39 protein-coding genes are annotated in these 51,103 nt (G+C 63.3%); 13 read left to right on the forward strand and 26 right to left on the reverse strand.

Going from position 1 to position 51,103, the window contains the following annotated elements:
• Positions 1 to 158 precede the first annotated feature (158 nt).
• The 6 genes from ACVOLZ_RS14685 to ACVOLZ_RS14710 all read left to right on the forward strand — a co-directional run bounded on the left by ACVOLZ_RS14685 (position 159) and on the right by ACVOLZ_RS14710 (position 11,947).
• Positions 159 to 491: a hypothetical protein gene (locus ACVOLZ_RS14685; RefSeq protein ID WP_481516768.1), complete on the forward strand. Its 333-nt coding sequence runs from the start codon at positions 159 to 161 to the stop codon at positions 489 to 491.
• A complete protein-coding gene (locus ACVOLZ_RS14690) occupies positions 458 to 1,582 on the forward strand; it encodes a glucokinase family protein (protein WP_481516769.1) in 1,125 nt (374 codons plus the stop codon). The genes ACVOLZ_RS14685 and ACVOLZ_RS14690 overlap by 34 nt, the downstream gene beginning before the upstream one ends.
• A 14-nt stretch (positions 1,583 to 1,596) precedes the next feature.
• Entirely contained in the window at positions 1,597 to 4,389 is a 2,793-nt protein-coding gene (locus ACVOLZ_RS14695) for a TonB-dependent receptor (RefSeq protein WP_481516770.1), read from the forward strand.
• A 722-nt stretch (positions 4,390 to 5,111) separates the two neighbouring features.
• A complete protein-coding gene (locus ACVOLZ_RS14700; RefSeq protein ID WP_481516771.1) occupies positions 5,112 to 7,865 on the forward strand; it encodes a TonB-dependent receptor in 2,754 nt (917 codons plus the stop codon).
• An 84-nt stretch (positions 7,866 to 7,949) separates the two neighbouring features.
• A complete protein-coding gene (locus ACVOLZ_RS14705) occupies positions 7,950 to 9,593 on the forward strand; it encodes an outer membrane protein assembly factor BamB family protein (RefSeq protein ID WP_481516772.1) in 1,644 nt (547 codons plus the stop codon).
• Positions 9,593 to 11,947, forward strand: a complete 2,355-nt coding sequence (locus ACVOLZ_RS14710) for a beta-N-acetylhexosaminidase (RefSeq protein ID WP_481516773.1) — start codon at positions 9,593 to 9,595, stop codon at positions 11,945 to 11,947. The genes ACVOLZ_RS14705 and ACVOLZ_RS14710 overlap by 1 nt, the downstream gene beginning before the upstream one ends.
• A gap of 244 nt (positions 11,948 to 12,191) precedes the next feature.
• Here the strand turns inward: ACVOLZ_RS14710 and ACVOLZ_RS14715 are convergent, their stop codons facing one another.
• Positions 12,192 to 12,587, reverse strand: a complete 396-nt coding sequence (locus ACVOLZ_RS14715) for a VanZ family protein (protein WP_481516774.1) — start codon at positions 12,585 to 12,587, stop codon at positions 12,192 to 12,194.
• Entirely contained in the window at positions 12,575 to 13,759 is a 1,185-nt protein-coding gene (locus ACVOLZ_RS14720; RefSeq protein ID WP_481516775.1) for a class I SAM-dependent methyltransferase, read from the reverse strand. The genes ACVOLZ_RS14715 and ACVOLZ_RS14720 overlap by 13 nt, the downstream gene beginning before the upstream one ends.
• 54 nt (positions 13,760 to 13,813) lie before the next feature.
• Here ACVOLZ_RS14720 and ACVOLZ_RS14725 point away from each other — a divergent pair, with 54 nt between their 5' ends.
• Positions 13,814 to 14,551, forward strand: a complete 738-nt coding sequence (locus ACVOLZ_RS14725) for a pteridine reductase (protein WP_481513788.1) — start codon at positions 13,814 to 13,816, stop codon at positions 14,549 to 14,551.
• A 402-nt stretch (positions 14,552 to 14,953) separates the two neighbouring features.
• Here ACVOLZ_RS14725 and folK read toward each other — a convergent pair whose 3' ends face one another.
• The 11 genes from folK to ACVOLZ_RS14780 form a co-directional block, all read right to left on the reverse strand.
• The gene (folK, locus tag ACVOLZ_RS14730; RefSeq protein ID WP_481516776.1) at positions 14,954 to 15,436 is read right to left on the reverse strand and encodes a 2-amino-4-hydroxy-6-hydroxymethyldihydropteridine diphosphokinase; all 483 of its coding nucleotides are present in this window, start codon (positions 15,434 to 15,436) and stop codon (positions 14,954 to 14,956) included.
• Between the two features lie 121 nt (positions 15,437 to 15,557).
• The gene (locus ACVOLZ_RS14735; protein ID WP_481516777.1) at positions 15,558 to 17,075 is read right to left on the reverse strand and encodes an ATP-binding response regulator; all 1,518 of its coding nucleotides are present in this window, start codon (positions 17,073 to 17,075) and stop codon (positions 15,558 to 15,560) included.
• A 6-nt stretch (positions 17,076 to 17,081) separates the two neighbouring features.
• Complete coding sequence (locus ACVOLZ_RS14740; protein ID WP_481508709.1) at positions 17,082 to 17,522, reverse strand: response regulator; 441 nt, start codon at positions 17,520 to 17,522, stop codon at positions 17,082 to 17,084.
• Positions 17,519 to 19,342, reverse strand: coding sequence for a sensor histidine kinase (locus ACVOLZ_RS14745; RefSeq protein WP_481516778.1), 1,824 nt, complete (start codon positions 19,340 to 19,342; stop codon positions 17,519 to 17,521). Before ACVOLZ_RS14745 ends, ACVOLZ_RS14740 begins: the two co-directional genes overlap by 4 nt.
• Before the next feature lie 203 nt (positions 19,343 to 19,545).
• Positions 19,546 to 20,460, reverse strand: a complete 915-nt coding sequence (gene gnd, locus ACVOLZ_RS14750; protein ID WP_481516779.1) for a phosphogluconate dehydrogenase (NAD(+)-dependent, decarboxylating) — start codon at positions 20,458 to 20,460, stop codon at positions 19,546 to 19,548.
• Between the two features lie 190 nt (positions 20,461 to 20,650).
• A complete protein-coding gene (locus tag ACVOLZ_RS14755) occupies positions 20,651 to 21,199 on the reverse strand; it encodes a DUF2242 domain-containing protein (RefSeq protein WP_481516780.1) in 549 nt (182 codons plus the stop codon).
• Between the two features lie 124 nt (positions 21,200 to 21,323).
• On the reverse strand, positions 21,324 to 23,495 hold the full coding sequence (locus tag ACVOLZ_RS14760) for a carboxy terminal-processing peptidase (RefSeq protein WP_481516781.1): 2,172 nt from the start codon (positions 23,493 to 23,495) through the stop codon (positions 21,324 to 21,326).
• Positions 23,496 to 23,702: 207 nt separating this feature from the next.
• Entirely contained in the window at positions 23,703 to 24,713 is a 1,011-nt protein-coding gene (gene lipA, locus ACVOLZ_RS14765) for a lipoyl synthase (protein WP_481516782.1), read from the reverse strand.
• A 16-nt stretch (positions 24,714 to 24,729) separates the two neighbouring features.
• Positions 24,730 to 25,431, reverse strand: coding sequence for a lipoyl(octanoyl) transferase LipB (lipB, locus tag ACVOLZ_RS14770; protein ID WP_481516783.1), 702 nt, complete (start codon positions 25,429 to 25,431; stop codon positions 24,730 to 24,732).
• A complete protein-coding gene (locus tag ACVOLZ_RS14775) occupies positions 25,419 to 25,697 on the reverse strand; it encodes a DUF493 family protein (RefSeq protein ID WP_481516784.1) in 279 nt (92 codons plus the stop codon). The genes lipB and ACVOLZ_RS14775 overlap by 13 nt, the downstream gene beginning before the upstream one ends.
• A 322-nt stretch (positions 25,698 to 26,019) precedes the next feature.
• Entirely contained in the window at positions 26,020 to 26,997 is a 978-nt protein-coding gene (locus tag ACVOLZ_RS14780; RefSeq protein ID WP_481508702.1) for a CsgG/HfaB family protein, read from the reverse strand.
• Between the two features lie 804 nt (positions 26,998 to 27,801).
• On the opposite strand from ACVOLZ_RS14780, the gene ACVOLZ_RS14785 reads away from it, so the two are divergent.
• Positions 27,802 to 28,851 (forward strand): lipid A deacylase LpxR family protein, encoded by a 1,050-nt coding sequence (locus tag ACVOLZ_RS14785; protein WP_481516785.1) that lies wholly within the window; start codon positions 27,802 to 27,804, stop codon positions 28,849 to 28,851.
• A gap of 1,024 nt (positions 28,852 to 29,875) precedes the next feature.
• On the opposite strand, the gene ACVOLZ_RS14790 is transcribed toward ACVOLZ_RS14785, so the two are convergent.
• The 8 genes from ACVOLZ_RS14790 to ACVOLZ_RS14825 form a co-directional block, all read right to left on the reverse strand.
• A complete protein-coding gene (locus ACVOLZ_RS14790; RefSeq protein ID WP_481516786.1) occupies positions 29,876 to 31,090 on the reverse strand; it encodes a D-alanyl-D-alanine carboxypeptidase family protein in 1,215 nt (404 codons plus the stop codon).
• A 92-nt stretch (positions 31,091 to 31,182) separates the two neighbouring features.
• The gene (locus ACVOLZ_RS14795; RefSeq protein ID WP_481516787.1) at positions 31,183 to 32,511 is read right to left on the reverse strand and encodes a septal ring lytic transglycosylase RlpA family protein; all 1,329 of its coding nucleotides are present in this window, start codon (positions 32,509 to 32,511) and stop codon (positions 31,183 to 31,185) included.
• On the reverse strand, positions 32,508 to 33,644 hold the full coding sequence (mltB, locus tag ACVOLZ_RS14800; protein WP_481516788.1) for a lytic murein transglycosylase B: 1,137 nt from the start codon (positions 33,642 to 33,644) through the stop codon (positions 32,508 to 32,510). Before mltB ends, ACVOLZ_RS14795 begins: the two co-directional genes overlap by 4 nt.
• A 467-nt stretch (positions 33,645 to 34,111) precedes the next feature.
• Positions 34,112 to 35,218, reverse strand: a complete 1,107-nt coding sequence (rodA, locus tag ACVOLZ_RS14805) for a rod shape-determining protein RodA (RefSeq protein WP_481516789.1) — start codon at positions 35,216 to 35,218, stop codon at positions 34,112 to 34,114.
• On the reverse strand, positions 35,215 to 37,311 hold the full coding sequence (mrdA, locus tag ACVOLZ_RS14810) for a penicillin-binding protein 2 (RefSeq protein WP_481516790.1): 2,097 nt from the start codon (positions 37,309 to 37,311) through the stop codon (positions 35,215 to 35,217). The genes rodA and mrdA overlap by 4 nt, the downstream gene beginning before the upstream one ends.
• A gap of 2 nt (positions 37,312 to 37,313) precedes the next feature.
• On the reverse strand, positions 37,314 to 37,799 hold the full coding sequence (gene mreD, locus ACVOLZ_RS14815; protein WP_481513805.1) for a rod shape-determining protein MreD: 486 nt from the start codon (positions 37,797 to 37,799) through the stop codon (positions 37,314 to 37,316).
• Complete coding sequence (mreC, locus tag ACVOLZ_RS14820; RefSeq protein ID WP_481516791.1) at positions 37,796 to 38,932, reverse strand: rod shape-determining protein MreC; 1,137 nt, start codon at positions 38,930 to 38,932, stop codon at positions 37,796 to 37,798. Before mreC ends, mreD begins: the two co-directional genes overlap by 4 nt.
• Before the next feature lie 156 nt (positions 38,933 to 39,088).
• Positions 39,089 to 40,135: a rod shape-determining protein gene (locus ACVOLZ_RS14825; RefSeq protein WP_005419402.1), complete on the reverse strand. Its 1,047-nt coding sequence runs from the start codon at positions 40,133 to 40,135 to the stop codon at positions 39,089 to 39,091.
• A gap of 274 nt (positions 40,136 to 40,409) precedes the next feature.
• On the opposite strand from ACVOLZ_RS14825, the gene ACVOLZ_RS14830 reads away from it, so the two are divergent.
• Positions 40,410 to 41,342: a carbohydrate kinase family protein gene (locus ACVOLZ_RS14830; RefSeq protein WP_481510531.1), complete on the forward strand. Its 933-nt coding sequence runs from the start codon at positions 40,410 to 40,412 to the stop codon at positions 41,340 to 41,342.
• A 196-nt stretch (positions 41,343 to 41,538) separates the two neighbouring features.
• Here the strand turns inward: ACVOLZ_RS14830 and ACVOLZ_RS14835 are convergent, their stop codons facing one another.
• The 3 genes from ACVOLZ_RS14835 to ACVOLZ_RS14845 all read right to left on the reverse strand — a co-directional run bounded on the left by ACVOLZ_RS14835 (position 41,539) and on the right by ACVOLZ_RS14845 (position 44,399).
• The gene (locus ACVOLZ_RS14835) at positions 41,539 to 42,174 is read right to left on the reverse strand and encodes an HAD family hydrolase (RefSeq protein ID WP_481516792.1); all 636 of its coding nucleotides are present in this window, start codon (positions 42,172 to 42,174) and stop codon (positions 41,539 to 41,541) included.
• Positions 42,174 to 42,908 (reverse strand): hypothetical protein, encoded by a 735-nt coding sequence (locus tag ACVOLZ_RS14840; protein WP_481516793.1) that lies wholly within the window; start codon positions 42,906 to 42,908, stop codon positions 42,174 to 42,176. The genes ACVOLZ_RS14835 and ACVOLZ_RS14840 overlap by 1 nt, the downstream gene beginning before the upstream one ends.
• A 402-nt stretch (positions 42,909 to 43,310) precedes the next feature.
• Positions 43,311 to 44,399, reverse strand: coding sequence for an MBL fold metallo-hydrolase (locus tag ACVOLZ_RS14845; protein ID WP_481516794.1), 1,089 nt, complete (start codon positions 44,397 to 44,399; stop codon positions 43,311 to 43,313).
• Positions 44,400 to 44,480: 81 nt separating this feature from the next.
• On the opposite strand from ACVOLZ_RS14845, the gene ACVOLZ_RS14850 reads away from it, so the two are divergent.
• Together ACVOLZ_RS14850 and ACVOLZ_RS14855 are read left to right on the forward strand one after the other, a co-directional pair.
• Positions 44,481 to 45,107, forward strand: coding sequence for a TetR/AcrR family transcriptional regulator (locus tag ACVOLZ_RS14850; RefSeq protein ID WP_481516795.1), 627 nt, complete (start codon positions 44,481 to 44,483; stop codon positions 45,105 to 45,107).
• Between the two features lie 195 nt (positions 45,108 to 45,302).
• Positions 45,303 to 46,586 (forward strand): acetamidase/formamidase family protein, encoded by a 1,284-nt coding sequence (locus ACVOLZ_RS14855; protein ID WP_481516796.1) that lies wholly within the window; start codon positions 45,303 to 45,305, stop codon positions 46,584 to 46,586.
• Between the two features lie 331 nt (positions 46,587 to 46,917).
• On the opposite strand, the gene ACVOLZ_RS14860 is transcribed toward ACVOLZ_RS14855, so the two are convergent.
• Complete coding sequence (locus tag ACVOLZ_RS14860; RefSeq protein WP_481516797.1) at positions 46,918 to 48,852, reverse strand: M1 family metallopeptidase; 1,935 nt, start codon at positions 48,850 to 48,852, stop codon at positions 46,918 to 46,920.
• 348 nt (positions 48,853 to 49,200) lie between these two features.
• Positions 49,201 to 49,965, reverse strand: coding sequence for a bifunctional demethylmenaquinone methyltransferase/2-methoxy-6-polyprenyl-1,4-benzoquinol methylase UbiE (gene ubiE, locus ACVOLZ_RS14865; protein ID WP_346496869.1), 765 nt, complete (start codon positions 49,963 to 49,965; stop codon positions 49,201 to 49,203).
• Between the two features lie 92 nt (positions 49,966 to 50,057).
• Here ubiE and ACVOLZ_RS14870 point away from each other — a divergent pair, with 92 nt between their 5' ends.
• Positions 50,058 to 50,510, forward strand: a complete 453-nt coding sequence (locus ACVOLZ_RS14870) for a nucleoside deaminase (RefSeq protein WP_303747502.1) — start codon at positions 50,058 to 50,060, stop codon at positions 50,508 to 50,510.
• Positions 50,511 to 50,629: 119 nt separating this feature from the next.
• Positions 50,630 to 50,881, forward strand: coding sequence for a hypothetical protein (locus ACVOLZ_RS14875; RefSeq protein ID WP_481516798.1), 252 nt, complete (start codon positions 50,630 to 50,632; stop codon positions 50,879 to 50,881).
• Positions 50,882 to 51,103 lie beyond the last annotated feature (222 nt).

Genomic DNA, 51,103 nt, shown 5'->3' on the forward strand with positions numbered 1-51,103 from the left:
AACCGCCCCCCGCTTGGGGGGGGGTTTTGGGTGTGTCCTTTTTTATCACAAACTTTCCGGGTTTTGGGGGGCGGGGGGCCCGCGGCGAAGCCACTGATCCAGCAGCCGGCAGATGCCCTGTTCGCCGGCTCGCCAATGCCCGCTACCAGTCAGGGGAGATGAAAGTCCTCGATTTTGTTGCCGCCAGCTTCGCGGCTTACGCCGCTCCCACAGAGCAGCCAGGCGTGCCAAAAAATTTCACAATGATTCAGCCACCTCAACAAAACCAAGGCAGAAACCGCTATGGATTTCATTTGAAACAAAAAAAACTACTGAAATCATTGATATATGAGCAGCACCGGCGCCGCTTTAGTAGTGAAAATTTTTTGCACTGCGCCTTGACATCGTTGTCACGAAGCACGGACACTCCGCATGCCGCAACGCCAACAGGTGTCGCGCCAACTTCCAGGGGACGTGCGTGGTTGCCAGCCGGAATCCAACAGCCAAGCTGACCACTCCTACATCTGCCGCGCCGCTATTGGCCGCCGATGTGGGCGGCACCCACGTCCGCGTGGGCCTGGTGCAGCCAGGCGGCAGCGCCAGCGCGCCCATGCAGCTACTGGCTTACCGCCAGTACCGTTGCGCCGACTATCCGGATCTGAGCAGCATCCTTGCCCAGTTCCCGGTGGATCGCGCCACCGTGAGCGAATGCGCCATCGCCAGTGCCGGTTACGCCCTGCCCGATGGCACGGTGATCTCAGCCAACCTGCCGTGGCCGCTGTCGTGCAACCGCATCCGCGATGACCTCGGCTTCGCCGCGGTGCATCTGGTCAATGATTTCGAAGCTGTTGCCCATGCCGCCGCGCATATCGATGCCAGCGACGCACTGCTGCTGAGCGGCCCTGCCCTCGCCGCCAAGGGACCGGTACTGATCGTGGGCCCCGGCACTGGCCTGGGCGCGGCACTGTGGATTCCCAACGGCAGCCGCTCGATGGTGCTGGCCACCGAAGCTGGGCAAGCCTCATTGAGCGCCAGCACCGCACTGGAAGTCGCCGTGCTGCAGCAGATGCTGCGCGGGCGCAGCCATGTCGCCATCGAGCACGCCTTGTCTGGCCCGGGCCTGCTCAATCTGTACAACGCACTGTGCGCCGTGTGCGATACGGCGCCGGTGCACGCTACACCCGATGCGATCAGCGCCGCCGCCTGCAATGGCAGTGATCCAGTTGCCGAACAAACGCTGCAGCTGTTCTGCGCGATTCTGGGCTCGACCATCGGCGACATGGCGCTGCTGTACGGCGCACAAGGCGGCATCTATCTGGCTGGCGGCATCCTGCCCAAGATCAGCCAGTTCCTCATCAACAGCAGCTTCGCCGAGCGGTTCCTCAACAAGGGACCGATGCGCGAAGCGCTGCAACGCATCCCCGTGAAGTTGGTAGAGCACGGGCAACTGGGCGTCATCGGCGCCGCCAGTTGGTATCTGGGACGCAGGGAAATCGATCCCAGCGCACCGCACTCGGCAGCAACGCAGGCGCATGCGGCAGCCCGCCCATGCACCGCTTCCAGCGACACAACCTCCGGCCAGTTCGCCGGCATCCATCAATGATGAGGAGAGACATCATGAGGTATCGCAAGTCCGTACTATCCGCCGCCATCGTCACCTGTCTGAGCTTTTCCGCGCACGCGCAGGAAGCCAGCAAGGAAGCCACCGAGCTTGACCGCGTTGTCGTCACCGGCATCCGCGCCAGTCTGCAGCAGTCGCTGGAAACCAAGCGCAACGCCGATGCCATCGTCGACGTGATCAGCGCCGAGGACGTGGGCAAGTTCCCGGCCACCAACGTCGCCGAAGCGATGACCATCATCCCGGGCGTCACCATCGATCGTGCATACGGCCAGGGTGAAAAGGTGTCCATCCTGGGTACCGATCCGGCATTGAACCGCACCCTGCTCAACGGCCAGTCCATCGCTTCGGGCGACTGGAACATGTCCGACTTCCCGACCCGTACCTTCAACTACTCGTTGCTGGCGCCGGAGCTGGTCGGCAAAGTCGAAGTATTCAAGTCGCCGGAAGCACGCCTGGATGAAGGCTCGATCGGCGGCACCGTCAACATCTCCACGCGCAAGCCGCTGGACATGCCGGAGAACGTCAGCGTCAGCGGTCGCGTCAGCTACGGCCGCAACGATCGCGTCGACAAGACCGACCCCAGCGCCTCTGCTGCCTTCGGCTGGAAGAACCAGGCCGAAAACTTCGGCTTCATCCTCTCGGCACAGGCCAGCAACGAAAGCATCCGCCGTGACGGCATCGAGTCCTACGGCACCGTCACCGCCAAGAACTACCGCGATGGCGTCGATGGCGCTGCCGGCTCGGTCAACAACACCGGCGATGACTGGTCGGTACCGGCGCTGCCGAATGGCAAGCAGCCACAGAAACCCGGCACCTGCCAGGGCGCCTGTGCCGACGCCTTGAACGCCAACCCGAACGCAGTGGGCCCGGGCTCGATGAGCGCGCACTTCTTTGAACAGAAGCGCAAGCGCAACACCTATTCCGCCTCGCTGCAGTTCAAGCCGGTCGAGCAGCTGAACATCGAGTTCAACGCATTGAAGGTCGACGCGAACTTCGACCACATGGCGCAGTCCATGTTCGTCTGGCCGGGCAATACCTATGGCGGCCTGATGACGATGACCGATGTCACCATCAAGGACGGCTTGATTACCAGTGGCACACACAAGAACGGCCGCGTGGCGTTCGATCTGCAGAACCGCCGCGCCAAGGTCGAGTCGGAAACCTACGACATCAAGGCCGACTGGAACGATGAGCGTTGGTTCGCCTCCACCCATATCGGCCGCACCAAGGCCGAAGGTGGCCCGAAGCAGGTTTATGGCAGCTTCCTGGCCAATGCCGACTACACCTGGTCGATCGAAAATGGCCCGAACAAGCCGGGCAGCGTCACCTTCCACGGCAAGAACCCGTTCACCGATCCGGAAGCCTTCCGCATGGATGGCGGTTATGCCAACCCGTGGCACACCAACCCGCCGGCAGAAGGAAACTGGGCATCGGGCTGGGGCGGCAATCTGGTGGAAAAGCCGACCCTCGACAAGGAAACCTACGGACAGCTGGACTTCGGCCTGAAGCTGGATTCGCCGGTCTACCTGATCCGCGCAGGCTACAAGCAGCGCTCGCATGAAACCGGCCAGATCCAGCGCGGCGTGACGCTGGCATCGATCCAAGGCTACGGCGACGCCACCGCCTCGATGTTCAACCCGCGCCCGTTGCCGGGCAACTACCTGAGTGGCTTCGGCGGCTATGGCGACCTCGCCGACCGCTTCACCATCGATGGCTGGGCACTTGCCGACTATATCGCCAGCAACAAGTGGCTGGCGCCGTGGCAGACCGCACCGGTGCCGACCACACTGGGCAATGCGGAGTTCGCACGCAACACCTGGACCATCGAAGAAGACATCAAGGCCGCCTACGTGCAGGCCGACTTCAGCTTCGATCGCCTGCGCGGCAACATCGGCGTGCGCTACGTACAGACCGAAGTTGGCAGCGGCGCCTGGATCTGCACCGTCAACAACCCCAAGGACTGCACGGCGGACAAGTACGAGTGGCGGGTCAAGCCGAGCAAGTACAACAACGCACTGCCCAACCTGAATCTGGTGTACGACGCCACCGACGAGCTGGTGCTGCGCTTCTCCGCTGCCAAGACCATGGCCCGTCCAGGCTACGCTGACGTGTCCAGCTACCTGTGGTTGTCCGATCAGCAGCAGACCGGCGGCGGCGGTAATCCGGACCTGAAGCCCTACCTGTCCACCAACCTGGACTTCTCGGCCGAGTGGTACTTCTCGCAGAACGCGATCCTGGCCGGTTCGCTGTTCTACCGTGACGTTTCCGATTACATCCTGATGGCAACCCGCCAGGAAACCCACTGGAACATCAACCAGGGCAAGGAGACCATCTATCGCGTTGATCGCCCGCAGAATGCCGGCGACGCCAAGATCAAGGGTGCCTCCCTGGCGTGGCAGCAGAACTTCGGCATGGGCTTCGGCATCGTCGCCAACTACACCTACTCCGATGGCGAGGCCACCAATGGCCGTCCGCTCCCGTACAACTCGAAGAACCAGTTCAACATCGCCCCGTTCTTCGAGAACGACAAGTTGGCAGCCCGCATCACCTACAACTGGCGCGACAAGTACTTCACCAACGTCAGCGGCGGTCGTGACCTGTGGACCATGGACTACACCTCGGTTGATGCTTCCATCTCCTACAAGATCACCGACAACCTGACCGTTGCCCTGGAAGGCATGAACCTGCTCGATGAGGAGTACCACTCCTACTCCGGCACGGAGCAGCTGCTGCGCGGCGCCTACCTGAGTGGCCGTCGCTACAACGCTTCGCTGCGCTTCGCCTTCTAAGCCAGCACCAACGCAGTACCGTTTCCGCTGTTCTTTCTCCTCCAGCGGGCCTGGGTTTTCCAGGCCCGCTTTTTTTTGCCCGCGATACGCAACTCCAACACCACCGCCACCCCAACCAACCAGCACTGCAGCGACCACGCCCTTCAACCTGCGTGGATGGCACCACGCACGGCCAGCAAGCATCCCGCTTGATGCACGCATCACGCCGCAAACAGCTGACGAGAACCACGAAACAGAATCTGCATTACCAATGAATTGAATATAAACATAATTTTCAAACCTTAACGAATGCTGCACCAAAAGGTTTCACAAGGAATGAATGGATATTATTTTTCATTGAATTTATCCTTAAAAAACAGGATAAATTGCGTGAAATAAATATTTTCAACCGCTCGATTTTCGTGAAAATTATTTTTGCAAATTCGAAACAAATACACGCAAACTCCACCCCGAGCTGAACGACGGTAGTCACCCGCCCCACCCACCCATCGAGACATGACGTGGACAAGCAAGGCCGGCAGTACACCCGATCCACTTCCAACAGCGCCCGTTGTCGAGCGCTCTCTACTTTTGCTGCAACCGGCCCGTTTCTGCACTGACACCGCGTTCGACGTGGCCAGCCGTTGCGGCAGCCGCGATGTTTCTCCGCACGCCCGAAGGGTTGCGGGATTCACTGGCCAGCAACATTTGCCGGCCATCCATCAGCAAAGGGAGAGAGACCTTTGAAACACCGCAAGTCACCGTTAACCGCCGCCATCGTCAGCTGTCTGGCGATCAGCTTTGCGGCCAGCGCACAGGAAGCGCAGCCGGATGCAACCGAACTGGATCGCGTCGTCGTCACCGGCATCCGTGCCAGCCTGCAGCAATCCCTTGAATCCAAGCGCAACGCCGACGGCATCGTCGACGTAATCACCGCCGAGGATGTGGGCAAGTTCCCGGCGACCAACGTCGCCGAAGCAATGACCATCATCCCTGGCGTCACCATCGACCGTGCATATGGCCAAGGCGAGCGCGTCAGCATCCTTGGCGTCGACCCGGCCTTGAACCGCACCCTGCTCAACGGCCAGTCCATCGCCTCGGGCGACTGGAACATGTCCGATTTCCCGTCCCGTACGTTCAACTACTCGCTGTTGGCACCGGAGCTGGTAGGCAAGGTGGAGGTATTCAAGTCGCCGGAAGCGCGCATGGACGAAGGCTCCATTGGTGGCACGGTCAACATCGCCACGCGCAAACCGCTGGACATGCCCGAGCAGATCAGCATCACCGGCCGTGTCAGCTATGCGCGCAATGATCGCGTCGAAAAAACCGACCCCAGCGCGTCAGCCGCGTTTGGCTGGAAAAACGCTGCAGACAACTTCGGCTTCATTCTCTCGGCCCAGTCGAGCAACGAGAGCATCCGCCGCGATGGCATCGAATCCTATGGCACCGTTCTGGCCAAGCACTACCGCGACGGTCTGGATGGCGCTGCAGGCTCCATCGCCACTGGCAACTGCAAGGGTGCATGCGCCGATGCGTTGAATGCCAATCCCAATGCGGTGGGGCCAAGCTCGATGAGCGCGCACTTCTTCGAACAGAAGCGCAAGCGTAATACCTATTCCGCATCGCTGCAGTTCAAGCCGATGGAACAACTCAACATCGAGGCCACGGCACTGAAGATCGATGCCAACTTCGATCATATGGCGCAGTCTATGTTTGCCTGGCAAGGCAATACCTATGGCAGCCTTGGCTCACTGACCGATATCACCATCAAGGACGGCCTGATCACCGGTGCCACCCACAAGGGCGGCCGCATGGTGTTCGACCTGCAGAACCGCCGCGCCAAAGTCGAATCGGAGACCTACGATATCAAGGTGGATTGGACCGACGAGCGTTGGTTCGCCTCTGGCCAGCTCGGCCACACCAAGGCGCAGGGCGGGCCCAAGCAGGTCTATGGCAGCTTCCTTGCACCCGCCGACTACAGCTGGTCGATCGCCAACGGCCCCGGCACGCCAGGCACGTTGAACATCAGTGGACGCAACCCGTTCACCGATCCGGAACTGTTCCGGATGGATGGCGGCTACGGCGCGAACCCGAACAGCCAGGCTACCTGGAACACCGGCTGGGGCGGCAATCTGGTCGACAAGCCAACTCTGGACAAGGAAACCTACGGCCAGGTGGATTTCGGCCTGAAGCTCGACTCTCCGGTTTACCAGCTACGTTTCGGCTACAAGCAACGCGCGCATGAAACCGGGCAGATCCAACGCGGCGTTGTGCTCGCCTCCGTGCAAGGCTGGGGTGATGCCACCACCGACATGTTCAACCCACGCGACCTTCCCAGCAATTATCTGGACGGCTTCAGCGGCTTTGGCGACCTGGGCAACCGCTTCACCATCGACGGCTGGGCGCTTGCCGACTACATCGCCAGCAACGACTGGCTGGCCCCCTGGCAGAACCCGCCAGTACCCACCACGCAGGGCAACTCCGAATTCGTTCGTAATACCTGGACCATCGAAGAGGACATCAAAGCAGCATACCTGCAGGCGGATTTCAGCTTCGAGCGCCTACGCGGCAACATCGGCCTGCGCTATGTCCGCACCGACTTGGACTCCAGTGCCTACGCCTGCAATACCGGCCGCCCCAGTTGCACCACGGCGACAATGACGCAGGCACAGGCCGAGGCCTCGTATGACTATGTTACGCGCAGCAGCAAGTACAGCAATGTCCTGCCAAACCTGAATCTGGTCTATGACGCCAGCGACGAGCTGGTGCTGCGTTTCTCCGCGGCCAAGACCATGGCGCGTCCAAACTATGCAGACGTTTCCAGCTACCTGTTCCTCTCCGACCAGGCACTGACCGGTGGTGGCGGAAACCCGAACCTGAGGCCCTACCGTTCCACCAATCTCGACTTCTCAGGCGAATGGTATTTCTCGCAGGATGCAATCCTGGCCGCCTCCATCTTCTACCGCGACGTGAGCGACTACGTGTTGCGGATCGCCAAGGAAGAGACCCACTACAACGTCAACCAGCTGCGCGATGCACAGTTCCTCGTCGACCGCCCACAAAATGCCGGTGACGCGAAGATCAAGGGGTACTCGCTGGCCTGGCAGCAGAACCTCGGTGCCGGCTTCGGGATCATCGCCAACTACACTTACTCCGACGGCGAAGCTACCAACGGCCGGCCACTGCCGTTCAACTCGAAGAACCAGTACAACCTGAGCCCGTTCTTCGAAAACGACACTTGGAACGCCCGTATCACGTACAACTGGCGCGACAAGTACTTCACCCGCGTCAGCGGCGGCCGTGACGTGTGGACGATGGAGTACCGCTCGCTGGATGCATCTGTCGCCTACAAGGTCACAGAAAATCTCAGCATCGGCCTTGAAGGCATGAACCTTCTGGACGAGAAGTACCACAGCTACTTTGGCACCGAGAAGCTGCTCAACGGCGCCTACAAGAGTGGCCGTCGTTACATGGCGTCACTGCGCTTTGCCTTCTAAGTCGTAATGCAACACCACCTGGCGGGAGCCGAGTGCTCCCGCCGGGTTCCTGACAGCCAACCTGCACGCACCGGGCATCAACGCATGGAACAGCCAAGCAAAAACATCCTTCATCCCCAGTTCCCGCTGCTGCCCGCACTACTGGCCGGGCTGTTGTTGCTGCCAGCCCACATTGCACATGCCACTGACAACCTCTCTGGCTACTGGCTCGGCGAGATCGGCAGCCCACGCGAGAAGGTCAGCATAGGACTGAACCTGCAGGCCGACGCCAACGGTCGCTATGACATGCACCTCGACCTGCCCATCGCCCACCTGCGCTCGCTGCCCCTGCACGGCAAGGCGGATCTGGACGACAACAACAACCTGGTCCATCGCACCCTGCACATGGCGCTGCAGCTGCAGGACAAGGAATTGACTGGCACTCTGTTGGGCAGCGGCGAACGTCTGCGCCTGCGACGTGGCGAGCCCGCCTCACTGCCCGCTGACAACGCAGCCAATACATCACCCCAGGCCTTGTCCGGCCCGCGCTGGAAAGCCCAACTTGGCGGCCAGATCTTTGCCTCGCCGGTTGTCGCCGATGGCATCGCCTATATCGGCACCACCGCAGGCACCCTGTTCGCCGTCGATCTTGCCGATGGCAGCCTGCGCTGGGGCAGCGCATTGGGTTACCCGGTCTATGCAACCGCGTTGGTGACCGACGACGCGGTGTTCGTCAACAGCGATGGTGGCTACCTGCATCGGCTCGACCGCAAGACCGGCCGCGAGCAATGGCGCTCATCCATCCAGGACGCGCGCAGCAGCCGCGAGCCGCCGCAACCACAATCGGCGGCCTGGGAATGGCAGGGCCCGCGCCCGCTGCTCGGCAATGGCCAGATCTATATCGGCGGCAACGATGGCAGCGTGCAAGCGCTGGACATGCGCACCGGCGCCAGCCGTTGGAAGCGACAGCTTGCTGGTCGCATCCAGCATGGCCTGGCCAGCGACGGCACCCAGCTGTTCGCAATCACCGAAGCAGGCGTGGTGCAGGCGCTCAATGCACGCACTGGCACGCCGCTATGGCAGTACCGCCTGGCTGCGCGCCCAGGCGCAGCACCGGTGGTGCACCGCGGCCGCGTGTTCTGCAATGACCGCAGCGGCGTGCTGCATGCAATCAACGCCACTACCGGCAACGCGCTGTGGCTTACCCAGTTCTGGACCTCGTGGATCGAGTCCGAACCCTCCTTCGACGGCAACACGCTCTATATCGGCTCCTCGGACCTGCGCAAGGTGAGCGCCATCGACATCGTCAGCGGGCGCGTGCTGTGGCGCACCGACGTTGGTGGCTGGAGCTGGGGCACGCCGCTGGCACTGGGCGATCACCTGCTGGTCGGGATGGCCGCTGGCCACCCCTATTTTCTTGAGCACGGCGCTGGCGTAGGCGTACTGGATAGACGCGACGGACGCCTGCTCGCTACCCATGCACTGCCATCCGGGCGCGGCTTCCAGTGGGGCATCGCCGGTAGCCTCGTCAATCATGCGGATGTGCTTGTGGCTGCCGATATCGAAGGCGTGCTGATGGGTTTTGCACTTGATGCGATGATCCAATCCAGTAGCGCCACCACTGCGCAGGCCACTGCCGCGCAGCCTGTCTTGCCCGCCCTCCCCCCGCGGATCGCAGCAACCGCAACATCAACTGCAAACGCAACAGCGGCTGTCAGTACGCCAGCCGTCAACAACAAGGATCCATGATGCACCGACACCGACTCTCCAGCCATGCCCTGCACGCTGCGCTGCTGCTCGCCCTGGGCGCTGCCAGTGGCCACGCAGGTGCTGCCACCAACAGTGCAAGCGCCCAACTGCTGCCGGTCGAAGTAACCGGCGCCAGCATCATTCCGCGCCCGGTATCGGTGCTGCCAGGCAATGGCCGCTTCAGCGTCGATGCCTCCACCCGCGTGATCGCCGCTGACGGCGCCAGCGAAGTCGCCGCACAGTTCACCCAACTGCTGGCGCGCACCACGCCGCTGCAGCTCACCCCCCGCAGCAGTGGCCAGGCCAAAGGCGCAATCCAGTTCCGCATCAGCAAGCCTGCTGCCAACGCGGCATCTGCCGAGAGCTATTCGCTGCGCATCAACGCCGATGGCGTGCTGGTCGAAGCCGGTGATGCACGCGGCCTGTTCCATGGCGCGATGTCCTTGTGGCAACTGCTTGCTGCTGCACCATCAAACAGCATCGCGCTGCCGGCGATGCAGGTTGAAGATGCACCGCGCTTCAACTGGCGCGGCTTCATGCTCGACTCGGCGCGCCACTTCCAGAGCATCGATGACATCAAGCTGATCCTCGATGCGATGGCCACGCACAAGCTCAATACCTTCCACTGGCATCTCACCGATGACCAGGGCTGGCGCATGGAAATCAAGCGCTACCCGAAGCTGACCGAAGTGGGCAGCTGCCGTTCCGCCGCGGGCGAAGCTGGCGTTGGTGCTGACGGCAAGCCGCATCTGTATTGCGGTTACTACACCCAGGATCAGATCCGTGATGTGGTGGCCTATGCCGCCGCACGCCACATTACGGTTGTGCCCGAGATCGACGTACCCGGCCACGCCCAGGCCGCGGTTGCCGCCTATCCGGAGCACGGTGTCGTCGATGGCCCGACCAAGCCATCGGCCAACTGGGGCGTGAACCCCTATCTGTTCAACCCGCGCGAGGAAACCCTGCAGTTCCTGGAGAACATCCTGGCCGAAGTGCTGGAAATGTTCCCCGGCCAGTACATCCACATCGGCGGCGACGAGGCTGTGAAGTACCAGTGGCAGGATTCGCCGCAGGTGCAGGCCTATATCCGCGAGCTGGGGCTGAAGGACGAAGAAGCACTGCAGTCGCACATGCTCAAGCGGCTGGAGAAGTACCTGGAAGACCACGACCGCAAACTGATCGGCTGGGACGAGATCATCGAAGGCGGCTTGCCGCCGCAGGCCACGGTGATGTCCTGGCGCGGTATCGAAGGCGGCATCGAGGCAGCCACGCACGGCCACGACGTGGTGATGACGCCGGGCAATACCTTGTACCTGGATTTCCTGCAGACCAATCTGCCGGAAGAACCGACCGGACGCCCCAAGTTCACCTCGATGCAGCGCGTCTACGCGTTTGATCCAGTCCCGGCGGTACTGACCCCGGCGCAGCGCAAACACGTGATCGGCGTACAGGCCAATATGTGGACCGAACACACCCGCAACGGCAAGGACCTCAAGCACAACGTGTTCCCGCGCCTGGCGGCACTGTCCGAGATCGCCTGGACGCCGTTGCAGAACAAGAGCTACGACGACTTCCTCGCACGTCTGCCGGCGCAGTTGCAGCGCTACAAGGCGTTGGGCATTGACTACGGCCAGACCGCGCTGTCGGTGGCGATGAAGCGTCAGGATGATCGTGCAGCTGAAAAGGTGACGGTCGAGCTGTCCAACCCGCTCAGCTACCGGGACATCCGCTACACCACCGATGGCAGCACGCCGACCGCGCAGTCGCCTGCCTATCCCGGCGCACTGACCTTGTCGGTGCCGACCGTGCTGACCGCGCTGACCTTCTTCAACGGCAAGCCGGTGGCCGACAAACCCAGCCAATGGAACTTCGATGCGCAGTCGCTGCTGGCCCGCACCGACAAGACCCTGGCGCAATGCCCGCAGGGCGGCCGCCTGCTGCTGCGTCTGATCGACGACAACCCGCTGCACGGTGAGCGCGACAACTTCGACGTCAGCATCTTCAACCCGTGCTGGCTGTGGGAAGACGCGCAGTTGCAGGACATCGCCTCGGTCAAGGTGCGCGCTGGACGCATTCCCTACAACTTCGGCCTGCTGCGCCCGGAGGAAGCCAAACGCGGCTTCCGCAAGCCGGTGAGCCAGTACGGCGAGTTTGAAGTGCGTGCCGGCTGCGAGGGCCGCGTGCTGGCCACCGTGCCGCTGCCGCAGCAGCCGGGCAAGGATGGCTTCATTGAACTGGAGGCACCGCTGCAAGCGGGTGCCGGGCAGATCACCGACCTGTGCATGACCTTCAGCGGCGATACCCGTCCGCAGATGTGGGTGCTGGACCAGGTGCGTCTGCAGCCGAAGCAGTAAGGCCCGGGGAGAAATCGCCGGGAAGGCGCGGTGCGGTACGTGAGTCCTCTCCACCCACGTCCCGCACCGCACCGACTTTGCAAAATCACCGGCACCTCGACGGTGCCTGTGATGGCGCAACGTAGCAGCCAAAGGGCCGCCTGCGTAAGTGCCAAAACAGCGGAAATGGCTGATTTATCTAAAGAATTAAGTTGCAGCCGCAACCAGAACAGCTTGCAGCGCTGCCTGTCGGCACACTATCGGCTCAACGCCCTTGCAGCCTCAGCAGTAAATCCCGCAACGGCGTAAGCACAGTCAGCATGCCGATCAGCACACCACTGGCATTGGCCAGGGCGTCCATCGGATCGGCCATGCGTGTAGCAGTCAGCGCGCCTTGTCCCCATTCGATGCCCACGCCCATCGCAACCAAACCTGCTGCCACCCAACACAGCGCGCGGCGGCTGCCGAACAGCTGCACCGCACTGGCGGACAGGATGAAGTAGGCCAGTAGGTGCTCAACCTTGTCGCTGTTCTGCGGCAGGTTCAGTTCTGGTGGCGGGATCAGGCATACAACGATCACCGCCAGCACTGCTACACACCACAGGCCCAACCAGAATCCAGCGCGACGCAGCGGTTTCAGTGTGGTGCTTACAGCCGCCACGTCAGGTCACCGAGCAGGAAGGCGGCCGACATGTCGACGTCGCGACTAAAGCCCATCACCTGGAAGCGCTCGCCCATTTCGGTCGGCAGGGTCAGCCGCTTGAGCTGATCGCGCAGGCGCAGCTGGCCGACTTCATCGGTGCGTTGTTCGGCCTGCAGCAGCAGATCGGTGATGCCGTTGCCGAGCAGGAAGTTGGCCTGGTTGCTGTAACCGGCCAGGTCGAAGCCGGCATTGGTACCGGCTTCCGCCAGCGCGGTGAAATCCACCGATGCGGTGATGTCCTGCAGGCCGGGCCACAGGAACACATCGTTGTGCACACGGTGACGGTAGAACGCGCGCATCGTGCCGTCTGTGCGATCGTGCTGGTAGAACTCGCTGCGCGAATAACCGTAGTCGACGAACAGCATCGCACCACGCTGCATGCCACCGGCCACGGCCTGAATCCAGTACGGCAGCTGCGGCAACACTTCGGAACGGTAACCGTGCGCGAACGGACGTTCCAGATAGCGCTCCACATGCCGCACTGCGCCCAGCATCAGCTGGTCGGCTGGTTGTGCACCGCGCACGAAGCGGCCTTCGCCGTCGAGTTCCACGGTCTCTTCATAGATCTCGCCCTCGTCGGCGAGGAAACGCGGCGTCGGCAGCGCGTCGATCACCTCGTTGGCGAACAGCACGCCGTCCCAATCGTCATCGAACGGCCGGTCCAACCACTCCACCAGCGCGAACACCGGCGGAATCAATGCGCGCTCGAGGCGTTCGCGCTGGCGCTCACGAAGGTCGGCACTGGGTTCGAGGATGGCGTAGCGCTCCGGCAGCGCATCCAGTTCCAGCAAACGCTTGAGCATGATTTCGGCAAACGCGCCGCTGCCGCCGCCCAGCTCCAACATGCGTGCCTGCGGGCCGAGCTGCTTCAGCACCGGCGCAACTGCATTGGCGGTGGTGGCGGCAAACAGTGAGCCGATCTCCGGCGAGGTAACGAAGTCACCGGCAGCACCAAACTTGCTGGCACCGGCGCTGTAGTAGCCCCAGCCCGGCGCATACAGTGCCAACTCCATGAAGCGTGAGAACGGCACCGCACCGCCCTGGGCAAGGATGTCCGCACGCAGGTGCGCGGCCAGCTGCTCGCTGTGGGCAAGCGCGTCTGAATCGGGGATTGGCAGGTCGGAATGCATGATGCGGCGGTTTGCGAGGACAATGCACAGGATAGCTGAGTAAGGAAATCCCAGATGACAGAATCCCAACGGGTGGCCCTGGTCACCGGCAGCGCGCGCCGCATCGGTGCCGGCATTGCCCGTCACCTGCACGCCCATGGCTACCGCATCGCCCTGCATGCGCACCAGTCCAGCGAGGAGCTGCAGTCACTGGCCTTCGATCTGGAGAGCGAGCGCGCGGGCAGCGTATTGGCGCTGGAAGCCGATCTGCGCGACGTGGCCGCCCTGCCCGACCTGGTGGAACAGACCGTCGGCCAGTTCGGCCGGCTGGACGCGCTGGTCAACAACGCCTCCAATTTTTTCCCTACCCCGTTCGGGCAGGTACAGCCGGAGCAATGGGATGAATTGTTCGCGGTGAATACGCGCGCGCCGTTCTTCCTGGCGCAGGCCGCCGCGCCGCATCTGATCAAACAGCGCGGCGCCATCGTCAACCTGACCGACCTGCACGCCACCCAGCCGCTGCGCGAGCACCCGGCCTACAGCTCGGCCAAGGCCGCGCTGGAGATGGTGACCCGCTCGCTGGCGCTGGAACTGGCCCCGCATGTACGCGTGAATGCCATCGCCCCCGGCGCCATCCTCTGGCCCGAACAGGGCAAGAGCGAGGCCGCCAAGCAGAAGCTGATGGAGCGCACCCCGCTGGACCGCCTCGGCACCCCGCATGAGATCGCCTCGGCGGTACGCTGGCTGCTGGACGACGCCGGCTACATCACCGGCCAGACCCTGCGCCTGGACGGCGGCCGCCTGCTGACCTAGTGCCGCGCACCCGTAGTGCCGAGCCATGCTCGGCAAGGGGCCTTACCAGCAAACAGCTGCCCTCACCCCAACCCCTCTCCCGCAGGCGGGAGAGGGGCTCAAGAAGCCTTCACCGTGCCCACTGTAGTGCCGAGCCATGCTCGGCAAAGGGCCTTACCAGCAAACAGCTGCCCTCACCCCAACCCCTCTCCCGCAGGCGGGAAAGGGACTCAAGAAGCCTTCGCCGCGCCCACTGAAGTGGGGGGGGCGGGGGCGGGGCGGGGGGGGGCGCGCGCCCCCCAACCACCCCACACCCCGCCCCCGGCCCCCCCCCGCCGCCCCCGCGCCCCCCCCCCGCGCCGCGGCCCCCCCCCCCCGCCCCCCCCCCCCCCCCCCCCCCCCCCCCCCACTACAGGGGCAGCCCTACAACTCCACCGTGTCGAACGCCTGCCCGTGCTGCGGGTGCTGCTGCCACATCTGCTGCAGGCTCAGGCCGCGTACCGGGTCGATGAAATCCGGGGCGATGTCGGCCAGCGGCTTGAGCACGAAGGCGTGCTTCAGCTCCGGGCGCGGAATGCGCAGATTACCCGGGCCCTCAACCACCAGGTCGCCGTAATACACCACGTCGATATCCAGGGTACGGTCGCTGAAACGCGGGCCGGAACGGTCGCGGCCATGCGCGTCCTCCACCGCGTGCAGCCAATCGTCCAACTCGTCCAGCGGCAGGTCGGTGTCCAGCTTCACTGCGTTATTAAGGAAGTCCGGGCCGTCAAAACCCACTGCCGGGGTGCGGTACGCCGGGGAGACGCTGATCGTGCCAAAACGTTCGCGCAATACGGCAACGGCCGCTTGCAGGTAATGCTGCGGTTGCAGGTTGCTGCCCAGGCTGAGGAGCACGGTGGTCATGAGTTGGTTTGCCTGCGGGCCCGCCCGCGCCACGATGGACGAGCTTGAGCACCGCATCGTAGGAGGGGGGCGCACATGATAGGCCAGCTATCGCCAACCCGCATATGCCAGCGGGTCTGTATCAGCCCACACCCAGCGCGTCGGCTACCGCCCGGAACACCCGCTGCATCTCCAGTGGCTTGGGCAACACATGCACGCTGATACCCGACGGCGCCTCACCATCGGCGAAGGCCGGCGCGTTGGCGTCCTCCAGCACGATCGCCGGACCGCGATAGCCCATCGCCTGCATCTCCGCCAACAGCTGCCCGGCCGAAAGCAGCGGGATACCGCTGTCGACCAGCACCACATCCGGCAGCCCCGCCTCCTGCAGGTGCCGCATCGCTACCGCGCCATCGCTGGCCAGGCGCATGCGATAGCCCTGGCTGGACAGCGCATTGCCCAGCAGCGACAAACGCGTGGCCTCGTCATCAACCACCAGCAGGCGCTCACCATGGCCGACGCGGGTTCTCTCCAGTGGCTCGGCATCTTCACTGCCGGCGCTTTCGCACATCGGCAACAGCAGCTCGAAGGTGGTGCCTGCGCCCAGCTCGCTCTGCACCTGGATCTGCCCACCAATGCTTTCGACGATGCGATGGCAGGACACCAGACCCAAGCCAGTGCCCTCGGCCTTGGTGGTGAAAAATGGGGTGAACAAACGTTGCACCGTGGCTGCATCCATGCCGATGCCGTCATCGCTGACGCGGATGCGCACCATGTCCTCTTCGCCGGCGACCCGCTCGGCGATCAGACTCAAGCTGCCACCATCGGGCATTGCCTGGATGGCATTGAGCGCAAGATTCAGCAATACCTGCTGCAGCTCGGTGTAGTTCGCCTCGATCGCCATGCGATCATCGGACACTTCCAGATGCAGCTCGGCATTGCGCGGCAGGCTGCTCTTGAGCAGCATCCCCACCGCCTGGAACAAGCGCTGCAATACGATCCGCTCGCTGGGCTGGCGTGAGCCGCGCACGAAGGACAGCATCGACTCGACCATCTCATGACCACGGCGTCCGCATTCGGCGATGACATCGGCCAAGCGGACGATCTTGGGGTCATCGCTGCGGTCACGGATCAGGTCCGGAATGATCAGCAGTGGCTGCAGGATATTGCGCAGGTCATGGCTGAGCCCAGCGGCGAGCAGCGCCAGGCTCTCCAGCCGCTGCGCGCGCATCAACTCATCTTCCACCCGCAGCCGCTCGCGCTCGCTGCGAGTCTCGCGCACCAGTCGCGCCACCGCCGACGGCAGCCGAGCCGGCTGGTGCTTGATGATGTAGTCATTGGCGCCTTGCTGCAGCGCTTCCACTGCAGTCTCCTCACCCATGGTGCCGGAGACGAAAATGAAGGGAACCCTGGGGTGCAACTCACGCAGGATCTGCAGCGCCTGATAGCCGGAAAAACCCGGCATGCTCAGGTCTGACAACACCACATCCGGCACACCCTCGGCCAAGGCGTCGCGCATCGCCGGCTCGTTGTCGACACGCTCGAACTCGATCTGCAGACCGGCCTCGAGCAACTGGTCGACGACCAGCTCGGCATCTTCGGGCGAATCCTCCACCAGCAGGATTCGCAGCGGCCCCAATGGCGCTCCCTGATTCGGCATCTGTATTTACTCGTGCTCCGGTGCCTGGTTGATCAACGCCCAGAAGGTGCCGATCGTCCGCACCGCCTGGAAGAACTGGTCGATGTCCACCGGTTTGACCACATAGGCGTTGACGCCAAGATCCCAACTGCGGGCCAGATCGCTCTCTTCGCGCGAGGAAGACAGGATCACCACCGGTAAACGTTTGAGATCCTCGTCGGCGCGGATCAGCCGCAGTACTTCAAGGCCGTCCATGCGCGGCATCTTGATGTCCAGCAGCAGCACGGCTGGCAAGCCTTCCTCGCGCTGGGCGAAGGCGCCGCGCCTCAGCAGGAAGTCCATTGCTTCAACCCCGTCTTCGACATGCACGATGGGGTTGGCCAGGGAGGCATCGCGCAGCGCGTCGATCGCCATCTCGGCATCGGCTCCGCTGTCTTCGGCAATCAGGATGGTACGCAGGGGACTCATTCCACGGTGTCCTTGTTGGATGCTTCGGTTGCGGTTGCCTGGGGGAGAACGAAACTGAAAGTAGCGCCTTGATCCACCTGGGCGTTGGCCCAGATGCGGCCGCCGTGCCGGGTCAGCACGCGGCGCACGCTGGCCAGGCCAATGCCGGTGCCGGGATATTCCGAGGCCTTGTGCAGGCGCTGGAACACACCGAATAACTTGCTGGCGTATTGCATGTCGAAACCAGCGCCGTTATCGCTGACGCTGAACTGATGGCTGCCGTCAGGCAGCTGTTTGGCGCTGACCTCGATTACCGCCTTGTCGCGCGCCGCGGTGTACTTGACCGCATTGGCGAGCAGATTCAGCCATACCTGGCGCAGCATGTTTTCATCGCCAATCAATACCGGCAGCCTGCCGATCTTCCACTCCACCTCGCGCGGCTTGCCATCGGCGCCGGCTTCGCTCTTCAGATTGGAATCCAGCAGCGCGCGGGTATCGGCCACCAGCGACTGCATGTCCACCCGCTGCATGCGCATCGCGCCACGTCCCAGCCGCGAGTAGACCAACAGATCATCGATCAGGGCCGCCATCAGCTGTGCCGAGCTGCTGATCACATCGAGGTAATGCTGGGTCTTGCCGTCGATCGCCTCGCCCAGGTGCCGCTTCAACTTGTCGGAGAAACCGGCCACATGCCGCAATGGTGCGCGCAGGTCGTGCGAGACCGAATAACTGAAGGCCTCCAGCTCGCGGTTGACGTCGGCCATCTGTTCGACCTTGCCTTCCAGCTGGTGGTTGAGCTCTTCCACGTGTTGCTGCACGGCACGTTGCACGGTGACATCGCTGATCGTCATCAACACCACATCGTCCTCGGCGTCGGGCAAGGCCATGCGCCGGGCGTTGATCAGCATGGTGCGATGCATGCCATCCACGCTGCGCTGCTGGTGTTCGAAATCCCATAGCTCACGCCCACGCAGCAGTACATCGGCCAGGCGCTGGCGCACCAGCGGGTCCTCCCACTCACCACTACCGATGTCCTGCAACTGGTGCAGGCTGATATCAGCGTCATCAACGCCATACAACTCGGTGAATGCGGTGTTGTGCAGCACCACACGCAGCTTGTTGTCGAGCAATACGATGGGCTCGCGTACCGTCTGCAGCACCGCATTGGCACGGTCGCTGGCCTTGCTGAGGCGGCGTTCGACATCGGCGCGGCGGCCAATCTGCCGCTGCAGCAGCCACAACACCAGACCCAGCAGCAGCAATTGCACCGCCAACGCGGTCCAGGTAACCATCGACGCCAGCTGCTGCTGGCGCTGTGCCAGCGCGGCACGCTCTACCAACAAGGTGTCCTCGTGCTGCTGCAGTTCCTGCACCAGTTGCCGGATCGGGTATTGGAAGGTCATCTCCTCGATCAGCTCACGCTGCCGGGGCGAATCGGTGCTGGCGGCGATTTCCCTGGCCAGCGCCATGCGCCGCTCCAGCATCGATTCCATCTTGCCGATACGCACCAGTTGCTCAGGGCTGTCACGGACCAGCTGGGCCAGTTCCCCCAGATTGATGCCGATGCGGTCAGCGGTGTGCAGGCGCTCCTGCAGTGCCGGCGAATCGATGCCCTTAGACAAGGTCAACGCCGCCGACTCGACGTCGCGGATGTCCGCCTGCAGGTTGTACAGGCGCGCGCCAACCGCCTGGGTATGCGCAACCCAATTGGCCGCATTGACGCTGTCACTGGAAAGCCGCTGCAGGGTCAAGGCCGGCACCACGATGATCAACAACGCCGCCAGCCCAAGCCCGAACAGGCGCCAGCGACTCCAGTCATCGTCGGTCAATCGTGTCGCCATCGCTTCCCCTGCGTGCTGACGGACCGGCGCGTGTCGCGAAGGCCCGGAGTTCATCGACAGTGTCGATCCGGGGTCAAACGATGCCGACGTGACCAGCACGACAGCATCGCTGACTGCCAGCCAAGGATTGCACGAATACGTGTACCCGTGCACCCCCTGTTAACAGGGCCTTTGCGCCCCCTTGCCGTGCCTGACAGCAAGCCTCAGCCCGCCTCACCAGCGGGCTTGATCGCATGCCCGCCAAACTCATTGCGCATCGCCGCCAGCATGCGGTCGCTGAAGGAATTTGCCTGCCTCGAGCGCAGCCGCTCCAGCAGTGACAAGGTGATCACCGGTGCCGGCACATCCAGTTCGATGGCCTCGGCCACGGTCCAACGGCCCTCGCCAGAGTCCTCAACGTAGGGAGCGATGCCTTCCAGCGCGGGATTTTTCTGCAGCGCGTCGGCGCTGAGATCCAACAGCCATGAACGCACCACGCTGCCATGCCTCCAGACCTCGGCCACCTTGCCCACGTCCAGTCCGAACTCGGCCTTCTTCTCCATCAGCGCGAAGCCCTCGGCATAGGCCTGCATCATTCCGTACTCGATGCCGTTATGGACCATCTTGCTGAAGTGTCCCGCGCCGACTGGACCAACGTGGGCCCAGCCACGGTCCGCCGCGGGCGCCAGCGCCTTGAACAGGGGCGACAAGCGTGCCACCACGTCGACTTCGCCGCCGATCATCAGGCAATAACCTTCCTGCAGACCCCACACGCCACCGCTGGTGCCGCAGTCCACAAACGCCACCCCGGCTTCAGCGCAGCGTGCAGCGCGCTGCTGCGACTGCTTGTACCAGGAGTTGCCGCCGTCGATCACCACGTCACCGGCGGACAGCAGCGGCAGCAAGCTGTCGAGGGTGGCATCGACCACCTTGGACGGCACCATCAACCACAGCGCGCGCGGCGCCGGCAAAGCCTGCACCAGCGCCTGCAAGGCATCCACCGTGGCGATACCGTGCACGGCCACCTGCGCCCGCGCCTGCTCGCCCGGATCAAAACCGGTGACGGCAATCCCCGCACGCTGCAGACGCTGCGCCATGTTGGCACCCATGCGACCCAGCCCGATCATTCCCAATTCCATGCTGAAGCTCCTCCGGTGGTAGTAAATCCTGCCGCACAGGCCAGCACACCCGCCTGCAACCAGCATTGCTGGATCGCGGAGTGCAGCTTGTGCAACAACAGTTGGATGACAAACGGCGTGTACCGCCCAGAATGCTGTGGATGGCGTACAGGCTCGGGGAGCTGCCGATGTACAGCGCGCCGGCCAAACCTCATCGCGCCGGTTCCGCCGGAACCGGTTGTGTCGCCTGATCCACGTAGTACTGCAGGCGGCCAAAGAAGTTGCGGTAGAACTGCGCGTCCTGCACGGTGCTGCTGGCGACCCGCACCAGCGAGTCGTCATTGCTGCCAAACGGCAGCGATACCGAGCCCAGCGCACCGACGCCAACGCTGGCCGAGGTTGGCGACTTCTTCAAGGCATAGCGGTCCTGCACCGCACTCACAAACACCTGTGCCTTGCCAGCGCCCTGCGCGGCACAGGACACCCGCAGCACCAGCTGCTCGTGCACTTCATCCTTGGGCTGGAAGTTCTTGTTGCCTTCCACGTTGCTGGCATCGGCACGGGTGATCGCATAGCCCTGACCCAGCAGCGCGCGCCGCGCAGCCTCGCAGGCCTGCGCCGGTGCGGCATCGATGCTGCGCGTATAGGTATCGCCCGAATCGAAAGATTCGCGCAGCAAGGTGCTGTTGACGGCTTTGCCGCCGCAAGCGGTGAGCAACAGGCTCACAACGGCCAGCGCAGGCAGCAGATGTCGGCGCATGGGCAACTCCACAGTCAGCGAATACCCACAGCATAACGCCGCCAACGTAGGGCTACGTTGACGGCGTTTAAAGCTTGCAGAGCCTGTTGTCGCTGCGCTCAGCTGGGCTGTGCGCAGCGCTGTGTCAGTCGGCCCAGCGGCCCGGGCCGGTGGACTGCGGCAGCACCTGTGCCGACAGCGGACGGTCCTTTTCCAGCACGTTGAGGGCATCGGCAAGGATCGAAGCCGATTCCTTCAACAGCGGGTCCGGACGCTTCTCTGCAGCCTTCTCACGGGCGGCATCCTTGACGATGTCACGCTCGTTGCCGGTCAGACCGTCATCAGTGCTGTCCTCGGCCAGCGGGTCCAGCGGCAGGCCCAGTTCCTTGCGGATCTGCTGGCGCTGCTTGCGCTGTGCTTCCTGCTTGTCGCGCTCGGCACGACGCTCGGCTTCGTTGAGCGAGACGTACTTCTTGGCGGCCTCGGTGCGGAACTGCTGCACGTCCTCTTCCCACCACTGGAACTCGCGGTCGGCGCGGATACGCGTGGCGTGCAGGGTTTCCAGGCGCGGCACGATCGGCGCGAAGTTGCCGTACTGGGTATGCGGCACGGCGGCAATGCGGGTCCACGGCAGCGCGTTGTCGTAGGTGCTTTCACCAAACTCGCTGGCATCGACGCTGGCCGGGAAGGCCAGGTCCGGCACCACGCCCTTGTGCTGGGTGCTGGAGCCACTGACGCGGAAGAACTGGGCGATGGTCAGCTTGACCTGGCCAAAGCGTTCCTTCTCGCTGGCCGGCCAACGATCCAGCGGCACCACGTTCTGCACGGTGCCCTTGCCGAAGGTGGTCTCACCGATCACCAGGCCACGACCGTAGTCCTGGATGGCACCAGCGAAAATCTCCGAGGCCGAGGCCGAACCGCGGTTGATCAGTACCGCCAGCGGGCCGTCCCAGGCCACCGCCGGGTTACGGTCGTTGTTGACGGTGACGCGGCCGCCGGATTCACGCACCTGCACCACCGGGCCCTGCTCGATGAACAGGCCGGTCAGTTCGATGGCTTCGTCCAGCGAACCACCGCCGTTGTTGCGCAGGTCCAGCACCACGCCGTCCAGCTTGTCGGCCTTGAAACCGGCCAGCAGCTTGGCCACGTCGCGGGTAGCGGAGGCGTAGTCGGCGGCATTGCGGCGGCGGCCTTCGAAGTCCTGGTAGAAAGTCGGCAGCTTGACCACACCGATGCGGCGCTGCGGCTCGCCAGCGGCGGCCGGGATGGCGATGGTCTCGCCCTTGGCGGCCTGCTCGGACAGACGGATCTTCTGCCGGGTCAGGGTCAGCATGCGGTGCTTGCCGTCCACGCCTTCGGCAGCCGGGATGTACTCCAGACGCACCTGGGTGTCCTTGGCACCGCGGATCTTGCCGACCACATCGTCGATGCGCCAGCCGATCACGTCTTCGATCGGGCCGGAGCGGCCCTGGCCAACGCCGACGATGCGATCACCGGCCTTGAGCGTGCCGTCCATCGCCACCGGACCACCCGGCACCACTTCGCGGATCACCACCATGTCGTCCTGGCGCTGCAGCTGGGCACCAATGCCCTCCAGTGACAACGACATGGCCTGGTTGAAGTTCTCGGCCGTGCGCGGGGTGAAGTAATCGGTATGCGGGTCGACGGCGCTGGTGTAGGCGTTCATGTAGAACGAGAACACGTCATCGCCCTTGAGCTCGTTGATGGTCTTGAGCAGAGTGTCGTAGCGCTTGTCCAGGGTTTTGCGGATATCAGCGGCCGGCTTGCCAGCCAACTTCAACCGCAGCCAGTCGTTCTTGACCGACTTGCGCCACAGATCGTCCAGTTCGGCGTTGGTTGCCCACGGCACGTCCTTGCGGTCGTAGTTGAAGCGCTCTTCAACAGTGAAATCAGGCTCCTGGCGCAGCAGGCGGCGGGCATAGGCCACGCGCTCAGCTACCCGCTGGCGGTACACCGCGAACACCTGATAGGCCGGATCCAGCTCGCCGGAACGGATGGCGTCACCGGTCCGTGCTGCCAATGGCGCAAAGCGATCCACGTCCTCCTTGGTGAAGAACTGCTTGCCGCTATCCAACGACTCCAGGTAACGCTTGAACACGTCCTGCGAAGTCGCCGCATCCAGCTGACGCGGGCGGTAGGCGTAACGGCTGTCCGACAACAAGCCGTAGACCAGCTTGGAGGTGGTGGCCTGATCGATTGTCGCTGCCGAGGGCAAGGCCGAATCAGCACGCGCCGACAAAGCGGCGGGAGCGGTCAGCGCGAGGGCCAGCAGGAAAACGGGAACTCGGTAGTTCATCAAAGTACTCGTGGCACCGAATGTTGTGGGGAGACTGCGGGCAAGTACGACATGCCGACAGTGCCGAAAGTTTCGGCACTTGTCACCTTGCTCAGCTGCAGAGTAGCTGCCGCCCCGTAGCAGTTTGTGAATCGCTGCCGTGGCGCCACTCGAATCGACGCGATCCCCGCTGCGGCAGTGCGCCGCAGCGGGATGCGGGGGTCTGGTTCAGACAGCGACGCCGGCACCGGCCGCCTGCTGGTCGGCGTGGTAGGACGAACGCACCATCGGGCCGGAGGCTACGTGGGTGAAACCCAGTTCGTAGCCGTAGTCCTCGAACGCCTTGTACTCCTCCGGCGTCCAGTAACGCAGCACCGGGTGGTGATGGGCGGTCGGCTGCAGGTACTGGCCGATGGTCACCATTTCCACGTCATGCGCGCGCAGGTCATGCAGGGTGGCCTGTACCTGCTCGAAGGTTTCACCCAGGCCGAGCATGATGCCGGACTTGGTCGGCACGCTCGGGTGCTGTGCCTTGAAATTCTTCAACAGGGTCAGCGACCACTGGTAGTCCGCGCCCGGGCGTACGTTGCGGTACAGGTCCGGCACGGTTTCGATGTTGTGGTTGAACACGTCCGGCGGGTTCTGCGCGAGGATTTCCAGCGCGCGCTCCATGCGGCCTTTGCCACGGAAGTCCGGGGTCAGCACTTCGATGCGGGTCTTGGGCGACTTTTCGCGGATGGCAGTGATGCAATCAACGAAGTGCTGGGCACCGCCGTCACGCAGGTCATCGCGGTCGACGCTGGTCACCACCACGTACTTCAGGCCCATGTCGGCTACGGTCTGGCCAAGGCTGGCCGGCTCGTTGGCATCCGGCGGCTTGGGCCGGCCGTGGGCCACGTCACAGAACGAGCAGCGACGGGTACAGACCTCGCCCAGGATCATGAAGGTGGCGGTGCCATGGCCGAAGCATTCGTGGATGTTCGGGCAGCTGGCTTCTTCGCAGACCGTCACCAGACGGTTCTCGCGCAGCTTGGCCTTCAGGTTGGCCACGGCATTGCCCGAAGGAATGCGCACGCGGATCCAGGAAGGCTTGCGCAGCACCGGCGCGTCGGCGAACTGCACCGGCGAGCGGTTGATCTTGTCCCCGCCGAGCTGTTTGACACCGGCCTGCAACGGCGCGGACGGAATGTCGCCCTGCACGACCTGCAGGGGAATGGAGCGCGTGGTGGTTTCAGTCATGGCGTTATCAGCGGTCTCAGAGCCGCGTAGTCAGATCGGGCAGTTCGGGCGTCGGCTGCAAGGCCAGACCGAACTGCTGGGCCAGATGGGACAGCAGCACCGACTTGACCGCTTCGATGCCCGAAGGACCGCCCAAGTCTAGCACCGAGGTCACCTGCATCCCGGCGTAGCCGCAGGGGTTGATGCGGTGGAAGGGTTCAAGATCCAGCGACACATTGAACGCCAGCCCGTGGAAACTGCAGCCACGACGCACGCGGATGCCGAGCGCGGCAATCTTGGCGCCGCCCACGTAGACACCGGGCGCGCCGTCCATGCGTTCAGCACCGATGTTCCATTCGTCCAGCGTGTCGATGATGGCCTGCTCGATCCGGCATACATAGTCACGCACACCAATACCGAGCCGGCGCAGGTCCAGCAGCGGGTAGACCACGATCTGGCCCGGCCCGTGATAGGTCACCTGACCGCCGCGATCCACATGCAGCACCGGGATATCACCGGCCGCCAGCACATGCTCGGGCTTGCCGGCCTGGCCCAGGGTGAACACCGGGTCATGCTCGACCACCCACAGCTCGTCGGCGGAGTCGTCGGTACGGGTATCGGTGAACTGCTGCATCGCGTGCCAGACAGGCTCATAGCCCTGCCGGCCAAGATCCCGCAGCAATGCCGAACGCAGCGCCTTGCGCGGCGCCTCCACCGCGCAGGCGGTTACAGCGTCCACTTCACTTCCGGATGGTCACGCATCACCTCATGGGCGGCGTCGTACTGCTCACGGCTCTCCGCCTTGAAGGCGATGCGCACCGAAACGTACTTGCCGTTGGAGGACTCTTTCCAGCTGATGCGCTCTTCCAGTACCTCGATACCGGCGCTTTGCAGCAACTTGGGCAGTTCAGCTTCCAGACCGATATTGGCTGCGCCCATGGCGCTGAGCTCAAAGGTACCGGGGAACTGGAAGCCGTGTTCAGGGTTGTCGGACTTGATTTCCATGCCGCCATTATCGGGGCGAACGCCTACAAACCCAAGGCCATACCCGGATTACAGCCTTCCATGCCAGCCACCCGTAGTGCCGAGCCATGCTCGGCAGAGGTTTTCCCGGCGGCCAGTGTGGGAGCGGCATCAGCCGCAAAGCTGGCAATCCACATCAATCCGTACTGCCCGCAACCTGAACGCCTACGAGCTTCGCGGCTGATGCCGCTCCTACAAAAACACTTTGCCGGGCAAACCCCTGCCGAGCATGGCTCGGCACTACCGCTCCCCCCAGAAACCAGAAAGGCCGCTTGCGCGGCCTTCCTGCGGGGTAAACCCAGGCTTACTTGGACAGCTGCAGCAGGGTGGACGACACCCAACCGCGGTTGCCCAGCTCATCCTCGACTTCCCACATCACGCCTTCCTTGGTGCCGGTCGGGTACAGCATCATCCCGGCTTCCAGGGTGCGTACCGGCGCGCCGGTACCGCGGGCGTTGGCCAGCAGACGACCAGCACGGGTCACCGTCACCGCCTGCTGCGCGTTGGCGGCAGAAGCGTTATCCGGCAAACCACCCAGCTGGGCAATGATGTCGGTATAGGCCTGCAGGTAAGCCATGGTGATCACCTGGCCGATTTCGGTGTTGGCATAACCGCCAACGCCCGCCGCGCCCAGGCCGCTGCCGCCGAACAGACCGCCGCTGGCACCAAAGCCCATGTCGCTCTTGCGCGCGGAGCCTTCGGAGATGGCGACCTGCTCCGACGAACGCACGTCGGTTACGGTCAGCACCACGTCAGCGGTCTTGCTGGTGAAGTTCAGACCACCGACCACCGCACCGGCACGGCCACCAATCAAGCCGCCCAGCAGGCCACCAATGCCACTGCCACCGGCGTTGCTGTTCTGCGAGATCAGGTCCGGAATCATCACGTAGTCAGCGGCCTTGATCTGGCCCTTGCCGACGTTGGAGCGACCACGCAGGTCGCCACTGGCCGCCAGTTCACGCTCGAACTGACCCGCGGCCATACCGGCACCACGGTCCACCAGGGTGAAACAGCGCGAGCGGTTGACGAAGGCCTTGATCAGGCGCGACGGCGCCGGCAACTGCTGACCGGTCCACCAATGGGTGGAGTCTTCCGGTTCGATCACCGACAAAGTGCCGATCGGACGCTGGCAGGTTGGAATCTGTGCGGCAGCCTGTTGGCGCTGTTCCTGCGCCTGGGTGCCCTTGGCCTTGAATGCTGCCTGGGCCGGCTGGCTGCTGACAGCCGCAGCGATGCCCAGAGTGATGACCGCTGCAGTGAGCGGCGAAAAAACGTTACGCATCTGATACTTCCCCATTAACCTGCACCTTACGAGGTGCGTTCCTTTGGCTTAGAGACCTTGCGGTAAGACTCTGTCCCTGATGTTACCTAGCAGACGAGCACGGTCCGGTCCGCCGGAATCCTAACCCAGACGGGCATTGGGATGCATGACGTTTTTGTGAGGAGGCTCCCTTTATGGGGACCGAAGCAGCGCTTGCGTACCCATCTGCCAGCAGAACAATGGTCAGACAAGCCCAGGTCGCCGGAGGCCGGCACTCACCGGGTGGGCATGGTCCGCGACTTCTGGCTCACCCGGTTGCCGAACGATCAAAGCAACACGGAACCCGAGGGCAAAATCGCCCGCACCCACACGTCACACCTCTTCCGCGGTGATATGCGCATCGGAGACAACAAGCATGCTTCCGCGGGGCGGTTTCAGCTGCTGTTGGAGAGGTGAGCGGCCACATGCCTAGTGCTGGGAAAAAACCGCTACTCGATGACCTGCACCGAGCCGCCGAATCAAATATTTCCGTGCGAAGTCCCATGCAGACGCTCACTGTCCCATGTGCGCAATCATCTTTCCCGCCAGCCAGTCAAAAGCCGAACGCGTAGAGGAGCGAAACTATCTGGCGCGATTCCATCGGCCCTGCGCGTCCGCCGCGAACGTTCAATTACGCGGATAAAACCGCGCAAGATCATCTTGTGCACGCATAACCGCCAAATATTCCACCGTCACACTCACAACAATCTGTCCGCTCGGTAGCGATATGACGGCCAACAACAGATCACTAAGCTGCATATCACCCTGCTGGCGTGGAGCCTACACATGAAAAGAGCCGCACGACTTCTGTCGCTGATGGCAGCCGGCCTCGCAATCGCTCCGGCAATCGCAGCACAGCAGTGCGCACAAAGTGCCTTGAGCGATCACCCGCCGGCAATCAATTTCCGCGTCGACAATGACTTGCTGGGCGGCGCGCAGCAGGACCAGGGCTATACCAATGGTGCGATGTTCACGCTGGTCTCGCCGAATCTGCAGGATTACACCGACGACCCGTGTTTGCCGCGCCTTGCGCGTTGGATGAATCGTCACCTGGAGCGCCTGCATCCGGGTGAATTCCAGCAGCAGAACATGATCTTCAGCTTCGGCCAGGGCCTATACACACCGACCGACAGCGCGCGTAGCGACCTGATCAAAGATGATCGTCCGTATGCAGCGGTATTGATGGTCAACTTCGGCTACAACGCACGCAACGGCAATCACCTACGCACCACTCAACTCGCATTGGGAATGATCGGCCCATCGGCGCAGGGCAAGCAGGTCCAGGACGCGGTACACAGCGTGTTGGGCGATGAAAAATTCATGGGTTGGGACAACCAACTACGCGACGAGCCGGTGCTCAAGCTGTTGCATGAGCGCATGCAGCGCTGGCCAGCCGACGGCAATGCCGGAGGCTGGGGTTGGGATGCGATCAGCCACTGGGGTGGCGCCATCGGCAACCTTGCGACGTATGCCAATGTTGGTGGCGAAGTACGTTTCGGCTGGAAACTGCCTGATGACTTTGGCAGTTCACCGATGCGTCCTGCGGGCGAGAACACTGCTCCAACTCGTCGCGGTCGCAGCGAAGGCTGGTCCAGCCATCTGTTTGTCACCAGCGATGCGCGTTTGGTAGTGCGCGACATCACCTTGGACGGCAACACCTTCCGCAATAGTCACAGTGTGGACAAACGACCGTTTGTGGGAGACATCGGTTATGGCGTTGCGGTAATGCGCGGCAAGTGGAAGTTCGCCCTGGCCCGCTACCACCGCACCCGCGAATTTGACGGTCAGAAAGAAACGCCGGTATTTGGCAGTTTCACCATCAGCCGTACGCTTTGAAGGCAGGTGTGAGCAAGTGCGGCCCACTCGCCATGCGGTGCGATATAGCGAGAAGCGCCCTCACCCCAACCCCTCTCCCGCACGCGGGAGAGGGGCTAGTGCACTAGCAGCCGGCGCATTCCGAGCCCCTCTCCCGCGCGCGGGAGAGGGGTTGGGGTGAGGGCGCTTTTGCTCCGGCTTTTGCTCCGGCTTTCGCTCTTCAGCTTTTGACTTACGGGCCCCTTCCGCAGCGACGGAGCTGGCAGACAAGACCCCGAACGGGGCGGCGCACATGGATGTGCGTCGTTTTTCGACGATACAGGGATGTATCGTCGAAAAATCCTGCCAGCGGAGTGGACCCGCGTCGCGCAGCGGCGTGGGCGCGTAGGCAGGGTGTGCTTTCTTTTGGTTATCTTTTCTTTGCACAAGCAAAGAAAAGTAACTCGCTCCCCGAAGGGGAGTGAAAGCCTTTGGCTTTGGCTTTGGCTTTGGCTTTGGCTTTGGCCTTGGTCATTGCCGTTGCCGTTGCCGTTGCCAAAGCCAAAGCCAAAGCAACGCAGAGCAGAGCAGAGCTTTCGCCCGCCTTCGGCGCGCGAGCGCACCTTTCTTTGCTTGTGCAAAGAAACGTGGCCCAAAGAAAGCACACCCTGCCTACGCGCCTTCCGCGCTGCGCGCTCCAGGTCCACTCCGCCAGCGGGATTTTTCGCCACGACATCCATGTCGTGGCGAAAAACGACGTGCATCCTTGCACGTCGCCCTTCGGGTTCTTCCCACTGGCTCCGTCGCTGCGGAAGGGGCCCGGTGAGTCAACGTCGAGGTCAAAGTCAAAGTCCGAAGCAACGGCAACAGCAACAGCTAAAGCTACCCCTCCCCGGCCCTCCCCTTGCCTGCGGCAAAGGGAGGGAGCGAAGCTGCACTAGGCAAGGGAGGGAGTGGTGCAGCGCCTGGCAGAAAAAACAAAAGCGGCGTTACCGCATCCCACCGACATGACCTCCAGTCGACAGAACACCGCAACGCCGCTCGGCTTTTCAGCCTGTGAAAGCCCTTACTCGGACTTCCACCACATCATGAAGGCATCCCACAGACGCTTGAAGAACCCCCCCTCTTCCACCGCCTGTACAGCCACCAGCGGCGCCTCGGCGACTACCTTGCCATCCAGCGACACCTTGACCGTACCAATCTGCTGGCCTGCAGCGATCGGCGCCACCAACTCCTTCGGCACGTCCATCGACGGCTTCAGATCGTTGTAACGACCGCGCGGCACGCTCACCAACATCGGCTGCGCCACGCCCAACTGCACCTCATCGGCCGCGCCCTTCCACACATGCTGCGTGGTCACCGCCTTGCCCGGCTCATACATGCGATGGGTTTCGAAGAAACGGAAACCCCAGTTCAACAACGCCAGGCTGTCATCAGCGCGCTGCTTCTCCGATGCACCGCCCATCAACACCGCCACCAGACGCTGATCGCCGCGCTGAGCCGAGCTCAGCAGGCAGTAACCGGCAGCCGAAGTGTGGCCAGTCTTGATGCCGTCCACGCTCTGGTCACGCCACAACAGCAGGTTGCGGTTCGGCTGGGTGATCTTGCCTACCGTGAATTCCTTGATCTTGTTGTACGCATAGGTCTCCGGGTAATCGCGCACGAAGGCGCGGCCCAGCAACGCCAGATCGTAGGCGCTGGACTGGTGACCCTCGGCATTCAGACCGTGTGCGTTGACGAAGTGCGAATCCTTCATGCCGATCTTGGCTGCGTAGCTGTTCATCAGCGCCGCAAACGCTTCCTGGCTACCGGCAGCGTGCTCAGCCAGAGCGATGGCCGCATCGTTGCCGGACTGGATCGCCATGCCCTTTTCCATGTCTTCCAGACGCGCAGTCTGGTTGACCGGGAAGCCGCTATAGCTGCCGTCGGTACCTGCTCCACCTTCGCGCCAGGCGCGCTCGCTCATCATCACCTGGTCGTCAGGCTTGATCTTGCCGGTCTTCATTTCCGCGGCCAGCACATAGGACGTCATCACCTTGGTGATGCTGGCCGGCGGCAGCGGCGAATGGATGTTCTCGCCTGCCAGCACCTGGCCGGTGGCGTAATCCATCAATACCCATGCCGAAGAGGTAGTCGGAACCGGGGCCGGCGGCGTAGCCACCTGCGCCGGAGCAGCAGCTGCAGCCGGAGCAGGCGTGGGCGTCGGGGTGGGCGTCTGGGCGGAGGCCAGACCCACGACGAGCGTGGTGGCCAGTGCAGCGGCGGCAAAACGGAATTTCATCGGACAGCGGTTCCTGATGGACGAGGAAGAAAAATTCGGGGAGTCATTGTAGGGCGACACCAGCCAGCTGGCGGCACCCCGGTGTGCTGGGGTTAATCGCGGACCACTTGCGGCAGGCCAAATCCAAGACCGGCAATACGCCCGGCAAGTTCCGTGGCGCTGCTGTTGTCGCTGGCCGGCACACGCAGGCGCCACAAGGTACGGCCACCACTGACGATGTCACTGAGGCTGGCACCGACAATACCCGCAGAAGCGAGCTGGCCCAAGGCCCGCGCGGCGTTGTCGCGACTGGAGAAGCTGGCGACCTGCAGCAGGATCGAGCCCAGCGCGCGTGCGGCAGGGTCGGCCGGTGCCGCCGGCACGGTCTTCGGTGGCGGACCCGCAGCAGCCCTGGCCGCGGCGGCCGCAGCCGAAGCCGTAGGCGGGGTGAACTGCAGCAACTCCGAGGCTGCAGGCAGCGCCTGCACACTCACCGGAGCCGCCACGGTACTGGCAGCACTGGTGGTTGCCGGACGACCGGTAGCGACGCGCACGCCGTTGTCCTTCATCCAGGCGTCAAAATGGTCGGCATTGCCAGCCACCGGGCGCGCCGGCACCACGGGCGGCGCTGGCAGCTTTTCGACCAGCTGGTCCATGCGACTGGGGGCCACGCGCGCGGTACGTGCTGCGCTGGCGCCGGTAGCGGCCGCACGTTCACGGCGGGCACGGCGGCTGTCGTCGGAGGCCTGCAGGTTCTCGCTGCCGGGGGTCAGGCCATGCACTTCGACCCGGCCGGTACCTCGCTGGGTGATGCCCAGCCGCACTGCGGCGGCGTAGCTGAGATCGATGACGCGACCTTCGTGGAACGGACCACGGTCGTTGACCCGCACGATCACCGACTCGCCGTTGTCCAGGTTGGTCACCCGCGCAAAGCTCGGCAGCGGCAAAGTCTTGTGCGCGGCGGTGAAGGCGTACATGTCGTACACCTCACGATTGGAGGTCAGCCGGCCATGGAATTTCTGCCCGTAATACGAGGCGGTGCCCTGTTCCACGTAGTTATCGACCCGGTCCATGATCTGGTACTGCTTGCCCAGCACCGTATACGGCGACCTGTTGCCGACCGCCGAGCGCGCCTCGTTGGTCACCAGCGGCTCGGGAATGCAGTTCACGTTGGGCACATAGCTCGGCGTGGTGTCGCTCACCCCGGGCTTGTACAGACCGCCGGCGGTGTAGTTGCCGCGGGTGGACAGGTCTTCCTGTGCCTTGGCATAGGGTGAACCTTCCGGGCACTCACCACGCGCGTTGCCACGGCCATGCACCACCGTCGCCGGACGCGACGATGCGCTGGCACCGGAGCCGCCATGGGCCGACTTCTTGGGAGCGCTGCTACAGGCGGCCAGCCCGAGCACGATCAACGCAGGGACCAGCCACTTGATGTTCATGCCGGGGGAAGCTCCTTGCCGGCGATGGCCTGGGACAGCTGGAACACGGCCATCGCGTACATTTTGGAGATGTTGTAACGGGTGATTGCGTAGTAGTTCTGGAAGCCCAACCAGTACTGCTTGCCGTCGCTGCCTTCCAGGGTTACCGGAGTGGCCTTGGCATTGACCGCACGCACTGGCGTGATCGGCTGGTAGCCGCGCGCCGCCAGTTCGGTAACGGTGTAGGTCGGGGTCCAGTCGGTGGGATTGAACTCCTCGAAGCCGGCCTGCAGCGTCGCCGGTACCGCAACGGTGCCGCCACGGATCCAGCCACCCTTCTTGACGAAGTAATTGGCAATGGACGAGAACACGTCGTCGTAGCTGTTGAACAGGTCGCGGCGACCGTCACCATTGCCGTCCACCGCGTAGTCCAGATAGCTGGACGGCATGAACTGGCCCATGCCCATCGCCCCGGCGTAGCTGCCCTTGAGCGTGGTGATGTCGAGCTTTTCCAGCGCGCTCAGTTCAAACAGCTTGGCCAGTTCGTCGCGGAAGAACAGCTCGCGGCGCACTTCGCGCTCGAGCTTGGTCGGGTCGCCGGTGCGCGGGTATTTGAAGGCCAGCGTGTACAGCGCATCCAGCACGCGGTGGTTACCGGCATTGCGGCCGTAGCTGGTTTCCACGCCAATGATGGAGACGATCACTTCAGCTGGCACGCCGGTGCGTTCCTGCACGCGCATAAGTTCATCGCGATGCTCGGCCAGAAACGCGCGACCACCGTCGATACGGGCCTGTGTAATGAACATCGGCCGGTATTCGTTCCACGGCTTGACCCGCTCGGCCGGACGCGACATTGCAGCAATGATCGGCTCGCGGATCTGCGCCTGGGCCAGCGTGCTTTCGATATAGGCCGGGTCGATGCGGTACTTGGCCGCCGTATCGCGCACGAAGTTGGCGCGGGCGGTTTCGAACGGCACCGGGGTCAGATCGACCGGCGGCAACGCGGCCTTGGCCTCGGGTACGGCTTCGGCCGGGCCGGTGCTCGGCTTGACCGGAGTTTCCGCCGGGGCCGGCAGAGATGTAGGAGACTTCGGCTGGGTTGCGCAGGCAACCATGCCGAGGGTGAGGCAGCAAACCAGGGCGCGTCTAATCATCGGGCGAGATTAGCAGGTCAAAGATGAATTTCCCGCAATAACACCATGAAACACAACAAGATTGAAGCGGAAAATACGCTTCATCCGCCAGCACCCGAGCCCCCTCGGATTCATGCCATCCGATGAATAGGCGTCATGTTGCCGCCTACCGTGGACTGGCAATCTGGCTCGGCAAGGATCGTGATCACCTGGGCCAGGCAAAAAAGGAATGTCGGTCATCTCCCCATCCCGCTGAGATGACCGACACTCGCGTCAGCGTCCGGAGGACCCGGGACGACGGCTCCCCCCGTCATCCCGCCAGATGCCAACCTGCCAGCTGCCCCATACGGCGAGCCGACAGTCACAGCGCGGACTACGCGCCGGTGACGGGGCGTAGTGTGAAGGTTTAGTAAAGCCAGGTGTTTGATCTGGATCAAAACTCGCAATGTTGACGCGGATAAATAGATGATCCGCGCAACAGCGTTGCGCTAGCCGCCGTGCACTGGTCGATGCGCACGCACCGCCATCACCAACCCGAAGCCGGCCAACAACGACACCGCCGAGGTGCCGCCATAACTGATCAACGGCATCGGCACGCCTACTACCGGCAACAAGCCGGAGATCATGCCGCCGTTGACCAGGATGTAGACGAAGAACGCCAAACCGGTCGCGCCCGCCAGCAGCCGCGAATAGGTATCGCGCGAGTCCACCGCGATCCACAGGCAGCGGCCGATCACGAACAGGTACAAGGCAAGCACGATCGCCACGCCGATCCAGCCGTACTCCTCACTCAGCACCGAGAACGCAAAGTCGGTGGTCTGTTCGGGAATGAAGTTCAGGTGCGACTGCGAGCCCAGCCCCCAGCCCTTGCCGGTCAGCCCACCGGAACCAATGGCGATCTTGGACTGGATGATGTTCCAGCCCGCACCCAGCGCATCACTCTCCGGGTCGAGGAACATCATGATGCGGTCCTTCTGGTACGGCCGCAGCAGCCAGAACCAGGCCACCGGCGCAGCGGCGGCAACACCGCCCACGCCCACACCCACCCACCACCACGGCAGGCCGGCCAGCAACAACACGAAGGCACCGCTGGCGGCGATCAGCACACCGGTACCGAAGTCCGGCTGCAACATCACCAGACCGGTCGGCACACCAATGATCACCGCTGCCACCAGCACCACCGGAATACGTGGCGGTAAGGGCATGCGGTTGAGGTACCAGGCCACCATCATCGGCAGGCTGACTTTCAACAATTCGGCCGGCTGCAGATAGAACAAGCCCAGGTTCAACCATTGCCGCCCGTACTTGCCGGTGCCCAGCACGAACACCGCCAGCAGCGGCAGCATCGACAAGGCGTAGATCATCGGCGTCCATGCACGAATACGCAGGATCGACACCCGCGAGATCGCCCACATCGCCACCAGGCCCACCGCGAAACGCGCACCCTGCGCCATCACCAGGCCACTGCCGCCGGCGCTGTCCAGCACCGACAGGCCAATGACCATCAAGGCAAGCAAGGCAAACAGCAGCGGCCAATCCAAGCCGCGGGTCAGGCGCTGACCCATCTCCAACGCCCAGCGCAGGAAATCCCTCATCGGTGCATCTCCGCTGTCGTTGCCGCCGGCACCGCCGGACGCGCAGCTGCCGGCGCAACGCCCGGCAGCGCATCGGGCGCAGGCTGCGGCGGCACACCAGGCTGCGGTGCGGGAGCGCCGACCATGATCGGCAGATCAGCGAACTGCGGCGCGACCAGCTCGCCGCGCGCACGCCAGCTTGCATCTTCGGTATCAAACGTCGTCACGCCCACCGCCACCGTGCCGCGCTCGGCATCCAGAGGTTGCAGGCCTTCGGGCATCACCCCGAGCAACCAGGCATCAAACACCTTGCGTGCGATAGGCGCGGCGGCCGAACCACCGTAACCGCCGCCTTCCACCGCGATGGCAATCGCGATCACCGGCTCTTCGGCAGGCGCAAAACCAACGAACAACGCGCGATGGCGCAGGTGCATCGGCAGGCTGCGCGGATTCAATGCGGCCGTGCCCTTGCGGCTGATGACCTGCGCGGTACCGGTCTTGCCAGCCATGCGGTACTGCGCACCGGCGGCGGACCGCCAGCCACTGCCGCCGGGCTGCATGGTACCCATCATGCCCTCGCGCACTGCCTGCACATTGGCAGGATTGGGGCTGATCGGTCGGCTCGCTGGCTGCTGCGTCGGCGCCCAGTCGTGGTCGAAGCCAGCCCGTTGTTCCATCACCAGGTGCGGCGTGCGTAGCTGGCCGGTTGCCAGGCCACCAACACCACGCACCAGCTGCAGCGGCGTTACTTTCCACAGGCCCTGACCGATGCTGGCATTGACCGTGTCACCGGGATACCAGCGTTCCTTGTTGGCTTTGAGCTTGGCTGCGGGTGACGGCAGGATGCCGCCGATCTCGCCGGCCAGATCGATGCCGGTAGGCTGGCCAAAGCCGTAGCGGTTGCCCATGTAGTCGTCATAGCGCTCGATGCCCATGTCGATACCGAGCTGGTAGTAATAGGTATTGACTGACTGCGTGATCGATTTGCGCAGATCCGTCCAGCCATGACCACCACGGTTGGCGTCACCCCAGCCACGGCTGACGCCGGGCAGGTAAAACATGCCGCGCGACAGGATCTTGTCTTCGGGCCGGCGCAGGCCGCTGTCCAGGCCAGCCAGGCCAAGGAAGGGCTTCACCGTCGAGCCCGGCGCCACACCACCCAGCACCAGCCGGTTGAACTGAGGCCGCGACGGGTTTTCGTTCAGACGCTTGAAGTCGGCGTGCGAGATGCCGTTGACGAACAGATTGGGATCGAACGACGGCAGGCTGACCATGGCCAGGATCTCACCGGTACGCGGATCGATCGCCACCGCCGAGCCCTCCTGCTCGCCGAACGCCGCCACCATGGCGCGTTGCAGATCGGCATCGATCGACAGCCGCAGATCGGTACCCGACTGCGCCGGCACCCGCCCGACCGTGCGGATCGCACGGCCCTGCACATTGGTCTCGACCTGCTCGTAGCCGATCTTGCCGCGCAGCTGGGTCTCGTAGAAACGCTCCAGCCCGGACTTGCCGATGTGGGTCAGCGCCGCATTGCCCTCGCCCAGCTCTTCCAGATCCTTGTCATCGACACGGCCAACGTAGCCGATGATGTGGCCGAACAGATCGCCGTAGGGGTAACGCCGGGTCAGATAGGGTTCCAGCTCGACACCCGGGTAGCGCCAGCGGTCCACCGCGAAGCGTGCCATCTCGTCGTCGCTGACCCGCAGCTTCAGCGTCACCGGCATGAAGCCGCGGCGTGCCTTGCGCGATTGCTTGAAGCGCTCGATGTCTTCTTCGCTGAGCGAGAAGATCTTCTGCAGCCCGGCCAGGGTGGCGTCCATGTCCGTGACCTTGTCGGCGGTCACGTCCAGGCGGAAGGCCGGCACGTTCTCGGCCAGCAGGCGGCCGTTGCGGTCGTAGATCAAGCCACGCCCCGGCACCACCGGCCGCGCCTTGATGCGGTTTGCTTCCGAGCGGGTGGCGTAGATGTCGTGGTCCAACACCTGCAGCTTGAAGTACCAGCCGGCGAGGAAACCCAGGGTCAGCAGCACACCAAGGAAGCCGATCGCGGCACGGCGGCGGAACTGCTCGGCCTCTGCGTGCGTGTTCTTGTGCTGGCGGCGCGACGCCATCGTCAGCGCCCGCGCTTGCCCAGCCGCACCGCATCCAGCAGCACATACAGCGGCAACCACAAGGCCATGCCCAGCAGCGGCGCCACCCAGTAGCTCCACGGCAGCATCGGCTCACCCACCAGCAGGTGGATGGCAGCATCGATCACGCGATCGTTGAACAGCAGCCCGCCCATCGCCAAGGCCTGCTGCGACAGCGGGAAGAAGCGGATGCGGGCACGGAAGCGCTGCAGGATGAAGGCCATCACCACCAGCCGCAGTGCCTGCTCACCCAGAATGCCGCCAAACATCACGTCGGCCAGCAGGCCGATGCTGAAGGCGAAACCCAGCCCAACCTTGTCCGGGGTTTCAATCACCCAGTAAGCCAGCACCAGCGCCAACCAATACGGGCGCGCCGGCAACAGCAGCTCGGGCAGCGGAATCAGCGCCAGCAGCAAGGCCAGCACGAAACTGACCGGCATCACCCAGCCCTTGGTGCGCAGACGACTCATGGGCGCACCTGCGGCGGGGTCGGGTTGTCAGTGGTCACTGGTGTCGCCGGGCTTGCGGATTCGTTGGCTGGCGTTGTCGCCGGGACCGGCGCCTGGCCTGCAGCTGCCGGCTCGCTCGCTGGCGCGCTGGCCGGGGCCTGGGTGGCCGCCGCAGCCGGAGGGTTGGTGGCGTTGCCGGTGGCAGGAACAACGGCAGCTGACGCGCCCATGCGGTTGACCGGGGCGGCGGATGGACCGCCCGCCGCCGCGGCTTCCGGCGCCGATTCGATTGCACTGCTATCCGGCAACTGCGGCAGCGCCGGTACCGAACGCAGCAGCAGCACATTGCGGCCACGGTCCAGCTTGGCCGCCGGCTCCAGCTCGCCGACCAGGAAGGCGTGGGTGTCGTCCGGGCGCAGCTTCAGGATCTTGCCGACCGGGAAGCCGGCCGGGAAACGCCCGCCCAGACCGGAAGTGACGATCTCATCGCCCACCTCCACGCCTGCGCTGAGCGGAATATCACGCAGTTCCAGACGATCGCCACGGCCGTAGACAATCAGCCGCACGCCATTGCGCGCCACCGCCACCGGCACCGCATGGTCCGGATCGGTCAGCAGCAGCACGGTTGAATGCGCAGGCGTTACCGCGATCACCTGGCCCATCAAACCGCCGGAATCGATCACCGCCTGGCCGACATGCACGCCGGCGCGGCTGCCTGAATCCAGCACCAGGCGCTGCTTGACCGGGTCCAGGTCGATATCGAGGATGGGCGCCAGCTGCACGTCCAGACCATTGCGCTCGGCCACGTTGAGCAGCTCGCGCAGCTGCGCGTTGTCCAGCGCCGCGGTCTGCAGGCGGGTCAGGCGCGCGTTGGCGACCAGCAGTTGGTTGCGCAGCTCGCGGTTTTCGCTGACCAGCTGGTTATGGCTGGCCGCATTGTCCTTGACCGATGCCCCTACCCGGCCCGGCACACCGGCCAAGGCCCAGATCGGCTGCACCAGCACGTTGGCCTGGGCGCGCAGACGCGACATCCAGCCGCCCTGGTCGTCGAGCACGATCAAGGTGATGGCCAAGGCCAGGTACGCCAGCAGACGCAGCGTGCTGCTGGCATCCCCTTGACGGGAGGCTACGGGAGGACCGGCGTAAGGGGGCACGACAGAAGGCTGGGAATTGGGAATGAAGAATCGGGTATGGAAACGGCGCGACTGGTGTCACGCCGTTGGTTCGGGGAAGCGGATGCTGGAGAGTGGAACGAGCTGCAGGACCCCCTGCCCCCCGTTCTCGATTCCCCAGCCCCCATTCCCTGCGGATCACTCCGGCGCAAAGAACTCGTTGCCGTGCATGTCCACCAGTTCCAGCGCACGACCGCCACCGCGGGCCACGCAGGTCAACGGATCGTCGGCCACCTGTACGTGTAGGCCGGTTTCTTCGGAGATCAGGCGGTCCAGATCACGCAGCAGCGCGCCACCACCGGTCAGCACGATACCGCGCTCGGCGACGTCGGCACACAGTTCCGGCGGGGTCTGTTCCAGCGCAAGCTTGACCGCCGAGACGATGCCCGACAGCGGTTCATGCAGGGCCTCCAACACTTCGTTGGAGCTGATCTTGATCATCTTCGGCACGCCCTCGGCGAGGTTACGGCCGGAGATTTCCATCTCGATCACTTCCGCCTGCGGGTAGGCGCAGCCCAGCTCCACCTTGATACGTTCAGCGGTGGCTTCGCCGATCAGCATGCCGTGGTTGCGGCGCACGTAATTGGTGATGGACTCGTCGAAACGGTCGCCGCCGATGCGCACCGAGGCCGAATAGACAATGCCGTTCAGCGAGATGACCGCGACTTCGGTGGTGCCGCCGCCGATATCGATGACCATCGAACCACGCGCCTCGGTGACCGGCATGCCGGCACCGATCGCAGCAGCCATCGGCTCTTCGATCAGGAACACATCACGCGCACCGGCCTCCTCGGCCGATTCCTTGATGGCACGACGCTCGACCTGGGTGGAACCGGCCGGCACGCAGACCAGTACGCGCGGGCTCGGGCGCAGCACGCGCGACTTGTGCACCTTCTTTATGAAGTGTTTGAGCATCGCCTCGGTGTAGGTGAAGTCGGCGATGACGCCGTCCTTCATCGGGCGGATGGTGGTGATATGGCCCGGGGTACGGCCGAGCATCTGCTTGGCTTCGGCGCCGACGGCAGCCACCGAGCGGGTGCCACCGATGGCACGGTCCTGGCGTACGGCCACGACCGACGGCTCGTTCAGCACAATGCCCTGGCCGCGCACATAGATAAGGGTGTTGGCCGTGCCCAGGTCAATGGACAGGTCATTGGAGAACATGCCACGCAGCTTCTTGAACATCTGGGAAGTGATCCTGAGGGGTGTCGCGCCCACGCCGGTTGGCGAAAAAATGGGCAGAAAATGAGGGCAGTTAGCCTATCAACCCACCCCCGCCCGAGCAAGGAAAATCCTAGTGAATTCTGGGCTTTCGACCACTCCGGGCAGCTGCGGTACATCCTTGCTTGTGGCCGTGGACCGCCGCAGCCGGTAACCTTACGCACTTTGGCGCGCAGTCGCGCCGGGTCGTCTGCGCGTGCGCGGCGGCTTTTTCCTTTTACGTATAGGCCTGTTCGCAATGTCCGCTTTGATCTGTGGTTCCCTTGCCTTTGACACCATCATGGTGTTCCCGGACCAGTTCAAGAACCACATCCTGCCGGACAAGGTGCACATCCTGAATGTGTCGTTCCTGGTGCCGCGCATGCGTCGCGAACTGGGTGGCTGCGCCGGCAACATCGCCTACAACCTGAAGCTGCTGGGCGGCAGCCCGATCCCGATGGGCACCGTGGGCCAGGATTTCGGCCCGTACCGCGAGCACTTCGAGCGCATGGGCATCGACCTGAGCCAGGTGCGGGTGTTGGAAGACATGTTCACCCCGCAGTGCTTCATCACCACCGACCACGACAACAACCAGATCACCGCTTTCCACCCGGGCGCGATGATGCGTTCGCACGACAACCACGTGCGCGACGTGCCGGGCGTCACCTTCGGCATCGTTGCACCGGACGGCCGCGAAGGCATGATCCAGAACGCAGCCGAGTTCGTCGAATGCGGCATTCCCTTCATCTTCGATCCGGGCCAGGCGCTGCCGCTGTTCAACGGCCCGGAACTGCGCGAGTTCATCGAGCAGGCCGACTACGTGGTGGTCAACGATTACGAGTCCAACCTGCTGCAGCAGCGCACCGGCTGGAGCGAGACCGACATCGTCGCCCGGACCAAGGCCTACATCACCACCCAGGGCCCGCGCGGCGCGATCATCCACACCCCGGAAAAGACCTTCGACATCCCGCCGGCGCACGAGCGCCGCGTGGTCGACCCGACCGGTTGCGGCGACGCCTTCCGCGCCGGCCTGATCTTCGGCATCGAGAAGGGCATGGATTGGCTGACTGTCGGCCGCATGAGCAACCTGATGGGCGCGCTCAAGGTTGAACACCCGGGCACCCAGAACCAGCGCTTCGACTTCGCTGAGTTCAACGACCAGTTCAAGCAGCAATTCGGCTACGGCCTCTAAGAAAAACGGCGCCTCGGCGCCGTTTTTTTGTCCCCGGCAAACTGTAGTGCCGAGCCATGCTCGGCAGGGGCCTTCCCGGCCATGCGTAGGCCGCATGACACCTGTAGGAGCGGTGTAAGCCGCGAAGCCGGTGATGCTGGATTGCAGGCGAATTCGGCAATCTGATGGTGTGCGAGCTTCGCGGCTTACGCCGCTCCTACAAACCGCCTGCGGCCTGCCAATGCTGCAGCAACTGCGCGCAATCGCGCAGCTGCCATTGCGCCATGCCCGGCCACGGATCATCAGGCACATTGATCAGAATCCCCGGCACACCCGCGGCCTTCGCGGTGGCCAGATCGTAGTAATGATCACCCACCATCCGCATCACTGCCGGTGCTACATCCCAGCGCTCGGCAAAAAACTGCAGCCCAGCCGGTGACGGTTTGGGCTCCACTTCCCAGCGGCCGATGATCTCATCGACAGCAAAACACTCCGCTACACCGATCGCCGCCAGAGTCACTTCGGCCAGCTCACGCGCATTGCGGGTGAGGATGCCCAAGCGGCACCCATCGGCATGCAGCGCGCGGATCAAGGCCACCGCTCCCGGCGCCGCGACCGACGCTTCGGCCAGTTCCCGCTCGTGCTGTATCAGCCAGGCATGGCTGTCAGCAGCCTGCTGCGCCGGCAGGCTGGCCAGATGCTCAAGAATGTCCGCGCCGGATGGAATCTGCAGCTCGCGCCGGATCAATTCAAAATCATGCACCGGCTCGGTCAGGGTGCCGTCCATGTCGAATACCCAATGACGGCTGGCAGCGACGTCGCAACGCCCCACCGCATCAGCGAGCACCGACATCAATCCCAGTTCGGCATCTGGCTGCCGTCCAGCCCACCGACCTCGAACACCGCCTTGCGGGTGCCACCAGCCAGCACCGGGAACTCGATCTCAATGACCTTGGCCTTGCGCACCTGTCGCCACAGGCCGCGGTTGTCATTGATGAACATGGCAATGGCTTCGTCAGTATCCGGACGATTCGCGGCCATGCTGCGGGCCGGCGCCCCATCGACGCTGACCTTGACCTGGCAGGCGCGGTAACAAGCCTTGGCGAAGTCGCTGGACTGCAGCACCAGATAGGCGTGGCGCTTCCACTCCGGGTGATCGCGGAACACCAGGTTCACCTGCTTGGGGCCAGTGCTGTCCACTTCCACGCGGTCTTTGCTGAGGATCGCTGCCGAGCGCTGGGTACCTCCCTTGACCGGCACCTGGTTGTAGCTCCACAAGGCCTGCATGCGGCGCAGCTCGCTGGCCGCAGCCGCCTTCTCCCGGACCTCGGCAAAGCCCGGTTCGATGCGTTTGGCGGTTTCCGAATCAGGGAACTGATCGAGCAGCGCGGCGCCGTGGATGCGCGCCTTTTCCCAATCGGCGGCGGTAACTGCAGTGTCGTACAGCTTGCCGATGCCTTCGGCATCGGCTTCGCGTTTTGCGCGTTCCTGGGCTGCAGCAGCCTCTTGTTGCTGGCGCTCGGCCTCCGGGTTGCTGCAGGCGGCCAGGGCGAAGACGCAGAGCGCGCCAAGGATCAGGGGTTTCATCAAACAGCTCCAGTGAACGTGGCGCGGAATGGGCGCGCGATGAGGTTCACTTTAGAGCATGTTGGGGATTGGGGAGGTGGAGTCGGGATCGCTTTGGCTTTGGCTTTGGCTTTGGCTTTGGCTTTGGTTTTGGTTTTGGTTTTGGTTTTGGCTTTGGCTTTGGCCCCTGCCCTTAAGCCGTCATTCCCGCGAAGGCGGGAATCGCTCTAGCTCTGGCTCCAGCTTTTGACTCCGGCTCCAGCTTTTGGCTCCGGCTCCGGCTTTTAAGTTACCCCCTTGCTCTGACTTCGCGCACAAGCAAAGGCGAGAGCGATTCCCGCCTTCGCGGGCATGACGGCATAAAAGCAATAGCAACAGCTACGGCCACGGCAAAAGCAAACGCAGAGGCAACAACCCCAACCATCACTCCTCACCCACCCGCCACCAATGCGTAGAAGGCGCCGGCGCACGAATGTCCAAACGTTCACCCATCTGCGGCGCAGTCAACGCAACACCCTTCTCCGCCGCCAGTGCAGTAATCCGCTCGAACGGCTCGGTCCAAGGATGCAAGGCCAGATCAAACGTGCCGTTGTGGATCGGCATCATCACCTTGCCGCGCACATCCAGATGCGCCTGCAGACTCTGCTCCGGCTGCATGTGCACACCCGGCCAATCAGCGTCATAGGCACCGGTCTCGACCATCGCCAGATCGAACGGGCCGTAGCGCTCACCGATCTTCGCAAAGCCGTCGAAGTAACCACTGTCGCCACTGAAGAAGATCCGCGTGCGGCCGGTATCGACCACCCACGATGCCCACAAGGTGCGATTGCCATCAGACAGCCCGCGACCAGAAAAATGCTGCGCTGGCGTAGCTGCGATCTTCAAGCCTTCCACCCGCGTTTCCTGCCACCAATCCAGCTGGGTGATCTTTTCCTGCGGCACGCCCCAGGCAAGCAGGCGATCACCCACACCCAGCGCAGTCACGAAGTGCCGCACCTTCGGTGCCAGCGCCAACACCGCATCGTGATCGAGATGATCGTAGTGGTCGTGGGAGATGATGACGCCGGTGATCTGGGGCAACTCGTCGATCGACAGCGGCGGCGCATGGAAGCGCTTGGGCCCCATGAACGAGAACGGCGACACACGCTCGGAGAACACGGGGTCGGTCAGCCAGAAGTGGCCATCCAGCTTCATCAGCATGGTCGAGTGGCCAAGCCGCCACAGGCTGTCGTCGGGCGCGTCCAGCAGCGCCTGCCTGGTCAAGGCATGCACCGGGATCGCCACCTGCGGGGTCGCATCGACCGGCTTGTCGAACAGGAACCGCCACCACACCTTGGCACCGCGCACGAAGCCGAGCGGCACCTGCTTGGCCACATTGTGGAAGCGCCCCTCGCCGTATTGCGGCGACTGGTCATAGGAAGCGGCCGGATGTGCACCGCAGGTCAGCAGGCCAATGGACATGGCGATCAGTACCGTAATGAGAAGGAGAAAACGAGGCAGGCGACGCTTCATGGCTGGGCTTGCCGCTGAAAGTACACTGGCGAGTCTACTTCCATTTCAAGGAAAGTAAACTGAACGGTGTAAAATGATTAGATGAACGAGCCTAAGCGCCCTCTCCGCCTGACCGACCGCAAACGCGAGGCCATCCTGCGCGCGGCGGTGGCCGAGTTCCGCGAACTGGGCTTTGCCGGCACCAGCATGGACCGCATCGCCGCCACCGCCGAGGTGTCCAAGCGCACGGTCTACAACCACTTCGCCAGCAAGGACGAGCTGTTCACCGCCATCCTCTGGCAGCTGTGGGAAGCGAGCCAGTCGCTGGACGCACTCGCCTACGATCCGGCCCGGCCACTGCGCGAGCAGTTGCTGGCCTTCGTCGCACAGAAGCTGCGCCTGCTCAGCGACGCCAGCTTCATCGACCTGTCGCGGGTGGCCATGGCCGAACTGGTGCATGCACCGGAACGGGCACGGGTGATGATGGACAAGCTGGCCGAGAAGGAAGAAGGGCTGACCACCTGGATCCGCGCGGCACAGGCCGATGGCCGCCTGCGCGACGACATCGCCCCGGCCGAGGCCGCCCACCAGCTGCAAGGCATGGTCAAGGCCTTCGCGTTCTGGCCACAGATCGCGATGGGTGCCGCGCCCTTGGACGCCAGCGCGCAGCAGCGGGTGATGCACGACTGCGTGGACATGTTCCTGGCAGTGCGCGCGCGCACGCCCTGAATGCAGTGCGCACCCACCCCGGCAGCGGGCCGCAGGAATCGTCACTCCGGTGCACGAACAGTCGACATGACTACAGGTGTAGTTACCTTTGACACTGCGACGGCAACCCAGCCATTCGTACACTCCGCAAACACGCCCACCGGGCCCTTCGCAGACACATGCAACGTGCGCACTTCCCTGAGATGGTCATCGCTGTTGTTGTCCCTACTCCCGCTCCATGCCCTCGCCGCCGATCAATGGATTCTGGCCACTGATCTATGGGGCAACACCGCCCAGCAGACCTTGAATCTGGACGTGCAAGGCACGCGCGTCAGCGGAACATTGGGCGGTGATCCGATCACCGGCAGCTTGAACGGCGCGCAGCTGAAGTTCACTGCAACCGGCAGCGACGGTCAGGTCTATCACTACGACGGCCGCATCGATGGCAACCGCATGCAGGGCCGCAGCGACGAGCCGGACACCAATAACCGCAGCGCGCGAGCAGCGCATGATTTCAGCGCATGGCGGGTGCCGGTACGGCCGGACAAGGCACCGCGCCTGCACGACTTCACGCCCAGCGACCACTCCAACACCTTCAGCGCCGATCGCGCGCCGGCGCTGGTGATCTGGCCCGGCGATTCGGTGCAGACCAAGACCCTGGATTCGGGTGGTGTCGACGAGCACGGCATCACCCGCGCCTTGTTCGGCAATCCACAGGTCGGGCCGTTCTTCGTCGCCGGTGCCGAGCCAGGCGACACGCTGGCGATCACCATCAGCTCGCTCAAACTCAACCGCGACTACGCCGACAGCCTCGACGGCATCGTCGGCCGCTTGAAGACCCCGCGCATCGCCACCGAGACCGCGACGCTGGGCAATCCGGTGCGCTGGGAACTGGATCGCGTGCGCGGCATGGCGCGGCCACAGGGCGCCAGCGGCGCGTTGAAGAACTTCGAGATCCCGGTCAAGCCGATGCTCGGCGGTCTTGCCGTTGCACCAGGCTTTGGTTACCCGCCCTTCTCCACCGGCGACACCAGTGACTTCGGCGGCAACATGGATTTCAACGCCGTGATCCAGGGCAACACGGTCTATCTTGAGGTGCAGCAGCCCGGCGCATTGCTGTATGTCGGTGATGGTCATGCCCTGCAGGGCGACGGTGAAACCAGCCAATGGGCGCTGGAAACATCATTGGATGTGGTGCTGAAGGTTGAACTGATCAAGAAGCAGTCCATCGCCACACCGCGGGTGGAATCGTCTACGCAGATCATGACCTTGGGCCAAGGTGGCTCCAGTGATGATGCGCTGCGTTTGGCAACCTCGGGGATGCTGCAGTGGTTGCGCCAGTCCTATGGCCTGGATATGTCACAGGCTACCCAGGTGCTGGGCGTGGCGGTGCAGTACAGCGTGGTCAATCTTGCTGGTCGCAGTGTTGGTGTGGCGGCGAAGATCGACAAGTCGGTATTGAAGGGTTTGCCGGTTGCTGCGGGGAAGGCTGGGAACTAAAGGCCTTTGATTTTGGCCTTTGATTTTGGCTTTTGGCGTTTGGCGTTTGGCGTTTGGACTTTGCCCTGGATGCCGTCATTCCCGCGAAGGCGGGGTTTTCAACCGACGAATGTCGGGTCATCGCTCTTGCTGCTGCTCTTGCTTCTGCTTTGGTTTAGATCAAAAGCCAAAGCACAGAGCGATCCCCGCCTTCGCGAGGATGACGGCATAAAAGCAACAGCAAAGCAAAGCGAAACACTGCAAAACGAAGCGCTGCAAAGCAAACCACAAACAGCACAAACAACAACGGCGGGCTTACGCCCGCCGTTGTCATATCCCGCGCTACAACCGATTACTGCTTCGGCGCAGCTTCCGCCTTGGCGATCATCGCTTCCACCGAGGCAGTGGTGATCGGGTGGTAGCCCGGCTTGGCCTTGGCGAACACTTCCTTGGCGAAGGCCAGACCTTCCGGCGTCTTCAGCAGTTCAGCGTAGATCGGCAGCACCAGCTTGCGGCGACCGACCTTCTGGATGAACTCGCCAGCAGCAGCCTGTGCTTCGGTGTAGCCGCTGCGGATTGCCAGCGGGTACCAACGCATCGCGATTTCGCCGTTCGGGGTACCGGTGAAGTGGTAACCCTTGTCCAGCTGCGCCAGCTTCTCGACCGGCAGCTTCTCGCCCATGCCATCGATGAAACGCACCCATTCCTGGGTATTCCACTCGCGGGTCACCTGGCTGTTCGGCAGCGAATCGCTGCCCAGGAAGGCGATGCGTGCAGTGTCGACCACGGCGAAGTTACGCGAGCGGGCCTTGGTGGCGAACGTCGGGATGCCCGGCTCCTCCAGCCAAGCCTTCAACTCGGCATCGGTTACCGCCGTCGGGTTCTTCGGCAGCAGGTTCTTCTTCATGTACTCGACGAACTGGTCGGTGTTGGCGCTCTGGAAAGCATGGTCGTCGAACCAGCCACGCAGGAACGGGTCAAACACCGCACGACCAAAGCGCTGCTCCAGGAACTGCAGGAACCATGCGCCCTTGACGTAAGCCACCTGGCTCAACGCATCGTCCGGGTCACGCTCGTTGAGCGGCGGCAGTGCCAGCGCCTGGTCGGCCGGGCTCATGTCCTTCACTTCATTGAGCAGATCGGTCTGGTCGATCTCGCGCTCCATCTCGGCCATCTCGGCGCCATACAGCGCCTCGGTGATGCGGCCCTGCACGTAGGTGGTGAAACCTTCGTTGAGCCAGATGTCCTTCCAGCTGGCGTTGGTCACCAGGTTGCCGGACCAGCTATGCGCCAGTTCGTGCGCGACCAGCGACACCAGCGACTTGTCGCCAACGATGACGGTCGGGGTAGCGAAGGTCAGGCGCGGGTTTTCCATGCCACCGAACGGGAACGACGGCGGCAGCACCAGCATGTCGTAGCGGCCCCAACGGTATTCGCCGTACAGGTTCTCGGCGGCACCGATCATCTTCTCGGTATCTTCGAATTCCTTGACGGCCTTGTTGACCATGGTCGGCTCGGCCCACACGCCGGAGCGCTCGGAGATCGGCTCGAACACCAGGTCACCGGCGGCAATGGCCAGCAGGTAGGACGGGATCGGCTGCGGCATCTTGAAGGCGTAATCGCCATCACGTGCGGCCTTGGGATCGTTGTCGGCGCTCATCAGCACCATCACGTCCGGGCGGCTGGTGACATGCGCGCTATAGGTGAAGCGGACGCTCGGGGTGTCCTGCAACGGCACCCAGGAACGGGCGTGGATCGCCTGCGACTGGCTGAACATGAAGGGCAGCTTCTTGCCCTCGGTCATGGACGGCTCCAGCCACTGCAGACCGGAGGCGGTCGGCGCGGTGTGGTAGGTGATGCGCACCGAGGTCGGCTGGGCCGGGGTTTCGATGCTCAGCTTGCTGCCGAACACCTTGTCTGCCGGTGCCAGCACGAACTGCAGCGGGGTGGCAGCGCCGTCGGCGGCCACGGCCTCGACCTTCTCAACCGTCAGCTCGCGGGTGTCGAGCAGCAGCTGCTTGGCAGCCTTGTCCTTCCACTCCAGCGTGTAGGTAGCCGTACCGCCGATCTGCTTGGCGTCGAAATCGACCTTCAGATCCAGCGCCAGATCCTTGATGACGACCTTTTCGGGTTCAGCGTAGGAGCTTTCATCGTGGCTGCGGCTGACGGTATTCACGGCGGCGGCGGGCTTCTGGGCGACGGGGTCGACGGTGGGGGCTGCGGGTTCTTTGGCACAGCCGGCGACTAGCGCCACGGCCAGGGGCAGCATCAGGAACGAAGAACGCATTGATCTGGAACCGGTTCAGGGAACAACCGCTGATTTTAAACCTGAAAGGCCTTGGTGGATGCGGCAGTGCGGCATTGCCGTGCGCTTTGGCCTTTTTGCCGTCATCCCCGCGAAGGCGGGGATCGCTCTTCGCATTGACTCTTCATCAAGAGCAGGAGCAGAGCAAAAGCACCCCTCCCAACCCTCCCCTTGCCTGCGGCAAAGGGAGGGCTCAGCCCCCCGACGGTAGTGCCGAGCCATGCTCGGCAGAGGCCTTACCAGCAAAGCCAAAATACCAACAGCAACACCCCACATACGAAAAAGGCGGCCAATGGCCGCCTTTTCCTCAACCCACCCAGCAAGCAAGCCTCAAAGCTTGTAACCCGAGTGAATCGACACAATCCCAGCGCTCAGGTTCTTGTAATGGCAGCGACCAAACCCGGCCTCCGTCATCATCGCCTTCAGCTCTTCCTGCGGCGGGTGCTTGCGGATGCTCTCGGCCAGATACTGGTAGCTGTCAGCATCACCACGCGCAAACAGCTTGCCCAGCTTCGGCAGCACCTTGAACGAGTGGAAATCGTAGATCGGCTTGAACCAGTCCACGGTCACTTCCGAGAACTCCAGCACGCGCGCCTGACCGCCCACCTTCAGCACGCGGTACATCTCGCGCAGCGCGGCTTCCTTGTCGGTCACGTTGCGCAGGCCGAAGGAAATGGTCACCAGATCGAAACTCTGGTCCGGGAACGGCAGCGCTTCCGCATTGAGCTGCACCCACTCGAAGCCCGAAACCTGGCCACGGTTGGTCAGACGGTCGCGACCCACCGACAACATACCTGCGTTGATGTCACCCAACACCACGCTGCCTTCGGCGCCGATGCGCTCTTTCAGCAGCACCGCGATATCACCTGTACCGCCGGCCAGATCCAGTACCCGATCACCCGGCTTCACCTGCGCGGTGGCTACGAAGTAGCGCTTCCACAGCCGGTGAATACCCAGGCTCATCAGGTCGTTCATCACGTCGTAGTTGTCGGCCACGGAGGTGAACACCTGGCCGACAAGCTTCTGCTTGTCCTTGGCCGGTACATCGCGGAAGCCGAAGTGGGTGGTGCCGGTCTTGTAGGGGGATTCGCTCATGCCGCTGATTATCGCACCGACAGCCCGATTGCGGCGCCAGCAGGCTGAATCCGGCCGCTATGATGATCGCCACAGCACCACAAGGACCTTGCATGATCACCACCCCGGACTACCGCGCCCTGCTTGAAACCGCCATTGCCGAGGCCCGCCAGGGCCTGGCCGAAGGCGGCATTCCGATTGGCGCGGCGCTGTACCACAACGATGGCCGCCTGCTCGGCTGCGGCCACAACCGCCGCATCCAGGAAGGCGACCCGTCCATCCACGGCGAAACCGACGCCTTCCGCAAGGCCGGCCGCCAGCGCGGCTACCGCAACACCATCATGGTCACCACCCTGGCCCCGTGCTGGTACTGCAGCGGCCTGGTGCGCCAATTCAACATCGGTACCGTGGTGGTGGGTGAATCGGTCAGTTTCCCCGGCGGCATCGACTGGCTGCGCGAGAATGGCGTGAACGTCATCGACCTGAATGACGCCAGCTGCATCGAGATGATGGGCCGCTACATCGCGGAGAACCCGGACGTCTGGAATGAGGATATCGGCGAATAATGTGACGTAATCTGAACAAATCCCCATTAATCTCATAGGGAAATTAGACGCTGTAGCCAGATCGTAAGATAAACAGCGGTATGCTCGGGGTACAGGGGCACTGCCATCGAGGTGAAGCGATGTATACAACGCCCATCCAACACAGCAGTCGCCAATCCCTCCAGCGTGCTGGGGAGCAATTGCGACAGCAGTACGCACGACATCGCTGCTCGGCCCCGTTCTGGGATGCCTACCAACAGGTTCAACGTGAACTGGTAGCGGCACATCCGGAACACCAGGCCGAGCTCTGCAACCGCTTGGCGGTATTTGCCCAAGGTCTGGGCGCGGTTGAGAAGGCTCAGTTACTTGAGCTGGCGGACAACGAAGCATAAAAAAAACCGGGCCCAGCCCGGTTTTTTTTTGCCTTGTTTCTGCCCCCTCCCTTTTGCGCAGCAAAGGGGAGGGTTGGGGAGGGGTTGGCTTTTGGGCTTTTGGGCTTTTGGGCTTTTGGGCTTTTGGGCTTTAGGGGATTTGGGGGGTTGGGGGCTAGGAGCTGAGGCGGGGAGGGCAGGAGACCGAAACCACAAAAGCCCAGAGGGGCTTAACCGCAAATA

This window comes from Stenotrophomonas sp. STEN020, from assembly GCF_056760195.1.

What these genes read in the sequence shown, in the direction of transcription:
- ACVOLZ_RS14685 (WP_481516768.1), top strand. Translation starts at nt 159, where the DNA reads ATGAAAGTCCTCGATTTTGTTGCCGCCAGCTTCGCGGCTTACGCCGCT.
- ACVOLZ_RS14695 (WP_481516770.1), top strand. Translation starts at nt 1,597, where the DNA reads ATGAGGTATCGCAAGTCCGTACTATCCGCCGCCATCGTCACCTGTCTG.
- ACVOLZ_RS14705 (WP_481516772.1), top strand. Translation starts at nt 7,950, where the DNA reads ATGGAACAGCCAAGCAAAAACATCCTTCATCCCCAGTTCCCGCTGCTG.
- ACVOLZ_RS14710 (WP_481516773.1), top strand. Translation starts at nt 9,593, where the DNA reads ATGCACCGACACCGACTCTCCAGCCATGCCCTGCACGCTGCGCTGCTG.
- ACVOLZ_RS14720 (WP_481516775.1), bottom strand. Translation starts at nt 13,759, where the DNA reads ATGCATTCCGACCTGCCAATCCCCGATTCAGACGCGCTTGCCCACAGC.
- ACVOLZ_RS14725 (WP_481513788.1), top strand. Translation starts at nt 13,814, where the DNA reads ATGACAGAATCCCAACGGGTGGCCCTGGTCACCGGCAGCGCGCGCCGC.
- folK (WP_481516776.1), bottom strand. Translation starts at nt 15,436, where the DNA reads ATGACCACCGTGCTCCTCAGCCTGGGCAGCAACCTGCAACCGCAGCAT.
- ACVOLZ_RS14735 (WP_481516777.1), bottom strand. Translation starts at nt 17,075, where the DNA reads ATGCCGAATCAGGGAGCGCCATTGGGGCCGCTGCGAATCCTGCTGGTG.
- ACVOLZ_RS14740 (WP_481508709.1), bottom strand. Translation starts at nt 17,522, where the DNA reads ATGAGTCCCCTGCGTACCATCCTGATTGCCGAAGACAGCGGAGCCGAT.
- ACVOLZ_RS14745 (WP_481516778.1), bottom strand. Translation starts at nt 19,342, where the DNA reads ATGGCGACACGATTGACCGACGATGACTGGAGTCGCTGGCGCCTGTTC.
- gnd (WP_481516779.1), bottom strand. Translation starts at nt 20,460, where the DNA reads ATGGAATTGGGAATGATCGGGCTGGGTCGCATGGGTGCCAACATGGCG.
- ACVOLZ_RS14755 (WP_481516780.1), bottom strand. Translation starts at nt 21,199, where the DNA reads ATGCGCCGACATCTGCTGCCTGCGCTGGCCGTTGTGAGCCTGTTGCTC.
- ACVOLZ_RS14760 (WP_481516781.1), bottom strand. Translation starts at nt 23,495, where the DNA reads ATGAACTACCGAGTTCCCGTTTTCCTGCTGGCCCTCGCGCTGACCGCT.
- lipA (WP_481516782.1), bottom strand. Translation starts at nt 24,713, where the DNA reads ATGACTGAAACCACCACGCGCTCCATTCCCCTGCAGGTCGTGCAGGGC.
- ACVOLZ_RS14775 (WP_481516784.1), bottom strand. Translation starts at nt 25,697, where the DNA reads ATGGAAATCAAGTCCGACAACCCTGAACACGGCTTCCAGTTCCCCGGT.
- ACVOLZ_RS14780 (WP_481508702.1), bottom strand. Translation starts at nt 26,997, where the DNA reads ATGCGTAACGTTTTTTCGCCGCTCACTGCAGCGGTCATCACTCTGGGC.
- ACVOLZ_RS14785 (WP_481516785.1), top strand. Translation starts at nt 27,802, where the DNA reads ATGAAAAGAGCCGCACGACTTCTGTCGCTGATGGCAGCCGGCCTCGCA.
- ACVOLZ_RS14790 (WP_481516786.1), bottom strand. Translation starts at nt 31,090, where the DNA reads ATGAAATTCCGTTTTGCCGCCGCTGCACTGGCCACCACGCTCGTCGTG.
- ACVOLZ_RS14795 (WP_481516787.1), bottom strand. Translation starts at nt 32,511, where the DNA reads ATGAACATCAAGTGGCTGGTCCCTGCGTTGATCGTGCTCGGGCTGGCC.
- mltB (WP_481516788.1), bottom strand. Translation starts at nt 33,644, where the DNA reads ATGATTAGACGCGCCCTGGTTTGCTGCCTCACCCTCGGCATGGTTGCC.
- rodA (WP_481516789.1), bottom strand. Translation starts at nt 35,218, where the DNA reads ATGAGGGATTTCCTGCGCTGGGCGTTGGAGATGGGTCAGCGCCTGACC.
- mrdA (WP_481516790.1), bottom strand. Translation starts at nt 37,311, where the DNA reads ATGGCGTCGCGCCGCCAGCACAAGAACACGCACGCAGAGGCCGAGCAG.
- mreD (WP_481513805.1), bottom strand. Translation starts at nt 37,799, where the DNA reads ATGAGTCGTCTGCGCACCAAGGGCTGGGTGATGCCGGTCAGTTTCGTG.
- ACVOLZ_RS14825 (WP_005419402.1), bottom strand. Translation starts at nt 40,135, where the DNA reads ATGTTCAAGAAGCTGCGTGGCATGTTCTCCAATGACCTGTCCATTGAC.
- ACVOLZ_RS14830 (WP_481510531.1), top strand. Translation starts at nt 40,410, where the DNA reads ATGTCCGCTTTGATCTGTGGTTCCCTTGCCTTTGACACCATCATGGTG.
- ACVOLZ_RS14835 (WP_481516792.1), bottom strand. Translation starts at nt 42,174, where the DNA reads ATGTCGGTGCTCGCTGATGCGGTGGGGCGTTGCGACGTCGCTGCCAGC.
- ACVOLZ_RS14840 (WP_481516793.1), bottom strand. Translation starts at nt 42,908, where the DNA reads ATGAAACCCCTGATCCTTGGCGCGCTCTGCGTCTTCGCCCTGGCCGCC.
- ACVOLZ_RS14845 (WP_481516794.1), bottom strand. Translation starts at nt 44,399, where the DNA reads ATGAAGCGTCGCCTGCCTCGTTTTCTCCTTCTCATTACGGTACTGATC.
- ACVOLZ_RS14850 (WP_481516795.1), top strand. Translation starts at nt 44,481, where the DNA reads ATGAACGAGCCTAAGCGCCCTCTCCGCCTGACCGACCGCAAACGCGAG.
- ACVOLZ_RS14860 (WP_481516797.1), bottom strand. Translation starts at nt 48,852, where the DNA reads ATGCGTTCTTCGTTCCTGATGCTGCCCCTGGCCGTGGCGCTAGTCGCC.
- ubiE (WP_346496869.1), bottom strand. Translation starts at nt 49,965, where the DNA reads ATGAGCGAATCCCCCTACAAGACCGGCACCACCCACTTCGGCTTCCGC.
- ACVOLZ_RS14870 (WP_303747502.1), top strand. Translation starts at nt 50,058, where the DNA reads ATGATCACCACCCCGGACTACCGCGCCCTGCTTGAAACCGCCATTGCC.
- ACVOLZ_RS14875 (WP_481516798.1), top strand. Translation starts at nt 50,630, where the DNA reads ATGTATACAACGCCCATCCAACACAGCAGTCGCCAATCCCTCCAGCGT.